Annotated in this window: 62 protein-coding genes and 1 tRNA gene (1 of these 63 running past the window's edge); 17 read left to right on the top strand and 46 right to left on the bottom strand. The window is 54.4% G+C overall.

Annotated elements, in window-relative coordinates:
• The 3 genes in view from ASAC_RS06450 to cedA1 are tightly spaced (at most 3 nt apart) and all read right to left on the bottom strand, a layout consistent with a single transcriptional unit that may run on beyond the window.
• Positions 1-1,396: the 5' portion of a helicase HerA domain-containing protein gene (locus tag ASAC_RS06450; protein ID WP_013267189.1), read on the bottom strand. Its footprint begins 152 nt before the window's first position; only the first 1,396 of its 1,548 coding nucleotides appear in the window; the start codon lies at positions 1,394-1,396; the stop codon falls past the left edge of the window.
• Positions 1,397-1,399: 3 nt separating this feature from the next.
• Positions 1,400-2,788 (bottom strand): hypothetical protein, encoded by a 1,389-nt coding sequence (locus tag ASAC_RS06445; RefSeq protein ID WP_013267188.1) that lies wholly within the window; start codon positions 2,786-2,788, stop codon positions 1,400-1,402.
• Positions 2,785-3,033 (bottom strand): DNA import protein CedA1, encoded by a 249-nt coding sequence (cedA1, locus tag ASAC_RS06440; protein ID WP_013267187.1) that lies wholly within the window; start codon positions 3,031-3,033, stop codon positions 2,785-2,787. The genes ASAC_RS06445 and cedA1 overlap by 4 nt, the downstream gene beginning before the upstream one ends.
• Before the next feature lie 183 nt (positions 3,034-3,216).
• Between cedA1 and speE the strand changes: the two genes are divergently transcribed.
• Entirely contained in the window at positions 3,217-4,134 is a 918-nt protein-coding gene (speE, locus tag ASAC_RS06435) for a polyamine aminopropyltransferase (RefSeq protein WP_238523651.1), read from the top strand.
• A gap of 62 nt (positions 4,135-4,196) precedes the next feature.
• On the opposite strand, the gene ASAC_RS06430 is transcribed toward speE, so the two are convergent.
• The 3 genes from ASAC_RS06430 to ASAC_RS06420 are packed head-to-tail and all read right to left on the bottom strand — an operon-like array spanning position 4,197 to position 6,400.
• The gene (locus tag ASAC_RS06430; protein ID WP_013267185.1) at positions 4,197-4,598 is read right to left on the bottom strand and encodes a 30S ribosomal protein S8e; all 402 of its coding nucleotides are present in this window, start codon (positions 4,596-4,598) and stop codon (positions 4,197-4,199) included.
• Positions 4,599-4,640: 42 nt separating this feature from the next.
• Positions 4,641-5,528: an N-glycosylase/DNA lyase gene (locus ASAC_RS06425; RefSeq protein ID WP_013267184.1), complete on the bottom strand. Its 888-nt coding sequence runs from the start codon at positions 5,526-5,528 to the stop codon at positions 4,641-4,643.
• Positions 5,519-6,400 carry a thiamine-phosphate kinase gene (locus ASAC_RS06420; protein WP_013267183.1) on the bottom strand — a complete coding sequence of 294 codons (882 nt, stop codon included), beginning with the start codon at positions 6,398-6,400 and terminating at the stop codon, positions 5,519-5,521. Before ASAC_RS06420 ends, ASAC_RS06425 begins: the two co-directional genes overlap by 10 nt.
• A 77-nt stretch (positions 6,401-6,477) precedes the next feature.
• Between ASAC_RS06420 and ASAC_RS06415 the strand changes: the two genes are divergently transcribed.
• A complete protein-coding gene (locus ASAC_RS06415) occupies positions 6,478-7,119 on the top strand; it encodes an undecaprenyl diphosphate synthase family protein (RefSeq protein WP_083774097.1) in 642 nt (213 codons plus the stop codon).
• Here ASAC_RS06415 and ASAC_RS06410 read toward each other — a convergent pair.
• The 4 genes from ASAC_RS06410 to ASAC_RS06395 are packed head-to-tail and all read right to left on the bottom strand — an operon-like array spanning position 7,116 to position 10,492.
• On the bottom strand, positions 7,116-7,574 hold the full coding sequence (locus ASAC_RS06410; RefSeq protein ID WP_148217193.1) for a Zn-ribbon domain-containing OB-fold protein: 459 nt from the start codon (positions 7,572-7,574) through the stop codon (positions 7,116-7,118). The two genes, ASAC_RS06415 and ASAC_RS06410, sit on opposite strands and share 4 nt — an antisense overlap.
• A 5-nt stretch (positions 7,575-7,579) precedes the next feature.
• Complete coding sequence (locus ASAC_RS06405; RefSeq protein ID WP_013267180.1) at positions 7,580-8,116, bottom strand: Zn-ribbon domain-containing OB-fold protein; 537 nt, start codon at positions 8,114-8,116, stop codon at positions 7,580-7,582.
• A 16-nt stretch (positions 8,117-8,132) separates the two neighbouring features.
• A complete protein-coding gene (locus tag ASAC_RS06400) occupies positions 8,133-9,311 on the bottom strand; it encodes a thiolase domain-containing protein (RefSeq protein WP_048813029.1) in 1,179 nt (392 codons plus the stop codon).
• Positions 9,312-9,316: 5 nt separating this feature from the next.
• On the bottom strand, positions 9,317-10,492 hold the full coding sequence (locus ASAC_RS06395; protein WP_013267178.1) for a thiolase domain-containing protein: 1,176 nt from the start codon (positions 10,490-10,492) through the stop codon (positions 9,317-9,319).
• Between the two features lie 95 nt (positions 10,493-10,587).
• On the opposite strand from ASAC_RS06395, the gene ASAC_RS06390 reads away from it, so the two are divergent.
• Positions 10,588-12,558, top strand: a complete 1,971-nt coding sequence (locus ASAC_RS06390) for an AMP-binding protein (protein WP_013267177.1) — start codon at positions 10,588-10,590, stop codon at positions 12,556-12,558.
• Positions 12,559-12,650: 92 nt separating this feature from the next.
• Here ASAC_RS06390 and ASAC_RS06385 read toward each other — a convergent pair whose 3' ends face one another.
• Complete coding sequence (locus ASAC_RS06385; protein WP_013267176.1) at positions 12,651-13,073, bottom strand: hypothetical protein; 423 nt, start codon at positions 13,071-13,073, stop codon at positions 12,651-12,653.
• A 109-nt stretch (positions 13,074-13,182) separates the two neighbouring features.
• Between ASAC_RS06385 and ASAC_RS06380 the strand changes: the two genes are divergently transcribed.
• Positions 13,183-13,728 carry a hypothetical protein gene (locus ASAC_RS06380; RefSeq protein ID WP_013267175.1) on the top strand — a complete coding sequence of 182 codons (546 nt, stop codon included), beginning with the start codon at positions 13,183-13,185 and terminating at the stop codon, positions 13,726-13,728.
• A gap of 42 nt (positions 13,729-13,770) precedes the next feature.
• Here ASAC_RS06380 and ASAC_RS06375 read toward each other — a convergent pair whose 3' ends face one another.
• A complete protein-coding gene (locus ASAC_RS06375; protein WP_048812869.1) occupies positions 13,771-14,343 on the bottom strand; it encodes a metallophosphoesterase family protein in 573 nt (190 codons plus the stop codon).
• Between the two features lie 121 nt (positions 14,344-14,464).
• Here ASAC_RS06375 and ASAC_RS06370 point away from each other — a divergent pair, with 121 nt between their 5' ends.
• Positions 14,465-15,007, top strand: coding sequence for a hemerythrin domain-containing protein (locus ASAC_RS06370; protein WP_083774093.1), 543 nt, complete (start codon positions 14,465-14,467; stop codon positions 15,005-15,007).
• Between the two features lie 89 nt (positions 15,008-15,096).
• Positions 15,097-15,900, top strand: a complete 804-nt coding sequence (gene surE, locus ASAC_RS06365; RefSeq protein WP_013267172.1) for a 5'/3'-nucleotidase SurE — start codon at positions 15,097-15,099, stop codon at positions 15,898-15,900.
• A gap of 36 nt (positions 15,901-15,936) precedes the next feature.
• On the opposite strand, the gene ASAC_RS06360 is transcribed toward surE, so the two are convergent.
• Positions 15,937-17,244 carry a dihydropteroate synthase gene (locus ASAC_RS06360; protein ID WP_013267171.1) on the bottom strand — a complete coding sequence of 436 codons (1,308 nt, stop codon included), beginning with the start codon at positions 17,242-17,244 and terminating at the stop codon, positions 15,937-15,939.
• Positions 17,241-18,524: an NAD(P)/FAD-dependent oxidoreductase gene (locus ASAC_RS06355; protein ID WP_013267170.1), complete on the bottom strand. Its 1,284-nt coding sequence runs from the start codon at positions 18,522-18,524 to the stop codon at positions 17,241-17,243. The genes ASAC_RS06360 and ASAC_RS06355 overlap by 4 nt, the downstream gene beginning before the upstream one ends.
• 139 nt (positions 18,525-18,663) lie before the next feature.
• On the opposite strand from ASAC_RS06355, the gene ASAC_RS06350 reads away from it, so the two are divergent.
• A complete protein-coding gene (locus tag ASAC_RS06350; RefSeq protein ID WP_013267169.1) occupies positions 18,664-20,934 on the top strand; it encodes an adenosylcobalamin-dependent ribonucleoside-diphosphate reductase in 2,271 nt (756 codons plus the stop codon).
• Here ASAC_RS06350 and ASAC_RS06345 read toward each other — a convergent pair.
• Both ASAC_RS06345 and ASAC_RS06340 read right to left on the bottom strand, forming a co-directional pair.
• The gene (locus tag ASAC_RS06345) at positions 20,931-21,242 is read right to left on the bottom strand and encodes a hypothetical protein (protein ID WP_013267168.1); all 312 of its coding nucleotides are present in this window, start codon (positions 21,240-21,242) and stop codon (positions 20,931-20,933) included. The genes ASAC_RS06350 and ASAC_RS06345 overlap by 4 nt on opposite strands.
• A gap of 62 nt (positions 21,243-21,304) precedes the next feature.
• Complete coding sequence (locus tag ASAC_RS06340; protein ID WP_083774091.1) at positions 21,305-21,754, bottom strand: DUF2153 family protein; 450 nt, start codon at positions 21,752-21,754, stop codon at positions 21,305-21,307.
• 188 nt (positions 21,755-21,942) lie between these two features.
• Here ASAC_RS06340 and ASAC_RS06335 point away from each other — a divergent pair, with 188 nt between their 5' ends.
• Positions 21,943-23,781 (top strand): aldehyde ferredoxin oxidoreductase family protein, encoded by a 1,839-nt coding sequence (locus ASAC_RS06335; RefSeq protein WP_013267166.1) that lies wholly within the window; start codon positions 21,943-21,945, stop codon positions 23,779-23,781.
• Here ASAC_RS06335 and ASAC_RS06330 read toward each other — a convergent pair.
• The gene (locus ASAC_RS06330; RefSeq protein ID WP_013267165.1) at positions 23,778-24,557 is read right to left on the bottom strand and encodes a YlqF/YawG family GTPase; all 780 of its coding nucleotides are present in this window, start codon (positions 24,555-24,557) and stop codon (positions 23,778-23,780) included. The two genes, ASAC_RS06335 and ASAC_RS06330, sit on opposite strands and share 4 nt — an antisense overlap.
• Before the next feature lie 170 nt (positions 24,558-24,727).
• Here ASAC_RS06330 and ASAC_RS06325 point away from each other — a divergent pair, with 170 nt between their 5' ends.
• A complete protein-coding gene (locus ASAC_RS06325) occupies positions 24,728-25,684 on the top strand; it encodes a transcription initiation factor IIB (RefSeq protein WP_013267164.1) in 957 nt (318 codons plus the stop codon).
• Between the two features lie 196 nt (positions 25,685-25,880).
• Here ASAC_RS06325 and ASAC_RS06320 read toward each other — a convergent pair whose 3' ends face one another.
• Positions 25,881-26,291: a translation initiation factor IF-5A gene (locus ASAC_RS06320; protein WP_013267163.1), complete on the bottom strand. Its 411-nt coding sequence runs from the start codon at positions 26,289-26,291 to the stop codon at positions 25,881-25,883.
• Positions 26,292-26,365: 74 nt separating this feature from the next.
• Entirely contained in the window at positions 26,366-26,632 is a 267-nt protein-coding gene (locus ASAC_RS06315; RefSeq protein WP_013267162.1) for a ribonuclease P subunit p25 family protein, read from the bottom strand.
• Between the two features lie 134 nt (positions 26,633-26,766).
• Here ASAC_RS06315 and ASAC_RS06310 point away from each other — a divergent pair, with 134 nt between their 5' ends.
• Complete coding sequence (locus ASAC_RS06310; protein WP_013267161.1) at positions 26,767-27,693, top strand: ketopantoate reductase family protein; 927 nt, start codon at positions 26,767-26,769, stop codon at positions 27,691-27,693.
• The gene (gene panB / locus ASAC_RS06305; RefSeq protein WP_013267160.1) at positions 27,654-28,517 is read left to right on the top strand and encodes a 3-methyl-2-oxobutanoate hydroxymethyltransferase; all 864 of its coding nucleotides are present in this window, start codon (positions 27,654-27,656) and stop codon (positions 28,515-28,517) included. The genes ASAC_RS06310 and panB overlap by 40 nt, the downstream gene beginning before the upstream one ends.
• On the opposite strand, the gene rgy is transcribed toward panB, so the two are convergent.
• From rgy to ASAC_RS06290, 3 genes are all read right to left on the bottom strand, one after another.
• Complete coding sequence (gene rgy / locus ASAC_RS06300) at positions 28,503-32,150, bottom strand: reverse gyrase (protein WP_148217192.1); 3,648 nt, start codon at positions 32,148-32,150, stop codon at positions 28,503-28,505. The two genes, panB and rgy, sit on opposite strands and share 15 nt — an antisense overlap.
• 120 nt (positions 32,151-32,270) lie before the next feature.
• Positions 32,271-32,996 carry a TrmB family transcriptional regulator gene (locus ASAC_RS06295; RefSeq protein ID WP_013267158.1) on the bottom strand — a complete coding sequence of 242 codons (726 nt, stop codon included), beginning with the start codon at positions 32,994-32,996 and terminating at the stop codon, positions 32,271-32,273.
• Between the two features lie 138 nt (positions 32,997-33,134).
• Positions 33,135-33,815 (bottom strand): Snf7 family protein, encoded by a 681-nt coding sequence (locus tag ASAC_RS06290; RefSeq protein WP_013267157.1) that lies wholly within the window; start codon positions 33,813-33,815, stop codon positions 33,135-33,137.
• Positions 33,816-33,938: 123 nt separating this feature from the next.
• Between ASAC_RS06290 and ASAC_RS06285 the strand changes: the two genes are divergently transcribed.
• On the top strand, positions 33,939-34,658 hold the full coding sequence (locus tag ASAC_RS06285; RefSeq protein WP_013267156.1) for a CdvA-like protein: 720 nt from the start codon (positions 33,939-33,941) through the stop codon (positions 34,656-34,658).
• A gap of 74 nt (positions 34,659-34,732) precedes the next feature.
• Positions 34,733-34,820 (top strand) — tRNA-Leu (locus ASAC_RS06280).
• A 47-nt stretch (positions 34,821-34,867) separates the two neighbouring features.
• Here ASAC_RS06280 and ASAC_RS06275 read toward each other — a convergent pair.
• From ASAC_RS06275 to glyA, 4 genes are all read right to left on the bottom strand, one after another.
• Positions 34,868-35,125 (bottom strand): hypothetical protein, encoded by a 258-nt coding sequence (locus ASAC_RS06275; protein ID WP_048812868.1) that lies wholly within the window; start codon positions 35,123-35,125, stop codon positions 34,868-34,870.
• Positions 35,126-35,140: 15 nt separating this feature from the next.
• Complete coding sequence (locus ASAC_RS06270) at positions 35,141-36,115, bottom strand: oligopeptide/dipeptide ABC transporter ATP-binding protein (RefSeq protein WP_013267154.1); 975 nt, start codon at positions 36,113-36,115, stop codon at positions 35,141-35,143.
• Positions 36,116-36,127: 12 nt separating this feature from the next.
• A complete protein-coding gene (locus tag ASAC_RS06265) occupies positions 36,128-37,069 on the bottom strand; it encodes an ABC transporter ATP-binding protein (RefSeq protein WP_013267153.1) in 942 nt (313 codons plus the stop codon).
• A gap of 211 nt (positions 37,070-37,280) precedes the next feature.
• Complete coding sequence (gene glyA / locus ASAC_RS06260; protein WP_013267152.1) at positions 37,281-38,582, bottom strand: serine hydroxymethyltransferase; 1,302 nt, start codon at positions 38,580-38,582, stop codon at positions 37,281-37,283.
• Between the two features lie 315 nt (positions 38,583-38,897).
• Here glyA and ASAC_RS06255 point away from each other — a divergent pair, with 315 nt between their 5' ends.
• Positions 38,898-39,224 carry a PIN domain-containing protein gene (locus ASAC_RS06255; RefSeq protein ID WP_013267151.1) on the top strand — a complete coding sequence of 109 codons (327 nt, stop codon included), beginning with the start codon at positions 38,898-38,900 and terminating at the stop codon, positions 39,222-39,224.
• A 115-nt stretch (positions 39,225-39,339) separates the two neighbouring features.
• Here the strand turns inward: ASAC_RS06255 and ASAC_RS06250 are convergent, their stop codons facing one another.
• Positions 39,340-39,888, bottom strand: coding sequence for a 50S ribosomal protein L16 (locus tag ASAC_RS06250; RefSeq protein ID WP_013267150.1), 549 nt, complete (start codon positions 39,886-39,888; stop codon positions 39,340-39,342).
• Positions 39,889-39,965: 77 nt separating this feature from the next.
• Here ASAC_RS06250 and ASAC_RS06245 point away from each other — a divergent pair, with 77 nt between their 5' ends.
• Together ASAC_RS06245 and ASAC_RS06240 are read left to right on the top strand one after the other, a co-directional pair.
• Complete coding sequence (locus ASAC_RS06245) at positions 39,966-40,991, top strand: acyl-CoA dehydrogenase family protein (protein WP_148217191.1); 1,026 nt, start codon at positions 39,966-39,968, stop codon at positions 40,989-40,991.
• Positions 40,992-41,119: 128 nt separating this feature from the next.
• Positions 41,120-41,446, top strand: coding sequence for a helix-turn-helix domain-containing protein (locus tag ASAC_RS06240; protein WP_013267148.1), 327 nt, complete (start codon positions 41,120-41,122; stop codon positions 41,444-41,446).
• Here the strand turns inward: ASAC_RS06240 and ASAC_RS06235 are convergent.
• From ASAC_RS06235 to ASAC_RS06155, 17 genes are all read right to left on the bottom strand, one after another.
• Entirely contained in the window at positions 41,430-42,107 is a 678-nt protein-coding gene (locus tag ASAC_RS06235) for a triose-phosphate isomerase (RefSeq protein ID WP_013267147.1), read from the bottom strand. The genes ASAC_RS06240 and ASAC_RS06235 overlap by 17 nt on opposite strands.
• An 80-nt stretch (positions 42,108-42,187) precedes the next feature.
• Complete coding sequence (fbp, locus tag ASAC_RS06230) at positions 42,188-43,351, bottom strand: fructose-1,6-bisphosphate aldolase/phosphatase (protein WP_048812866.1); 1,164 nt, start codon at positions 43,349-43,351, stop codon at positions 42,188-42,190.
• A gap of 114 nt (positions 43,352-43,465) precedes the next feature.
• Positions 43,466-43,969: a CDP-2,3-bis-(O-geranylgeranyl)-sn-glycerol synthase gene (locus ASAC_RS06225; RefSeq protein WP_013267145.1), complete on the bottom strand. Its 504-nt coding sequence runs from the start codon at positions 43,967-43,969 to the stop codon at positions 43,466-43,468.
• Positions 43,957-44,556, bottom strand: coding sequence for a DEAD/DEAH box helicase family protein (locus ASAC_RS06220; RefSeq protein WP_013267144.1), 600 nt, complete (start codon positions 44,554-44,556; stop codon positions 43,957-43,959). The genes ASAC_RS06225 and ASAC_RS06220 overlap by 13 nt, the downstream gene beginning before the upstream one ends.
• A complete protein-coding gene (locus ASAC_RS06215) occupies positions 44,553-45,053 on the bottom strand; it encodes an uL15 family ribosomal protein (RefSeq protein WP_013267143.1) in 501 nt (166 codons plus the stop codon). Before ASAC_RS06215 ends, ASAC_RS06220 begins: the two co-directional genes overlap by 4 nt.
• 52 nt (positions 45,054-45,105) lie before the next feature.
• A complete protein-coding gene (locus ASAC_RS06210; RefSeq protein ID WP_013267142.1) occupies positions 45,106-45,579 on the bottom strand; it encodes a 50S ribosomal protein L30 in 474 nt (157 codons plus the stop codon).
• A gap of 6 nt (positions 45,580-45,585) precedes the next feature.
• Complete coding sequence (locus ASAC_RS06205; RefSeq protein WP_048812865.1) at positions 45,586-46,239, bottom strand: 30S ribosomal protein S5; 654 nt, start codon at positions 46,237-46,239, stop codon at positions 45,586-45,588.
• A complete protein-coding gene (locus tag ASAC_RS06200; RefSeq protein WP_013267140.1) occupies positions 46,236-46,874 on the bottom strand; it encodes a 50S ribosomal protein L18 in 639 nt (212 codons plus the stop codon). The genes ASAC_RS06205 and ASAC_RS06200 overlap by 4 nt, the downstream gene beginning before the upstream one ends.
• Complete coding sequence (locus ASAC_RS06195; RefSeq protein ID WP_048813027.1) at positions 46,871-47,335, bottom strand: 50S ribosomal protein L19e; 465 nt, start codon at positions 47,333-47,335, stop codon at positions 46,871-46,873. The genes ASAC_RS06200 and ASAC_RS06195 overlap by 4 nt, the downstream gene beginning before the upstream one ends.
• 2 nt (positions 47,336-47,337) lie before the next feature.
• A complete protein-coding gene (locus ASAC_RS06190) occupies positions 47,338-47,745 on the bottom strand; it encodes a 50S ribosomal protein L32e (RefSeq protein WP_013267138.1) in 408 nt (135 codons plus the stop codon).
• The gene (locus ASAC_RS06185) at positions 47,745-48,293 is read right to left on the bottom strand and encodes a 50S ribosomal protein L6 (protein ID WP_013267137.1); all 549 of its coding nucleotides are present in this window, start codon (positions 48,291-48,293) and stop codon (positions 47,745-47,747) included. The genes ASAC_RS06190 and ASAC_RS06185 overlap by 1 nt, the downstream gene beginning before the upstream one ends.
• Before the next feature lie 60 nt (positions 48,294-48,353).
• Entirely contained in the window at positions 48,354-48,560 is a 207-nt protein-coding gene (locus tag ASAC_RS06180) for a DUF5622 domain-containing protein (RefSeq protein WP_013267136.1), read from the bottom strand.
• A 54-nt stretch (positions 48,561-48,614) separates the two neighbouring features.
• A complete protein-coding gene (locus ASAC_RS06175; RefSeq protein WP_048812864.1) occupies positions 48,615-49,193 on the bottom strand; it encodes a vWA domain-containing protein in 579 nt (192 codons plus the stop codon).
• A gap of 74 nt (positions 49,194-49,267) precedes the next feature.
• Complete coding sequence (locus ASAC_RS07905; protein WP_013267134.1) at positions 49,268-50,044, bottom strand: PIN domain-containing protein; 777 nt, start codon at positions 50,042-50,044, stop codon at positions 49,268-49,270.
• Positions 50,045-50,094: 50 nt separating this feature from the next.
• Positions 50,095-51,369: a molybdopterin molybdotransferase MoeA gene (locus ASAC_RS06165; RefSeq protein WP_013267133.1), complete on the bottom strand. Its 1,275-nt coding sequence runs from the start codon at positions 51,367-51,369 to the stop codon at positions 50,095-50,097.
• Positions 51,370-51,499: 130 nt separating this feature from the next.
• Positions 51,500-52,210 carry a hypothetical protein gene (locus ASAC_RS06160; RefSeq protein ID WP_013267132.1) on the bottom strand — a complete coding sequence of 237 codons (711 nt, stop codon included), beginning with the start codon at positions 52,208-52,210 and terminating at the stop codon, positions 51,500-51,502.
• Complete coding sequence (locus ASAC_RS06155; RefSeq protein WP_013267131.1) at positions 52,164-52,760, bottom strand: PNPOx family protein; 597 nt, start codon at positions 52,758-52,760, stop codon at positions 52,164-52,166. Before ASAC_RS06155 ends, ASAC_RS06160 begins: the two co-directional genes overlap by 47 nt.
• 60 nt (positions 52,761-52,820) lie before the next feature.
• Between ASAC_RS06155 and ASAC_RS06150 the strand changes: the two genes are divergently transcribed.
• On the top strand, positions 52,821-53,276 hold the full coding sequence (locus tag ASAC_RS06150; protein ID WP_013267130.1) for a 30S ribosomal protein S19e: 456 nt from the start codon (positions 52,821-52,823) through the stop codon (positions 53,274-53,276).
• Here the strand turns inward: ASAC_RS06150 and cyaB are convergent.
• Positions 53,263-53,802 (bottom strand): class IV adenylate cyclase, encoded by a 540-nt coding sequence (cyaB, locus tag ASAC_RS06145; protein ID WP_013267129.1) that lies wholly within the window; start codon positions 53,800-53,802, stop codon positions 53,263-53,265. The genes ASAC_RS06150 and cyaB overlap by 14 nt on opposite strands.
• A 10-nt stretch (positions 53,803-53,812) precedes the next feature.
• Complete coding sequence (locus ASAC_RS06140) at positions 53,813-56,023, bottom strand: CDC48 family AAA ATPase (protein WP_013267128.1); 2,211 nt, start codon at positions 56,021-56,023, stop codon at positions 53,813-53,815.
• Positions 56,024-56,137: the final 114 nt, after the last annotated feature.

Raw genomic sequence — 56,137 nt, 5'->3', positions numbered from 1 at the left:
GCAGGGACTTGAGCTCCTCAGGCTTATCAATGCCGAGCTGCGCCCCCAGCTCCGCGTAGTAGTTGGTGAAGCCGCCAAAGACGAGCTTGTAACCCGTGTTGTCAACTATCGGACGGCCCACGTCCGAGGGCAGCTGAGTCGCGTAGACCACATAGAGGCCCTTGCTCCTGCCCTCCCTCAGGGCGAACTCCATGTGAACTGCGGAGCCCCTGGCAAAGCGCCAGGCCTCGTCTAGGATCATCACGACCCTGCCCTTAAGGTCCCCCTCGCTGGCGCTCAGCGCCATAGAGCTCACGAGCAGCGAGCCGTAGACGTTCCTAACCTCGTTCGGCAGCCTCGTCAGGTCGTAAACCACGAGGCCCTCCGGGTCCAGTCTTCCAACGCAGACCTTAACGTTAGCCCCCTCGCCGGTCTCGCGGCTGCTCTCAAGGAGCTTTGCAGCTATGCCGTCAAGCCTCCTCATAGGAACGCAGTCGTCCTCGCCCGGAGTAACGTAGGAGTCCGCAACCCCCCTAAGCATGGAGGCCAGGTCCCCCTTGGGGTCTATAACAACTACGGCCCTTGGGTCACCGAAGGTCTGGTGCATTGACGTGAGCTGTGAGGCCAGGCCGGAGAGCATCACTGTCTTGCCCCTGCCGGTGGGCCCAAAGACCCCCAGGTGTACCCTAAAGGCGTAGGGCCACCTCAGCACGACCAAGTTGCCCGGCTCATTTATGTCCTCGCCTATTACAACCCCGTCCTCGTCGTTTATGTCCTCCCTGTCGACTATGACCATGTTGTTGCTGCTCTCGCTCAGCCACGTGGGCTCGGCCGAGCCCAACAGCGTGGATATGTCTGAGGCTAAGACCTTCCTAAGCTTCACTTGGGCCTCGGCCTCAACAAGCTCCTTAAAGGCTTCAGCATTTAGCTCGGCCTCCCTATCGCCCTCAGGGACCCAGACTATGAATGAGAAGCCCCCCACGTAAGGCACCTGGGAGTGCAGCACCTCCTTGTACAGGCCCTCGAGGAAGCTCAGCCTCTCCCTGTACTTCACGTGCCTGGTGGCGCTGTAGGCGAAGTCAGCCTTACGTATCTCCTCCTCAAGCTCCTTGAGCAGCGAGCTCTTGCTGACCGAGTACATGCTGCTCAGGAACGTTACCGAGAGCCTTGAGGACCTGGCTAGCTTGGCAAGCCTAAGCGGGAGGTCGCCGCCCTCCCTGGGAACTCCGTCAGCCACATAGGCTATGCCGACCAGCTTCCTGCCGTCAATGTACACGGATGGCCTCTCGCCGCCCTCGTGTTTTATCCCAAGCGACAGCCTGAGCTCCCTCGAGGTCCGCATGTTCCTTATCATAAGCGACACTGTGACAACGGCGACGCCAGCAAGGAATATGTCAAAGGCGTATGATGGATTCAAGGCTCAGAGCACCCTGGGCATTATTCCTCTCCTGCCTCCCAGCAGCCTTGCAAGCGCATACGCTATTGTAGTGAGCGTCGCCATGTACATAAAGGGCACCACCATGTAGTAAACTATGAACTCCTCAACGACGTTAACGGACAAGTAGTTAATGCCAAAGAACTTGGTGGCGTAGTCTATCGTGACGAACTCAGTCACGTTGGCGGCCTGGCACCTGCCGAAGCTGACCGTAGCCGAGAGGTTCAGGGGTCCCTCAAAGTACCACGAGTTCCCGCTTACTCCAAGCCACGTCCAGGTCGAGTGCCCCGGCCTTATGTCAGATGATACGTTGACCTCGCAGCCCTGTGGGGCCCTAACCTCCAGCAGCCCCCCATAGCCAAGGTTTGCCACAACCTTAACGCCATTGGCTGACGGCGTCAAATTAACCTGGCCCGGCTGATTAGTGAAGATTACTACGTCATCGCCAGCTGTATAGATAATGTAAGGGGACCTCAGGGTCACCTGCTGTGAGAAGCTGTAGTTAGACGGGTTAAACGGGTAGGGCTCGAGCAGGGAGCCCACGCCGTCTATTACGTCGTAAGCGTAGACGGGCTGGGAGCTTGGCATTGAGACCATCTGGGGCTGAGGGGACTGGGGGTCATACGCGTAGCCGTCGCCCTCGACCCAGTACTGGGCCACCTTGGTCGCGCTCCCGCTGACGTTAGCATAGAGCTCAAGCACGGAGTCACCTAGGGGCTGACCGCTGGCGGTGTAGATGGCCACCTTTTCATACGTTAACCCTAGGGCAGCCGCGCCTGGCGAGACGCCTATTGAGGGGGAGGACGCTATGGCCGACTCAAACGCCGGCATCACCTGCAGGCCCACGCTAAACGTAACGACAAACGCTATGAACCATGCCCCGGCCTCGCGGCCCAGCCTGAATGGGAGCGCGAAGAGCACGAGGCCCAACAGTGCAATTAGAGTTCCAGCGTACCTAACTATGGCCTCTATGGCCGCGAGCGTCACCATTAAGAGCAGGTCGGCGGTCAGCGCGTCATTGAAGGGGGACACGAGGGCCCTGGCCGCGGAGCCTCCCGGCACGTAGGAGGCCAGCGAGGAGAGGGCCAGGAGCGCCACCTTAACGCTCAGGAGCAGCTCTATTCCATTAGTCAGCCAGGAGTCAAAGTAGGGCCACGAGCCGCCTAGCATGCCAGCCAGGCCCTGGGCGAACTCCATGATTGCAGTAAGCGATATGGCCAGTATGAAGGAGAACATGGAGTCCCTCACTAGGGTGCCTCCCCACCTCTTCACCCCCCTGACCGGTATTGGCAGGGCGTAGATCAGGACCCCAATGTAGAAGGAGAGCAGGGCAAGCTTAACTGCGAGCTGAAAAAGGTAGCCATAGGAGATCATGGTGAGCCTACCACCGCCTTTACGATATAGGTTATGAACGTGAACACAGTACTTCCAAGGGCCAGCCAGAGGGCGGCCCATATGGAGTCCTCAACTAGCCCTGAGCCGGCCCTCTTCAGCCTTGAGAGCGGTATTGGGGCCCCCCTCAAAGTCCACCCTATAGTCCACGTCAAGAGGAAGAGGGCCCAGGCTGCCAGCGTGACCTCCTGGGTGAGCTGCTGTATGAAACTTACCACATCAGCCATTGCCTGGTACCCAGCCTACAGCATAGCCAAAAAATTGCAGGGAGGGGTGGGCGGAGCGAGCGAAAGTGAAGGACCTTAAGGACCTTTGGAAAGGCCTCCCTTGAGCGTCAACAAGGCTTCAGGGGAAGGTTAAAGACTTTAAAATTCACTTATGAACCCCCAAGTGCGGCGGGAGTCTTGTCTGTGAACTACCCTGAGTGGCACTGGATTCATGAATGGAGCACTCCCGGCACATTTCACGCACACGCAGTGAAGAGGGTCTACGCCTTTGGTAAAAGCAAGTATCAGACCTACCTTGTAGTTGAGTTTGAGGACCTAGGAAAGGCGCTCGTTATCGACGGTAAGACCCAGTCGGCCATTATAGATGAGTTTGTTTATCATGAATCCCTTGTTCAGCCTGCCATGATAGCCCACGGGTCCCCCAGGAGCGTCCTCATACTTGGGGGCGGCGAGGGCGCCACAGCGCGCGAGGTCCTTAAGTTTCCCTCGGTAAACAAAGTGATAATGGTTGACATAGATGAGGAGGTGGTTAATGCCTGCAAGGAGCTTCTGCCAGAGTGGCACAGGGGGGCCTTCGACGATCCAAGGTTAAAACTGGTTATAGATGATGCCGAGCACTACGTCACTACTACCGGCGAGAAGTTCGACGTAATAATAGCTGACCTGGTTGATCCAGAGGAGGGGGGCCCGGCATGGAGGCTTTACACTAAGGAGTTCTATGAGCTGCTTAAGTCAAAGCTTAACAAGGGAGGAGTCTTCGTAACTCAGGCCACAAGCCCTGTGCTTACGCCTTCTGTGCATGCAACCATTTACAACACCGTCAGAGCCGCCTTTAAGCACGCAACCTCTTACTACGTCTACATAAGGAGCTTCGAGGGCCTCTGGGGCTTTGTTATGGGTTCTGACAACATAGAGGTGGAGTCCCTGCGCTCCACGAACGACATAGACTCCCGGCTCAGCTCCATGGGGGTCAAGGGCAACAGGTTCTATGACTCCGAGAGTCATCGGTCAATGTTTAACGTACCTAAGAACATAAGGGACTTCCTGGCCTCATGGAATGAGGTCTCGACGCTCAGCCATCCTGTTTACCTGCCGGCCTAATCATTTTTCCTTTTACCGCTCCCCTAGTAATTCGGTCCTTATATAACAAGGTTTTCGGCAACTTAACTAGCCTGCTGCCCCTCAACTAGGATTGCGTTAACAATACCATCCTGGCCTGGCCTTGAGGTGACCCTGGCTAAGCCAGCGGATGTCCTGATTATAGTGCCCTTAGTTATTATGTTCCTCCGCGCGTACTCCCTGTTGGCGGGCGTTGACACGACGGCAAGTATCTTGGCCTTAACGCTCTTGCCGGTCTTGGGGTCATTAACTATCGCCTCAGTCACAGTCCTAAGCGACAGCTTATAGTTGCCCCCCATCACCCTCTTGACCCTGACGTCGCGTGAGTCGCCCAGCACCGTCGGCACAAAGTAGTCGCCCATCGCGTACCTCCTCTTCCTCTTGTGAGGCAGTGACCTGAGGCCGCCGCTGGGCTTCTTAAGGTCCCTGTACTGGTACACGCCCATTGCCTGCACCAGGGGTTAGCATTAGGCTTACACATAAAAGCGTTAATGGCGACGCGGCCCCCCGCCAGAGGGGCAAGGAATATACGTGAGCTCCCTTGCTATGGCCTCTGCCGCCTCTGGGATTACTTTTGAGAGCGTCCTCCTTATCTCCTCCCTGGCGGCTGCCTGATCAAGGTCCCTCGGAGCCCAGCCCACCACCCACAGCAGCGAGTCCAGGTGAGGCGTCGGCACCCCACTCATCAGCGAAACGTCCCTCCAGGCCCTCTGGGCCTCTGCAGGCGACCTAACAAGCTCGTGGTAGTCCCTGGGGCCCCTGACAAGCCCGCTTGTCATAGTGACGCATGCTACCCTGACGTCTATGGGCATTGGAAGGTCAAAGGCTAACGGTCTCATGACGCCTCTGGCCCTCGCAGCGTAGTAGGCCATCTTAACTGAGAACGCCACCGTTTTCCTCTCCTCCTTGGAGCCCAGCGAGGCCGCCACAGAGCTTAGGATGTCCTGCGGCTTCTCAATGACGAGCTCCGGCCGCGACATGAGCCCCTCAAGGACGCCCCTCATGTAAGTTCCTACCTTTCTAACCCTCCTTATCTTGACATCCCTGCCAATCAGGGAGCCAGGACAGTTGCTCAGGAACCATATAACGTTATCGACAGCCTCGTCAACAGTTTTGGGAGTCCCCCTACCGCCTAACATGTCTGAGACGCACCGCCACCACTCCTCACCTCTCATAGTTAACCTGTAGCTTGACAGGGCCACCAGAAGGGCGTAGACGGTGGCTGGCCCCCTTCCCACGCTCTCCGCAAGCCTCTGCATGTCGTCATATTGAGGGTCCAGAACTTCCTCGAGCCTTAGGATGCCGTTTACCCCTGCTCTTGATATTGCTGAGGCTACAGCCCTGACCCTTTCGCTGTCAACCCTGGCTACCACCATGACCAACCCCGCGGCTCCAGGGGCTTTCCCTTAAACTCCACTCCACGCCCCTCCCTGACTTTCCCAACTGCAAAGCATTGTGAACCGCAGAGCTTCAGAAACTCGTCAAGGGAGCTGGCCGGCACTGCCACAGCTAGATTATAGTCTTCCCAGCTCGTGATGCTTTCCTCTGCCGTAAGCAGCCCTTCGAGCTGGGGATCCATGACCACCTCCTCTAATGATATTAGCACGCCGCTGGAGCTAGCTATGTTGTTAAGCGTCACGAGCCACCCATCGCTGTTGTCAGATGAGGCATGGGCATACCTTGAGATGGCCTCAGCCGCGTCAACGTGAGGGCGAGGCCTTACTATCTTCCTTATGACGTCCTCCTCAACGTCCCTGAGCGAGACCTCAGACTTCATAATCTTGTAAGCCAGCGCCCCATACCCAAGGTAGCCAACCTGCACCACAATGTCGCCTGGCATTGCCCCGCTCCTTGTCACAGGCCTGCTAGTGGTACCCACGACGGCCACGTCGATCCACGCATCTGCTGCGGACCTATTGGAATCCGCCTTGTAGACCTTAGCTCCCACGTCGCGGGAGGCCTCGCCAACGCCCTTGGCTACCTCCTCAAGAACGTCAACAGACGTGGCGCCCACGCTGTAAGCTATCGCTATGGGCTTGCCCCCTGACGCTATGATATCGCTGGCTGAGGCCACCGTCGACTTGTAGCCCCAGTCGCTCCAGCTCATGAACGGAAGCCTGCTCATGGAGGCCGCGTAGCCATCTATATTAATAAGAAGACCCTGCGGCCCTGCGGCATCTACGTTGAAAATGTCGGCGTTTCCAGCGAGCTCCGCCAGCCTTCTTAAAATACTCTCCTCGCCCTGCAACTAGTCGCGTCCCAGGGGTTAAGGAAACTAATTCTTATTAACTTTGACACCTCTAACCTGCATGGTGCGTCCCAACGATACCTAGCACCATCGGCATTATACCTGACGGCAACAGGAGGTTCGCTAAGAAGCACCACATCAGCTACTTTCAGGCCTACAGGCAGGGCTATGAGAGGCTGAGGGAGGCCCTGAGGTGGGTTATAGAGGAGGGCGTCAGGAGGGCCGTTGTGTACGTGCTGAGCTATGAGAACTGCACTAGGAGGTCGCCTATAGAGAAGGCCGTCCTTGAGGACCTGCTGGTCAACGGGCTGAGGGATCTGAGGTCTGACCCAATAATTAACGGGGAGAGGATAAGTGTGAGGCTTGTCGGCGACCTCTCCCTTGTGTCCGAGGCCGCTAGGAGGGAGGGGGCAGCGCTCGAGGAGCACACGGCCAGCTATGATGGTGGCTCCCTCCACCTGGGAGTCTGCTACAGCGGCGAGTGGGAGAGGAATGTCATTGCAACTGGAACGGCCTCGCCCTCGCTGGCCGCTGGGGTGCCGCCCATAGATCTGGTGATAAGGACCGGCGGCATGAGGAGGCTCAGCGGCTTCTTCCCGCTGCAGACCAGCTACGCAGAGCTGTACTTCACGGAGACCCTGTGGCCTGAGTTCACAAGGGAGGAGCTGAAGAAAGCCCTCGAGTGGTTTGAGCTGCAAAAAAGGAACTTTGGGGCTTAAGCGGGCTCAAAGTACTGTATGTCTGCTATCGTGCCCTTCCTCTGGTCCTTGGGCTTAAAGACGGGCTTTAGTTCCATTCCAACGTAAACCTTGCCTGGGTCCACATTTACTATGTGTACCATACCGTTTACCGCGTCGTCGGGCTTTATGACGCCGACAACTATGGGCTTCTCGAGCCTGTTGCCGTAGAGGTCCTCATAAACTACGGTGTAGTATTGAAGCCTCCATGGTCCCTTGATCTCAACCAGCGAGCCCTCGCCGAAGTCTGGGCAGAAGGTCTTAGGCGGTACGTATACCGAGCCGTCGCTGCACTTCATCCCAAGTATCCTGCCCTCAACCAGGGCCTTGGCCAGCTCGAGTCCATGAAGGCCTGGAGTATAGACGTATTTGTCTACTTCCTCGCGCTCAGGCCAGAATATCAGGTCGTGAATCCTACCGTGCTTGTCCCAGCTCATGTCCATCACCTCACGGGCTCAAAGCACTCAATATCTAAAATAGACCCTGTCCTCTGCTCGGCGGGCTTCCACCTGGCCTTGACCTTCATGCCTATGGTGCTGTCCTTCTTTGCCTCCTCAGGGTCTATGCAGAGCCTATGGAAGAGCCCTGCGAACTCATAGCTGCCCTCCTTGTAGCCTGGCACGTCAAGCTTTATGACGCCAACCACCTCCGGCTTCTCAAGTCTCTCCCTCCTTACAGATATGTAGCTCACCACTGCGGTCTGCACAGTGCCGGTGTCGGGGACCTCGACCCAGTCAGTCAAAGCTACGTGGCAGTATTCGCAGTAGTCCCTAGGTGGCACGTAGATTCTGCCGCACCTGGGGCACCTGCGTCCAAGTATCTTACCCTCCTTGAGCCCCTGCAGGAACCTTGAGATGGTGGGCCCTGCCGAGAACTCATACTTGGCCTGCGGACTTGACTCCACGAGGCCTAACAACGAGTACATCTCCTTCGCGCTGAGCTTAGTTCCCGGAAGCCTTGCACCCTCCTTCGCGCTCATGCACACCACCTCCACCTCAATTACTCAAAACAATAACGGTTCCAGCCTGCATGAGGTCGCCCCACGCGTTGGCGACGGCCTTGTGAACAGGCTTCTTAACTTGCCTCTTGCCGGCCTCGTACCTCAGCTGCCAGAAGAGTTCGGCCACCTTCATCAGCCCAGCGGCGGCTATTGGATTGCCGACTCCCAGCAGGCCTCCGCTTGGGCTGGTAGGCAGCTCCCCGTCCCTCTCAAAGTACCCTTCCTTGAGCAGCTTCCATGCCTCGCAGGGCCTGGCCAGCATAAGGCCCTCTATGTGGTGTAGCTCCTTGTAGTCAAATGGGTCGTACGGCTCCGCCACGTCTATCTCCTTCCAGGGCCTCTCTATTCCCGCCATCCTGTAAGCCATCCTTGCGGCGTAGTTGAGGTACCTTGGAAATGCCAGCTCCCTGTTCTCCCAGTGCTGGTTGTCGAGCGTGAAGCCTATGCCGTCTATCCACACTGGGGAGTCGGTGACCTGCCTCGCGGTGTTCTCATTGGTGATAACCAGGGCTGCCGCGCCGTCCGTCACAGGCGATATGTCGAGCTCGTTGACCGGCCACACCAGGAGCTCGCTCTTAAGCACGTCGTCGACAGTTATGTTTGCCGCCACCTGCGCCGCGGGGTTGTCGAGCGCGTTGCGCTTGTTCTTGACGCTGACCAGCGCTATGTCCTCCTTCTTGGCGCCGCACTTGGCCATGTACCTCCTCATCTCCATGGCAAATATCCATATCAGGTTAGGCTCAAGGGGCCTGTGAATTATTGGGTCCCATATGTACCTGAAGACGTACTGCGGGTGAGGGTGGGCAGGGCTCATCTTTTCCTCCGCCACCGCCAGGACCGTCCTGCAGAGGCCGCTGGCCGCGTGCCACCACGCCGATACCGGCACGAAGACGCCGGTGCCGCCACCGACGTAAACCCTTGTCATGGGCTTGTTCAGGGCGCCTGAGCCGTCAGCAAGGTACTCACCCTTCATGTGGACGCCGTCGAAGGTGTCCGGCGCTGAGCCTATTACCACGCAGTCTATGTCCCTCAGCGTCAGCCCAGCCTGATCAAGGGCCTGCCTTGCGGCCTCCCAGGCGAGTTCCCTGGGCGTCTCGAGCGCGCGCCTCATGAAAGTGGTTATGCCCGCGCCAACTATCGCAACCCTATCCTTAACGAACAGGTTACTCACCATGTACATCACCCCTCAACGTCTGAGGACAAAACAGCTACGGCGCTCGTGTACGTGGGAACCCCCCTCCACGAGGCCACCACCGCCCTCCTGGCCTCCTTGAGCTGGTGAGCTCCGGCTTCGCCTCTCAGCTGAAGCACGGCCTCAAGGAACCTGGCTAGGCCTGTGGCCTCCAACGAGACGCCCATGGCCAGGCTGCCGCCGCTTGGGTTCAGCGGGAGCCTTCCATCAAAGTCGAACTCCCCGGCCTCCAGCATCTTGTGGGCCTCACCCTCAGGCGACAGCATAAGCTCCTCGGCCGAGAGCAGCTCCATAAAGCTAAACCTGTCCTCTACCTCTGCGAAGCTGACGTCCTTCTGCGGGTCGGAGAGCCCGGCGAGCTTGTAAGCCATCAAGGCGGCGTTTCTCATAGATGGCATCCTTCCCCACTGGTGCCACTCGATGGAGCCGCTCCCTACCTCAGTTGAGTATCCAACGCCGTCGAGCCACACCACCTTATCAGTGAACTTTTTCGCTACGTCCTCGCTCGCCAACACCACAGTTACGGAGGCGTCCGAGAACCCAGCCATCTCATACCTAGTCATCGGGTATACTGCATAAGGCGATGAAAGGACCTCGTCAAGTGATATCCTTGATGAGTAGGGGGCCCTGTCGTTACGGAGGCCGTTGTTTCTGTTCTTAACTGCCACCATAGCTAGGTGCTCCCTTCTAGCTCCGGTCCTGCTCATGTAAGCCTGGGCGTCAAGGCCCGCTATGAAGAACGGGTTACCCGTGCTCAGAGGCCTTATGTGAAGCGGGTCCATCGCAAAGTAATAGATGTCCTGTAAGGTCTTTATCTCGCTGGGCTTTCCGTGGGACTCCACGGCCACCACGTTGGCAAGGCCCGACCTTATTAACATGTAGGCGTGGGCTACCCCCAGCAGGCCGTCACCTGACACCGTGAAGGTAGGCCTTAAAGCTCCACCTATGGGCTCTGGGGCGAACTCGTCAGTTATAGCTATGCCCTCCCACATGTCTTCCTGACAATCTACAAAGACGTCTATGTCCTTCCTTGGATCCACGTCAGCCTCTGCATAGGCCCTGTGGGATGACTCAAACATCATCCCTTGGAAGCTTACCTCGGGCGTTGATGGTCTGAAGCCATAAAAGCCGACGCCTATTACGGCTACTCTTCCATTCCCCATACTAACTCTGCCTATTATAAATGGGGTCCTTCATTAAAATAAAAGCTGTGCTACTTACTGGATACATAATCGGGCCCAGTATTAAGGGTGGGATTGTGACCTATATTTGGACTCCGCCCAGGGACCTCGTGCAGCAGGCCAACGTCACGCACTTCATGGAGTCCCAGAAGATAGAAAGCTATCAAGACCTCGTGAGGCGCAGCGCGTCGGACATCAAGTGGTTCTGGGGCAACGTGCCAGAGTGGCTGGAGCTTGAATGGTTCGCTGAGCCTAGGGATGTCTACGACTCCTCCAGGGGCGTCGAGTGGACCAAGTGGTACATAGGCGGTAAAATAAACGTGAGCTATAACGTCCTCGACAGAATTGTCAAGAGGGGGCTTGGAGACAAGGTAGCTATGACGTGGATAGGCGAGGACTCGAAGGTTGTCAGGTTAACGTATAATGAGATGTTGGACTACGTCAATAGGTTCTCCAACCTGCTAGTGGATCTTGGCGTTGGGAAGGGCGACGTCGTTGCGATATATGCCCCAATAATGCCTGAGAGCGCCATAGCTATGCTGGCCTCCATGAGGGTCGGGGCCATAGCCGCGCCGATATTTAGCGGCTACGCGCCTGAGGCCGTCGCTGAAAGGTTAAGGCTTGGGGAGGCCAAAGTGCTTGTAACCGTTGATGGGTATTACAGGAAAGGGAAGGTAGTGCAGCTCAAGCCCAGCGCTGACGAAGCTGTTAGGCTTTCCGGGCTTAAACCTAAGGTAATAGTGATAAGAAGGCTAAACATAGAGGTTCCCATTAACGAGGAGAGAGACCTGATATTTGACAGGGAGGTACAGTCCAAGAGGCCTACCTTTGAGCCTGCAGAGACCGAAGCCGAGGACCCGGCAATCCTTATGTTCACGAGCGGCACAACCGGAAAGCCTAAGGGGGCAGTAATTAGCCACGCGGGCATGCTGCTCCAGCCCACGAAGGAGCACTACTTCAACCTTGACATAAAGCCCGGCTGGGAGGGGTACAATGACGTCCTCTGGTGGATAACCGACCTGGGCTGGATGATGGGGCCATGGATGGTAGTTGGCTCCCAGTCGCTTGGCGCCTCCCACCTCTCGATAGAGGGGGCCCTTGACTACCCTGCAAGGGACAGGGTTTGGGACATAATAGAGAAGTTTAAGGTGACCCACCTGGGCTTCGCCGCCACTGCGGGCAGACTACTTAAGTCACTTGGCAAGGACGCGTATGAAAACCATGACCTGTCCTCAATCAGGGCCTTTGGCAACACCGGTGAGCCTATTGACGAGGACACCTGGATGTGGGTGGTCAGGGACCTTGGCGAGGAGAGGAGGCCTATGATAAACCTGAGCGGGGGCACTGAGATAATGGGGTGCTTCCTGCTGCCGAGCCCCGTGGTGCCGCTCAAGCCCACTACGCTCTGGGGCCCGGGCCTTGGCATGGACGTTGACGTGTTCGACGATAACGGCACGCCTGTGAGGGGCAAGCCCGGCTACCTGGTCGCCAAGAAGCCTGCCCCAAGCATGACAAGGGGGCTCTGGAAGGACCCCGAGAGGTACATAGAGACCTACTGGTCCAGGTTCCCAGGGGTCTGGTACCATGGGGACTACGCACTTATCGATGAAGACGGCTTCTGGTACATACTTGGAAGGGCTGACGACGTGATAAAGGTGGCCGGCAAGAGGCTGGGCCCGGCCGAGGTCGAAACTATAGTCAACAGCTACCCCAAGGTCGCCGAGAGCGCGTGCATAGGCTACCCGCACCCTGTCAAGGGTGAGGTGGTTGTCTGCTTTGCCATACCTAAGCCGGGCCAGGTGCTTGATGATGTGGACCTGAGCAACATAAGGAGGTTGGTGGCAGAAAAGCTTGGAAAACCCTTTGAGCCGGAGGCCGTGGTGCCCGTTAAGGACCTGCCCAGGACCAGGAGCGGAAAGATAATGAGGAGGATAGTGAGGGACGCCGCTGTTGATAAACAGGTGGAGCAGTCCTCTGTAATTGATAACCCAGAGTCCATAAACTACGTGAAGGAGGCTGCAGCAACGCTGAAGAGGCTTATGAAGTGAACGAGGACCGCTCGGACAATCTAGCCCTCTTCATCGCCTCAGGCCCGAAACCTTTCCTCACGGCGGCCGTTTAGAAGTGCGCGCGGGGCCTTTTAGGCGTGACCTTCGCTGCACTCCAATGCTATCCTCCCGAGGGCGTCAGAGGCCCCCTTCATGAAGTGACCCTTAACCCACGGCTCGAGAAGCCTCAAATACCATGCGAGTTTGACGTTCCATACAGTGATCACCTTGCCTCCTTGAACCTTAGTCGTCACAGTGCCCCTCACCGGGCCCTTAGCGTACTCCACCGTGACGTACTTCTCGGCATCATTTATCAGCACGCTCGCCAGCCCTTTATTTAAGGGCCCAGGGAAGGCAAACCTTATGCTAACATAATACCTATGTCCATCGTAGCTCATCACATTGACTTCCCTGTGCCCCCTCCAGTACCTTGGCATCTGGCTTATGTCAGCCACCGCCTTCCAGGCGCACGCGGGGTCGGAAACTCCCCTAGAGATCATGAACCCTATGGCCACTGCTGCCCCCGCTCTGACTTCTGGAGCCTTTCTTTTTAGAATGTTAGTTAATATAGCAAAGTTTATTAGGCATGCATAGAATACTTGTAATACAGAGGTGACATGTATTATGAGCTCGGAAGGAAACCAGCAGGGGGAGGCCCCAGAAGGCAAAACTCAACAGAGGGAGAAGGTATACACCATAAGGGGGCTTGACCCTGACCTCTACGACAGGTTTACAAAGGTCGCAAAGGAGGTAGGGGTCACCGTTGGAGACCTAATGAATATGGCCATGAGTAACCTACTTGTGACTCTCGAGGCCTCTAAGGACGCAGCTCAGAAGGCCTCATCTAAGGTGTCCAGGATAGCCGAGAAACTTAAGGCCGCCCAGTCAGCCGCTATAAAGACTATGGTTAGCGTGGTTGGTGACTTTGACCTCATAAGTGACATAGACGAACTTACAGTAAGCAAGAACGACCTACTGGCTCTTGATAAACCTGTTGTTTTCTCAAACATCAAGAGGCTGGTGTTCTCGCCCGATGTAGACTGGGACACAATAAATTCAAAGGTGAGGTCCATTAAGGTTGTTAATGAGCTAGTCGTCCCAAAGGGGATACCCATGCTTCAACTCGCCAAGAAGTGCCAGCTCGTCAAGAGGATAGTAGTCCAGGAGTAAGGTTTGACCGCGCACCACTAGCTTTTTCGATTCTCCACGCCTTCAGACCTTTATGGAGACCACCAGATCGTCGGGGTCGACCTTAAGGGTCAGGCTTTCCCCGCTTAAGATCGCATAGCCCTGCTCGTTGAATGGCCTCGAACTGCTCTTAGTGGACAGTGAACCAACGATAGCTACCCTGAAAGCACGTGAGTACCACAGAGCATGGGCATGCCCAGCGACAACAAAAACCCCGGGCCTGTGCAGCCTCATTGCATAAACGCTCAGGACGAGCCTCCTACTGACCCTAGCGGCAAGCCTTGCGGCGAACTTTGTAAAGCTCTCATTGGCCACGTTACCTTGATGTCCATGAACCATGAGCACTCTTCCTCCGAGCGCTGAGTAGAAGTCTACACCCCCTATTCCTAGCGCCTCTTCATTATCTCCTCTCACCAGCGTGACGGGTACAGACCCCTCGTTGCCAACTAACCTCAGGAGCTCTGGCAGAGACGCTGCTAAGTCGACAGAGTCCCCCAGCAGAACCACTGAGTCGTGCTCCTCCTCCAGCGACCACCTTAAGAGCTTCAAGTCAGTGTGAGGGTAATGAACGTCTGCCAGCACTAACGTGGCTTTCAATATGGGTCTCCACAGATGGCCTCGCTTGTTTACAAGTAAAAGCTTAGAGTCCTAACCTCGCCTTTTAAGATTTACTAACCATGGTCCTAACTTAAAAACGCCACAGGCGGGTAACGTCTAAATGGGATTTCGAGTGGAGGCCGTCACTTTAGGCCTTCAGGAAGAACACGTACTAATAGAGCGGTTCACGACGGTCCTCGAGTGGACTAGGACAAGAGTGGAGTCGGGCATAGGCTTAGACGAGGACTTCATCTCATCGCAGCTTAGCTTTCTCAGGGACTTCGTAATTTCGTGCCACTTCGCAAAGGAAGAGCTTTACGTGTTTCCTAAGCTGAGGGCCCTAGGCGACGATATTAAGTCGCTGGAGCTTGAGCTAGAGGAGGATCATAACGCTATCAGGGCGCTCACAGATAAACTTAAGGCCGCCTGGGAGACCGGCGACGTTAGCCTCATTGATGCCGTGCTCGGAGACCTGGTAAAGAGGCTCCTCAGCCACCAGGAGAAGGAGAACAGCGTTGCATTCGCCTACGTTGAAATGTACACCAGCGACAACGAGAAGAGCCAGCTGCTGAATGAGCTAAGGCTGTTTGACGCAAAGCCTGAGTGTAACAAGGCTTCCGTGGAGAGGCAGCTTAATTACATGTTTTCTGTCATGGAGGGCTAGCCGAACCTTGTTGTAGTGCCTAATGTTAACGCTTTTATCTTCCGTGCATCACACATCTGACGCTTCGCAAGCCCTGGAGCGTGGAAGAAATGCAGAGCCTGCTAGTGACCAATGACGATGGCATAGACAGTGCGGGGCTGAGATACCTGGTGGAGGAGCTAGCCTCAAGAGGACTAGAGGTCTATGTTGTAGCGCCGGCCTCACAGGTGAGCGGCGCCAGTAAATCTAACTCCTTCACTGTGAAAGTCGAGAAACGCAAACTTGAAGGAGCTAGGGAGGCGTGGGCCATAGATGGAAGGCCCGCGGACGCCGTGGCCATAGGAATAAAGGCTCTGTTGCCCTCAAGGCCAGTAATGGTTGTCTCAGGGATAAACATTGGCCCTAACATGGGCCTTGTGGACTTCTTCACGAGCGGCACAATAGGGGCGACCATCGAGGCTTCCCTGCTAGGCGTCAAGGCCGTGGCCTCTAGCTATGCAGTGCTACGCGGCCTCAGGGATGAGAAGGATCTAAGAGGGCTCAGGACGGCATCTATGATTACAGCTGATATAGTTGCAAGGCTCGTAGACGTAATTTATGAGCTCACGGATGTAGACATCATAAACCTTAACTTCCCCAGGGGAGAGCCCAAAGGGATAACCATAGCGCCCATAGCCAACATAGCTAACATAGAGATCTACAACGGTGAGGACGGGAACACCTACCACGTGCTCGGCTGGAGAACTGATGACCTAAGCGTAGCTTACTCTGGAGGGGAAGAAGGAAGCGACGTGGACGTTGTCAAGAGAGGCTACGCCTCACTGACACCTATATGTATAAGGTGCCTAAGCGTCGCCACCTACCCTGTGAGCTCCTTAAGTAAGCTCAAGGAGGCCCTCGCGGGCCTCCTGTAGCGCTCTTCAAGTGGCCTCCAAGATTCAAGCTATAGTTTAACAGTCCCACCTGGATGACCAGGGCAGACAGGCCCTGTACACTGCTATTATAAGGGAGGGATCCGCAGCTCCAAGAGACTTAGGCGGGCACCTGTCCCTGCAACTTAGCGTAAGGGTTTTACTGCCCAGCTTTACTTCTATCTTATCCCTACCCAAAAGCCTGATCTCAAAATTTTCATCCTTGATTATTCCATGTTTAAGTTTAGAGCTCAGCAGGCTTACGCCGACGTCCTTGGGCGGCTTTAGCCACATGAGCGAGAGCGACGCCATATCCGCTGCGGCCCTGGCCTCGGCCGTCAGCCCCCTAGCCTTGAAGCTCGCCTCCTCCACGAGGAGCGCTGAGGCTCCAAGTTCTGCAGAGATGAAAGTCAGCATTGCCGCTGAGCCCGCCGTGTCGGCATCCATGAGTTCTACTGCATTGCTGAGCCCTATCATTATAGGCGCGTTAAGTTCCCTGATCGCAGCAAGCCTCTGGAGCGAGCCCCAGAGGCCTGGCACCAGAGGGGGCCTTATAACTGGGTCTAAAATTGGTCTAACGCCCTCGCTAACTAAATGCTCCACATAGCTTCTCGCGAGGTTTATTTCATCGTTACTGCTCGCGGTTATCACGAGGTACTTGCCGCTGGCCCATGAAAGGTCCCTGAGCTGCCACGGCCTAAGGCTCAGAAGCACTTCAAAATCTGAGGAAAACCTGCTCAAAATCTCAGCTCTTGCGTCAAGGCCTAGCGCGATCTTCAAGTCGCTCATCGCCGCCAGGATGTCCTTAAGCATGCCTTCGGCCTTTGCAGTAATGGGCGCCAACACTATTACATCGGCTCCATCAGCAGCCAAGGTCTTAGCCGTGCCCGCTATGTCCTCAATGTTCTCAGAGCCCTTGATCACTACCTCTGATAGAACTCTCACAGGGGGCGGCCTAAGAGGAATAAGCTCATAATTTCTGAGGCTTTCTAAGGCTTCCCTGGCCATGGAGTTCACCAGGTCAGGCCTATACTTTTCAAAGCTGAGGTCCCTGCTGAGATCAAGGTCTCCCTTCTCCAACATCTGAGCTAGGAGCCCCAGACCCTCAGGACCCTTATATACATTAGCTCCAACCAGCCTGGCGCTCCAAGGATAGCTCCCAGGAATTATTATGTAATCGTAGTCCGTTCCCGCGCTCTGAATTATCGTAGCCCTCAGCGCCTCAGGATCTAGGAAAAGGAGGTCCCTGACCTCCAAGAAGTCGACTTTAATGTAATGAGGGACCCTTCTCATTATAACATCCTTAAACTTAGATGCGTCACCTGTAACTACTAGGAGCACCCTCATAGTATCAGCAGCTCCCTCTCCGCTCCCCTGCCCTCCAGGCCCAGCAGGGAGACCTTGAAGCTGGTGCCGTCACCGAGCTCTACTTCATCCATGTCCAGTGCGAGGGCCGCCGCCACCCTGCCTATGGAGTCACCCTTCATTATGCCGCTGCCGCTGGTCCCCGCCACCACCACCAGGCCGCTTGAGTAAGGCTCATATATTACAGGCAGCCCGTCAAAGCTTATGTCATAGTGCCCAGCCCAGGAGGCCTCGGGGTACTTAAGGCCAAGCTGGGGGAAGTAAAGGCTTAACACTGGCAGGATTCCGTAAGTGTAGTACCTCTCTTCGGCCGTTGGGTTTTCATCCCTGGCGAAGGGCCTGCCAAGCTCGTCAGCCATCCCGATCCAGAACGTGCTCTCCGTGGGGTTGGGCCTTATGTAGGCCCCCTTTGGCAGCACTGTAAACGGCATCACCTTCTCGCTGTTAAGGCCCTCCGCGTAAAGCATGGACCTCAGCTCCTGCGTGTCGGCCTTTACTACGAAGATCTGCCGCTTCTTAGGTCTGCTGTATGTGTCTATTCCTATGGGGTTCAGGAGGTCGTTGGCCCAGACGCCCATGGCTGCTATGATCTTCCTTTTAGCCTCCAGAACCCTTCCATCCTCTAGCCTGACGCCGCTGACCCTGGCCTCCTCCCACGGGAACGGCTCACCCTCTATGCCAAGAGGCTTCGCAGGGGAAACCACGAACTCCTTCACCGGGACTCCGAGCTGAAACTCTACGCCCATGGACCTAAGCTTGCTGTAGTAGTAATCTACCAGCTTCTCAGCGTCCAGAACGCCCGCGTACTTAAACAGGTACCCCCTGACTATGTCGCCAGCTCCAACTATTTTGGACTCCTCGCTTCCGCTGACTTCTGTCCTCATGAGCAGCGTCTTGCTAAGTATTTCCGGCTGAAGTTCATCAACGTCGACTCCCAGGGACTCCGCCGCCCTGACCCCCTGCCTTACTATGCTGTCAGAGGTAGCGTCGACTGCAAACAGATAGCCCACCCTCAGCATTCCTAGGCTAAAGCCCTCGTTTTGAACCCTCTCATAGAACGTTATGCTGCCCTTGGCTAACATTAAGTTTACCTTATTTGTGAACGCCGCCCTGAAGGCCGCCGCGCTCTTAGAGGTGTCCCCCGCTCCTACTGAGTCCTCCTTATCAATGACTATTACCGAGGAGTCAGGGCTCATCAGCTTTATGTGGTAAGCGGTCGCAAGCCCAGTTATGCCAGAGCCCACCACTATGTAATCGTACATTTGGCTCCCTCATGTATACATTGTCGAGCAGCGGCTTTTATTAGGTATCTATCGTAAGAAATCCCACAGCTTAACCTTTTGATTTGAGTTAATGAGGCTAACTATTTAGTTTTCCCCTACAATATAGAGCAGGGTAACTATGAGAGAGCTGACAAGAACTAAGGTTATAGCGTGGGCTAAGCAGGCCTCGCGAGACGCTGGCCTCGACCCATCTCAAATAGAGTTCGAGCTACTGAGGCTCCAGGCCAGCAGCCCGCAGGAGCTCTTCACTAAGGCCCTCAGCACCTTCGCGTCATGGAGCCTTCTGGATCCGAGGTGGGAGGAGGCAGCAAGGAGGCTGATCCTTTACAAGATATATGAGGAGAAGGGCTCGGAGGCGCCCGGCAAGCTTGAGGGCATAGAGTCCTGGGCAACGTGGGTTGGCCTGAACTTACTTTATGAGAGGTACCTTGTCAAGCGCAAAGGTTTCGTGGTTGAGACGCCCAACGAGGCGCTTGAGAGGGTAGCATCCTTCGTGGCCGAGGCCGAGCTCAGCCTTGGGGGCTCCCTTGACGCTGCTAGGCAGGAGTTCTACGAAATTATGTCGTCAGGCAGGTTCATGCCAAACAGCCCCACTATAATGAACTCTGGAACTAAGTATCATCAACTGGCGGCGTGCTTCGTGATACCCCTGGAAGACGACATGGACTCCATCTTTTCGGCGCTTAACACCGCCGCCTGGGTCTTCAAGACGGGCGCGGGCGCAGGCTTTGACTTCACTCCCCTCAGGGGAAGAGGATCGCCCTTGTCGTTTGGGGGCACCGCCAGCGGGCCCGTCAGTTTCATGAAGCTCTTTGACGAGGTCGCCGACGTAATCAAGGAAGGAGGTAGAAGAAGGGCTGCCATGATGGGGGTACTTCACGATGTTCATGTAGATTTAGAGGACTTCATAAACTCAAAGCTGTCGGGCGGCCTGGAGAACTTCAATATAAGCGTAGGAGTCCACGACGCCTTCATGATGGCAGCCGCGAGCGACAGCGAGTGGAACCTTTATGACCCAAATGAGTGCCCCCAGCTCGTGGGCCTCCTCAGCGGCGACCTTCCCGACCTCTGGAGAAGGTGCAGCCCCAGGAGGACCGTTAGGGCCAGCTCCCTGCTTGAAGAGGCTGCGAGGGCCGCGTGGGAGACCGGCGACCCAGGCCTGGTGTTCCTTGACACAATAAATCAGCACAACCCGACTCCAAGGCTTGGTAGGATAAGGGCTACAAACCCCTGCGGGGAGACCCCGCTACTGAGCTGGGAGGCCTGTAACTTAGGCTCACTTAACCTCGGACGTTACGTTAAGGATGAGGGCATAGACTGGGAGCTGCTTGAGCACGATATAAGAATTGCGGTTAGGTTCCTGGACGACGTAATAGAGACGTCCTGGTACCCGCGGCCCGAAATAGAGGCGGCGGTCAAACGCACCAGGAAAATAGGGCTTGGAGTTATGGGCTGGGCCGACATGTTGGCTAAACTAAAGATACCCTATGACAGCGACTCAGCGCTATACCTCGCTGATAAGCTTATGGAGTTCATAGCCTACGTCGCCAGGGATGAAAGCAACAGGCTTTCAAGGGAGAGGGGGCCCTACCCTGAGTTTCCAGGAAGCATACACAAGGATGGAAGGTTCAACTTTGAGCCACAGGTCAGCAGCTCACAGATTTATGATGAGTCCAAGGTCTCTGACGCCGTTCACTCGATAGTAAACTCAAGGCCTAAGCTTGACTGGGACAGGGTCAGGTCTGAGATGATGGAGGGCACGAGGAATGCGACTATGACTACAATTGCACCTACGGGAAGCATAAGCATAATAGCTGACGCCAGCAGCAGCATAGAGCCGTTTTACTCACTCATATACATCAGACAGAGCTCCCTCTTCTCATGGGTTGAGCTTAACAGGTTCCTGAGGGACTGGCTTCAGGAGAGCAACAACCTTAACGCGGAAAAGATTAAGGACGTTATAAGGCATGGAGGGTCCGTCAGGGGACTGAGCTGGGTTCCAAGCGACGTCCAGGCAGTTCTCGGCACGGCGCTTGATATAGACTGGAGGTGGCACGTCAGGATGCAGGCGGTCTTTCAGAGATGGGTTGACAACGCTGTCAGCAAGACGGTCAACATGAGAAGGGACGCCACCGTGGATGATGTGAAGGGCGTCTTCATAGAGGCATGGCGGCTTAAGTGTAAGGGCATAACAGTGTTCAGGGACCAAAGCAAGGGAGTCCAGGTGATGAGCGTAAATCAAAATATCGATGCCCTCATCAGGGAGCCGCCAAATCTGAGGATAAGGGTTAAGGCCAAAATGGTGCCTGGCGTTATAAATGTTGAGGGCTCAGCGCTTTCAGCTGTTAGCGAAGAGTACGCTGGAGGATGCCCGACCTGCGACCTCTAAGAGGATGAAGAGGATGACTTGGGCACGGCGACTATAATTCTCCTGTTCTTTGCGCGGACATCTACGGAGCCGTCAGCAATTAGCCTCTTAAGTATCTTCCTGGCCACCGACAGCTTCACGTTAAGCATAGGCGCTAGCTTTGCCGGCGTCACGTAGCCCATCTTGGCTATGTCCCTCTTAGCCCTGTTTATGAGCTCTGGCGTGACGTCAAGAGCGGGCGCCGCTGCCTGGGCCCTGGCCTGCTGCCTTGAACCCTTGGCTCCCTGGGCTTTCCTAGCCTGCTCCTGTCTCCTTGGCTGCTCTGACACTTAGCATCACCCAACCTATGAGCGACTTAGGCTGGTTTAAAAAGGTTGAGCGAGTAGGGGCCTTAGAATGATATTGTCGTGCCCCCTATCTCTCCCCGCCCTCTCTCCTGCTCGCCACCAAGGGTCGATCCTATCTCCCTCAGCCTAGTGAGTATGGGGTTCAGTTGACCCATTTTAAAGTAGTTGTCAAGGGTGTTCCTCATGCTCGAGGTGTGCTCTATGTCAAGCTCCAGGAGCTCCTCAAGTATCTTCACAGTTCTCTCCCACACGTCAACAAGGAGGTCTCTGGGCGCGTTCGTAGTTATGAAGGGGTCCTGGAGCCAGTCGTCAAAGGCCTTTATAGTTCTCATCATGTGGCTGAATGCAAGCCTAGTGTTGACTATAAGCTCAAGCCTGTCAGCCTGCGATATCCTCTTCTCGTTCTCCTTGAAGGTCTGAAGTATGCTCTGCTGCATAACTACCCATCTATCTAGGTTACGCAGGAAGTCTGTTATATCTTGCCTGGACGACACTTTCCGCACCTCTGTGCGAGAAAGGCCTCCAGGCCTATTATTTTAATGCATAAGGACCCTCACGTTAGGTAGCCCTTAACTTAATATAGGACTTCTCCCCCCTTTATTACCACCTGCAGCACCTTCATAGCGCTAATGAAGATAACTATATTAATTTTCACATGTGAATATAGGTGAGGTAACCCTCAATGAAGGGATGGAGTGGCAGGCTGCTGTGGATTGACCTAACAAGGAAGGAGTCGAAGGTCGTCGAGTATCCTGCCGAATGGTCCCTGATGTACCTTGGAGGCAGGGGGCTTGCGGCAAGAATCCTCTGGGAGTACATGAAGCCGGGGGCCGATCCCCTGGGGCCTGACAACCTTCTGATCCTTGCAATAGGGCCCCTCACGGGCCTTCCGGGGCCCAGCACGGGCAAGCTTCAGGTGGCAGCCAAAAGCCCCCTGACAGGAGGCTATGGGGACGGCAACGTTGGGACCACGTTCTCTAACGAGATGAGGAAAGCAGGCCTTGACGCCGTGGTCTTCAGCGGGGTCTCCGACAAACCGGTTGTTGTTGAAATAGAGAACACTAAGGTCAACTTTGAGCCAGCCGACGACCTGTGGGGACTTGACACCTGGACCGCCGAGGAGAGGCTGAGGAAGCGCTACGGTCGCTTTGCTGGCATCGTTGAGATAGGCCCCGCGGGCGAGCGCCTAGTGAAATTTGCAACTATTATAAGCCAGGAGGGCAGGAGCGGCGGAAGGCCGGGAATAGGCGCCGTCATGGGCTCTAAGAAGATCAAGGCTGTAGTCATGAGGGGAAGCGAGAAGTATGAGCTTTATGACAGCAAGGAGTACATGGCTGAAGCTACTAAGGCCCTCATAGAGATAAAGAACAGGCCTGGATACCCGTTCTGGATGCGCCAGGGCACAATGGCCACCATAGACTGGGCCCAGGAGACCAGCGTGCTCCCCACCTACAACTTTGATGAGGGGGTCTTTGACGGCTTTAAGGGGATAGACGGCTACACCATGGAGAGCATGAAGGTGGAGCAGAGGGGCTGCCCTAACTGTAACATGCAGTGCGGCAACGTAGTGCTTGACAGGGCCGGAGTCAAGAGCGAGCTTGACTATGAAAACGTAGCGCTTCTGGGGAGCAACCTGGGCATTGATCACCTGGCGGACGCTGCTTACCTCAACAGGATAGGGGACCAGATGGGCTATGACACGGAGAGCCTCGGAACTACCCTGAGCTGGGCCATAGAGGCCAGCCAGGCAGGGCTCCTAAAGGACTACGACGGCGGGCTGAGGCTTGAGTGGGGCGACGCTAAGACGCTCGCGGACGTGGCGTACCAGATAGCTAACAGGTCGACGCCCCTGGGAGACCTACTCGCTGAGGCCAGCTCTGGCGCGTGCAGGAAGGTCGGAGGCTGCGACTTCTCAATGGACGTCAAGGGGCTTGGTGTGAGCGCTTACGATTGCCACGCGGCCCCGGGCATGGCACTCGCCTTCGCGACGAGCCCCATAGGGGCTCATCACAAGGACGCCTGGGTCATAAGCTGGGAAGTCCAGAACGACAGGTTTGCGTACAGCAAGGAGAAGGCCGCCAAGGTTATAGAGCTGCAGAGGATAAGGGGCGGACTCTTTGAGAGCTTCACCACCTGCAGGCTGCCGTGGGTTGAAGTAGGGCTTAACATAGAGCACTACCCGCTGCTGCTCTACTACTCCACCGGCGTCAAGTATACATGGGACGACCTCTACGCTATAGGCGACCGCGTGTATGCACTGATAAGGGCCATCTGGATAAGGGAGAAGGGCAGCTGGAGCAGGGACTACGACATGCCGCCCGTCAAGTGGTTTAAGAGGCCCCTGACCAAGGGGCCGCTGAGCGGCATGCACTTGGACTATGACAAGTATAACCAGCTGTTAAACTACTACTATGAGCTGAGGGGCTGGGACTACAACGGCGTTCCCACCAAGGCGACCCTTCACAGGCTGGGCCTTGACTTTGTCATACCAGAGCTTGAGAAGTACGTGAAGCTGAGCTAAGGCGGAGGCACGAAGAACCAGAGCTTGCCCCTGTGGTAGTCCCTTATGACGGCCCTGGCGGCCTCCTCCACGTTAGGCTCATGGGTGCTCTTATATATCCACATCCTCTTCGCCGCCAGCTCCTCAAGTATCTTGTAGGGGTCCCTCTCAACTATTCCATAAGCCTCAACGACTGAGTTAGGGTTATACTTCATGGCCCTCTCGAGCAAAAACATCGCAGGCTTTACTGGGTCGTAGAGCTCCTCAGGGCTCTTGCCCCTGATCACGGACTCCAGCTCATCCCCCTCGACAGGTATAGTGCCCGGGGTATCTATGATGTATATGTCACTGGCAACCCTGTAGATGGTGTAGCTCTTGGTATACCCCCAGCTTCCTGGCACCTTGCTCACGGGCGCGCTTTTGTAGCCCTTTAACATGTTTATCAAGCTGGACTTGCCGGTCTTGGGGTAACCCACTACGCAGAATGTCGAGACGCCGGCCTGGGACATCTTTTTGAGCTCAGCCTTCAGGACTCCCTTACCATAGCCTTTGAGGCTTGAGATCAAAACCGCGCTAACATTGTGGGAGCTGAAGTACTCCAACCATGCCCTAGCCACAGACCTAGGTATCAGATCAGACTTGTTAATCACTAGCAAGACCTTCTTATTAAAGGCCCTCGCCATCTCCTCAACTCTGGGGCTTCGCGTGCCCAAGGGGTCCCTTGCGTCTAGGACCTCAAGTATGCCGTCAGACCTTTTTATTATTCTGGCCAGAGAACGCCAATCTGCTAGCTGCACTGCGGCCTTCCCTAAACTGTAGCGCCGAGCAGCAGATTAAGTGCTTATAAACATTTACTGCTATTTATGCATTACATCAGCTCTGGAGGCCATGGCATCACGGCAAGCATCTGAGCTTATAAGCTTTGCTCTCCTGACTAAATAGATGCAAGTATTTGGGGGGTCAGGGCGTGTCTAACGCTGAACAGCCTAAAAAGGACTCCGAGACAGCTGCTCAGAAGTCCTCTAAGTGCCCCCCTGACCACATAATTTATGACCCCAACACCGGCGCCAGGATATGCCTTGACACTGGCGAGATTATAGAGGAGCAGGTTATAGGTGACGAGGCCGAGTGGAGGGCCTATACGCCCGACGAAAGGGCCAGGAGAACAAGGGTCGGAGGCCCGCTCTCCCTTGCCAAGCCAAACATGGGCCTTGACGTTTACCTGAGCGGGTTCCACGAGGGAAGTGGCAAGAGGATAAGAGGGCTCTCAAGGAGGATAGAGAACCTAAGGCTGCAGCGTAGCTTTAAGATGGGAAGGACCCTAAGCGGCATTGAGAAGAACATAAACCAGGCCCTCAAGATACTCGACGAGATAGCCACCAGGATGGAGCTCCCGGACAGGGTTAAGGAGGAGGCCTCTAAGCTCTACAGGGACGCCACCGAGAAGGGCCTCACCAGGGGCAGGAGCATAGAGAGCGTGGTCGCGGCCACTCTGTATGCTGCCTGCCGTAAGCTAAAGATACCTTGTACCATAGACGACATAGCCAAGAACCTGCCCAGCAAGAGCGCTGACACCAAGAGGGAGGTAGCCAGGTGCTATAGGTTGCTTGTGAGGGACCTGGGCGTTGACATACCTGTCATAGAGCCAGAGCTGTTCATAAGTAGGATAGTGAGCGCCCTTGGCTTGCCAGACTATATAACCATCGAGGCTGCCAAGATACTAAGGGAGGCCAGAAACAAGGGGGTTACCGCCGGCAAAGATCCAAGCGGCCTAGCCGCGGCGGCTGTCTACCTCGCAGCGCTGAAGAACGGCCTAAGGAGGACCCAGAAGGAGATAGCTCACGTGGCTGGCGTCACTGAGGTCACGGTAAGAAACCGGTATAAGGAGCTTGTGGGGGACGAGCTTAAGGGGGAGACGCAGTAACTTTCCCTTTCCTCTTTTCTTTTCTTTATTAATAGCTGTGTTTCGTCTTACCTTAAATCTTACTTTGAACGGCCCCTTAATATCGTTAGTTAACCTAATTCACGTCATTAATTAACTTTATTGACTCTGCTGCTAAAACTACTAGATGCGACTGCCTAACGATGACGTTATGAAAGGACTTTTCGTATTAAGGGCGTCAGCCCTCTTCGGGCCTTGTTCTCATAATCTTAGGCTTCCCCATTATTAGCCAATATTCTATCTGAGCCCCTGGCTTAAGCCTTTCTAGCAGCTCAGGGTCGTCCTTGGGCTTCTCCACCTCTATAGTATCATAGGTCTCGAGATCCATAAGCTGGATCGAGTCACCCAGGTCAGCGAGGACCTGCCCGTTCCTCTTCTCAATTATTGGAACCTGGACCTGGGTGTCGGTAGGTGCGACCATTGTCTTCTTAGTGCCGCTGAACAGGCCTATTGCAACCACGTGAGCCTTTGCGCTGCCGTGCTTCCCAGTCTTTGCCTTTGTGATCTCAACTATCCTGCAGGGCTCCCCATCAATTACTATGTAATTGCCCTTCTTTAGGTCGCCTAGCGTGGCGAACTGAACGCTCATCTTGCCTTACACCCAAAAGCCTACCTAACACTCTCTCTTTAAAAATGTTCCTCCGCGACATAAGCTACCGCTCATTAGGCCAGCCTTTCAATTATTATACTCAGGTAGCCAGCGTTCCTTCCCCTTGGCCTTGAAGAGCCGACATCTGCGGAAACGACCCTGAGGGCCTCGCCCATCCTCTGCTTCATTATTAAGTAGACATCCACCAGCTTACAGGCATCGTCGCTGTCAGCATAAAGCTCTACCTGTTTAAACCCCTTGTTAAATTCCAGTATGGCCTGTAGGGCGTAGTCCTCGGCTGAGCTGCTTGAGGTTACGTTTATTCTGCTCCTGCTCTCCATGGTATTTCCCAAAGCCACTACGGACTTACTGGCTTTTTAGCTTAACTGCGCCCCTTGGCCTTACACCTTCTTCAGGGGGCATCCTGGGAGCATAGCACTTTAGGGACTCAGCGGCAGAACTAGCCAGAGGGGCTTTGCTCAGGGTCGCCATAGTTGGCGGATGCGGCGCCGCAGGCTCTGTTGCCGCGGCGGCCCTCGTCAAGGGGGGCGCCAGCGTTGAGATAATAGATAGAGGCAAGAAAGGCTGCAGTGACGAGGAGGTAGAAGTTGAGGGCCTTTGGAAAGGGCGTCTGACGGTATGCGGCTGGAGCTCGGCAAAGGGACCCTACGACGTTGTTATCCTGTTCACCAAGGCATATGACGCTGATGGTGTCATAGAAGATTCTGTCAAACTTAATGCTAAACTTTACGTCTCACCTCATAATGGCCTCGGCCCGCTCGAACTTCTTGAGGAGAGGGCTGGGAGCAGGGCCGCAGGCTCCGTAGTCTATTATGGAGCTACAAGGGTGTCCAGGTGTAGGTCCAAGTACAATGGGGGCAGAAAGGTAATACTTGGATGCCGCAGGGGCTGCGATGAGACGCTATTGAGGGACCTCTCCGAGGCTTTGAAAGCCGGCGGCCTTGATGCGATAGTTACGACCCCTGAGGATTTTCAGTCGGAGAGGTGGCTTAAGCTGGCCGTCAACAGCGCCATAAATCCTGTCACAGCGCTGTCCTGGGATAAGAACGAGGTGATAATTAAAGATGAGATAGCCAGAGATCTCGCGGCGGACCTTGCGGCGGAAACGGGCAATGTGGCGTCTCAACTTGGCATAAAGCTCCCCGAGGACCCCGTCGAGGCTACCTACAGGACTGCCAGGGAGACCGCTGACAACTGCAGCTCAACAGTTCAGGACCTGGCCGCCAACAGGGAGACGGAACTTAAGTATATTAACTTGGCTGTCTGGAACGCCTCAGTAAGCTTACAGGTACGCGCTGTAGCGAACCTCTCTGTGTACAGGGCGGTGGAGGTGGCCTCGAGGTGGCTGAAAGGGAGAAGGTCACCGTGCGTAAGATTGTAAACCTCAAGGGCAAGAAGCCTATAGTGATGATAACAGCTTACGACTACCCTACTGCAAAGATTGTCGACGAGGTAGGCGTTGATATAATATTGGTCGGAGACTCCCTCTCGATGACCGTTCTTGGTAACCCCTCAACCTTACAGGTTGACATGAACGACATGTTAAGGCACACCGCAGCGGTGTCGAGGGCTCAGCCTAAGTCGCTCCTGGTGGCCGACATGCCTTTCCTTAGTTATGAGGCTAACGTTAACGAGGCCGTAAGAAACGCCGGCGAGTTCCTCAGGGTTGGCGCGGACGCAGTCAAGATTGAAGGAGGCTCGGAGTATACTGACGTAGTTAAGGCTTTGACCCGCGCCGGCATCCCAGTCATGGGTCATGTTGGTCTGACTCCCCAAAAGCACAAGCTCCTGGGAGGTTACAGGCTCATGGGCAAGACCGCGGAGGAGGCCAAGGAAATCATTGAGGACGCAGAAGCCATAGCAGAGGCCGGCGCGTTCTCAATTGTAATAGAGTACACGGCGTCCGAGGTCGCCGCGGAGGTCACTAAGAGGGTCAAGGTGCCCACGATATGTATAGGCTCAGGCCCCTTCTGTGACGGACAAGTGCTGGTAATTCATGATGTGCTGGGGCTCTCCGATGCGCCACCGCCGTTTGCCAAAAAATACGTGAACCTTAAGGATATCATAGCCTCTGCCATCAAGTCATATAAGGACGACGTAGAGAACAACAGGTTCCCCCAGGAGGAAATGTACTGGCATATGAAGGATGGCGAGTATGAAAGGCTGCTAAATATGCTCCGCGGAGTTACATCACCTGAGCCTTAGGTTAGCCTCACTGAGCTTCCTGAAGAGCTCCTCCCTAACGCTCATTATGAAGCTCCCGGCATCCTGAGACCCGGACTCTATGGCATCTAAGCTTTCCTCAAGCCTCCTTGAAGCCTCCTCATTCAACATATCACTGAAGGGTGAGCTGCTGAGCAACCTGTAGACCTCTATCCCGAGGCGCGTTGGTATTAGGAACTTCAGCTTCTTAGTCTCAACCGCGTATCCATGTCTTAGGTTTGCCTCTATTACCTTTGCATACGTGCTCGGCCTCCCTATGTTCTTCTTCTTCATCAGCATAACTAGGTCGCCGCTCCTGTAAGGCTGAATGAGGCTTCCCTTAAACATTACCACGTTAGTTAAGGGAACCTCATACTCCTTGTTGGTCTCCCTGAGGACCCAAGTCTCAAGCTTTGGACGCATTATAGCCGTGAAGCCCTCCTTTACCACTGCTATAACCACCTCCATAGACTGAGTAAGGTTCCCCAGCCTCAGCGTTACTGACGCCTTCTCAAGCGTCGCAGGGGCCATCTGGCTTGCCATGAATCTCTCAAATATCAGCTGGTACAGCCTATAATGAGCGCCCGAGAGCGCCATGGGAACCCTCAGGGAGCCGTCAAGGATTGCCCTCTCGACCTCCTCAGCGTTCAGGGGCCTCGTGGGCCTTATGGCCTCGTGAGCTCCCCCAGCGCCCCAGCTTCTCGGCTTGTAGTACTGGGCAAGACCATGGGATTCGAGGTACTGCTTCGCGACCGCCATGCCCGCCTCTGAAATCCTTGTCGAGTCCGTCCTGTGATACGTTATGAGGCCTGAGTAGAAGAGGTCCTGGGCCAGCTTCATTGTAAGCTCTGCGGAGTAGCCAAGCTTAGCCGAGGCGTCAAATATCATCTCGTCCGTGGTGTATGGGGGCATTGGATTTACGTCCTCGGTCCACACTTTCTCGGTAACAGCGACCGCTACGTTGAGCTTTGACGCCTCCTCCGCCTCCTCACTTGATTTCGTGTAGAATATAACTGGGGTCCCAGAGGGAAGCAGGCCCCTGACCTTGTAGCCCATGACCTCCTTGTACTCATTATACCTGTCTATTATCCAGCCCAGGACCGGGGTCTGAACTCTTCCAGCACCCAGCCAGTTCTTGTTCATCTTAAGCCAGAGGTACTGGCTTGTCACAAAGCCTATCCACCTGTCGTCTATCCTCCTCGCCATCTGAGCGTTCACTAGATTTACGTCTATGGAGCCCGGAAGCCTCAGGGCCTCCATAAAGGCCCTCGGCGTCACCTCATGGAATGCGCTCCTGTAAATGTTCTGGTTATATGGCCTCATCGTAAGGTAGAGGTCCCACGCTATCTTCTCCCCCTCCCTGTCAGGATCGGTCATTATGATTACCCTGTCGACCTGCGTCGCGAGCTTTCTCAGGGTATCAGCGATGCCCTTGGAGTCTATTATTGCAGTTGAGCCACACCTTGGACACCTATCAACGTTCTCAGTAAACTGATAGCCGCAGCTGAGGCACCTCTTTATTGTAGTGTAGACGGGCTGTATGGCGTTGTTAAACCTGACCCCGAAGAGGCTGTTGCCAACCTCATCGCTTCCCTCTATTACGAGGTCATAAATGTGGCCCTTCGACGCCGTTATAGTTATCAGGTGCACCGTTCCCGTCTCTTGGTCAACAACGGTGGTTTCATATATGCTAACCCTTCCCTCGGACCTCTTCGCTGGCCTGCCCCAGAAGTTGGCAATGGTCTTTGCCTTAGTGGGCGACTCCACGACTATGAGCTCGGTCACTATGTTAACCTGCTTTCTCTCCCCTTTCTCAGACCTGCTGGCCTCTATCTCACGCGTCACATCCTCAAGGTTTACGCTGTTGAATTCTACGAAGGTCGCCTGGCTCATCCACCTGAGCCTGTCCTCCATAGCATCTACGAGCTCTTTCATATTGTCAACTATGACAGAGAGCCCCTTGGTCATAGTCCCATGGTAGAGCCTGCTGGTCCTGCCGCTCGCCTGCAAATACGACGGCGCGTCAGGTGAGTAAAGCCATATTGATGGGCCCTCCCTCCTGAGCACCATTGTGCCTATCCTCAGAACTTGCCCGTCTTTGACAATCATGTTGCTGAGCGCCTGAACAGCCTTGGCTGAGGCTTCTAGGACAAGCTCCCTCAACACCTCGAGCCTCCCCTTGGCCTCTATTTCACCCCTAATGGCGGCCGACAGGATGTTGCTCTCAACATTAAAGTTCTTGAGCAGGTTCTCCAGCTTTTCCCTATACTCCTTGAAGCTGCTATCTTTTTCCTCAAGAAATATTAGGGCCCTGAGAAGCCTTCTAGGCGAGAGAAGGGCCGTCTTAAGTTCTACCTTTATTGCAGGCGTCCCAAGGAATATCGCGTAACGGATAACCTCGGGCAGGTCAATACCTCTGACCAGCGCGCCGTACCTGCTCGCGAGGCCTATAGCTACGTCAACCTCCCCTGACGAGAGCTTTTCCACAGCCCTCCTGGAGTTACTTATAGCCTGAACGGCCTTGACCCCAGCTCCTGCGAGCTTGTCCATAAGCTCCTTAACGTAAGCTTTCCCATAAGCTTGAGAGATAAATATCAGGCCTCCCTTCCCAAGTTTCTTAGCTAAGCTTACTACCGAGTCCACCGGTGAGGCTGTTATGAGAAAGGTGTCCACAACGTTTCTGAGGTAGTCGGTGCCGCCGCCTATTTCAAAGCCTAGCAGCTCCCTAAATATGAGGTGCTTCACTCCCCTGGGCCTTCCAGTGGCCGACGCTATTACCAGCTGACCTTTAGGGCCTTCGAGGACCTTCTCGCTAAGCTTAAGCGACAGAGAACTTATATCGCTCTGGAGCTGCCTAATTCTTTCCTCGCTCCTCCCGGAGGCCTCTAAAGTTACCAGCTCAAGCTTCTCCTGGACTATCTTAAATGCCGTAGCTATGGAATCCTCGTCAAACCCTATGAGTATCAGGGCCCTGTCTATATTCTTGCTGTTCCGCAGCAGGCTGTCAACGTCGTCCACTATCATTAGGTTAAACGGTGACTGCTTCTTAAGCATGTCGAAGTTCTTCACCATGAAACCTGGAGTTATGACTACAACGGAATAGTCCCCTCTAGTTATTTTATCCAGCATTTGGCTCCTTTGGGCCTTCGGAAGGCTGCTATAGTAAAAGGCCACCTTGTCCCCTAACATTGATGCGAGCCTTCCGGCCGTCTGCGCCACCAAGTTCTCCGTGGGGACAAGATACATTACTTTGTAGCCCTCCTGCATTACCTTGAAGGCGGCGTAGGCCATCAGGAGGGTAGTCTTTCCGACGCCCGTCGGCGCCACTATGGAGAAGCTTTCCTCTGAGAGGAGCCTCCTGGCCCAACTCCTCTGCGCGCTGGATAGCTTGAAACCGTATTTCTCCTCAAAGAACTTAGAGAAATCGCGAAAGCTCTTCTCCATGAGATATAGCGATGAATAGCCCTTTAACTTGCCCTCCTTCGCTAACTCAAGCCCTATCTCAAGTATATCGCCGCTCTTAGGCTCCCTTGGGAGGCAAACAGCGCAGGGAAGCCCCTTCTCAAGTCGGTCGGCTGTTATCTCCCTGCCGCAGTTAGGACACATTCGCTCGTAGATTGGCAGCAGCGCAGGCACTGCTTTTCTCCCATTATACCATATTCAGGTTTCTCACAAGCTAGGGTATTAAGGCTTACAGGCTACGCCACCAGCACAGCCACTCGCTGATTTAAATGATATACGTCAAGTAATCACTACTTACTGGGCTATTTGCCAGAGAGCTGAGAGGGCTTTGAATGAAGTGTTGGCCTGCACAGGGTCGTTGACCAGAAGGCTCATAGGTTCATCGTTTGCAGGATCCTTAACTATAACCATCAGTGATGACTTTGAGGCCACTGAGTCAACATATAGCGAGGCCACGTTACCCTTCAGCTTGACCCCAGGCGACTGAGGAAGCTGGGGCACAAAGCTTGCGAGAACCCTGACGTCAGAAACGTAAGCGGCAAGGGAGCTGACAAGCTTGCCCAGGTAGTCGCCATTTGCCAGCACGTAGACTGCAGTGACATAGACCACTGAGGAAGTTCTGAAGTAATCAACGGCAGCGCTTATCACGTTAAGAAGGCCCCTGACCACGGTTGCTGGGGGAGATGAAAGTCTTTTGTCAAACCTCTCCAGCATCTTAACCGCGCTCTCTACGTCCTTTACCCTTCTCCTCATTTCCTCCTCTATCCTTATAATGCTCATTGCGGCCAATGACTGAGGACTTATGGCCTTGTACCAGCCGCTTGGATCACGGTAAACCATGCCCTTAGATTCAAGGACCCTTATAACGTCGTATATCCTGGGGAGCGGCACCCCGCTTATTGCGCTCGCCTCCTTTGGGTCCTTGGCCCCTTGAAGGAGAGCTACATAAAGCTTTGCCTCGTAGAGCGTTAGGTCCAGGGCCCTCCTGAGCGTCTCTATTATATTGTCCTCACTGCTCAATCCTTGCTCTGCCCTTTATTTGATGCGACCAAAGACCTAATATCTGCTACTCCTGCAAAGAATTTGAACCACTGAACTATAACTAACAAACTTAAGGTGTAATTAAAATAACCTTGTGAAACTGAGGCCGGTGGGGCCTCACTTTGAGGCCCCGGCCGTTGCGCTCCCCTGCTGGCCCGTAGAGGTTGGGGCTCCCTCCACGGAGGGCAGCTCTGGGAACTCCTGCTTCATCCTCTGCTCTGCGACTATGCTTGCCTCCTTCAGTATCTTCTGCGCCTCCTCGGTCACGAACTCGTTGTCAAGCATTGGCACAGCTCCGCTTGTGTACTGCGTTACTGCTGTCTGCAGCTCCTCGTCTATGTCCATCAGGTCGGTGAACACGTCAGGCATGGTGCCTCTGAGGTACCCGGCCACCTGCTTCAGCGCTACTATTGCAGGCGCCAGGTCGGCGTTAACGTCACCCATTATCAGCGTCGTGTCAAGCCTCAGCTTGACCTTCTCGAGAGCGTACCTGACGGTCATTATTACCTTAGTCATTCTCCTTACCTCTGCGACCTCGTTGGCATACATGGCAGCCCTGCTCCTGTCGCCCTCAGTGAGGCTGTTGACCACCTTCTCAAAGAGCTGCCTGTCGTAAGCCTGCAGCTTGCTGAGAGTGTAGTCCAGCTTGTTCATCTGCGTGGCTACCCTGTAGCTCGCTATCATTATCTGCCTCTTCAGGGGCGGGGGTGGAGATATGAAGTTCTTAACCTTCTCAGCTATCGTGTCCCTCTTCGGCTCCTCGCTCCACCTCTTGGGCCAGCTCTCTATCCCGCTCACTTCTTATCACCGGGATTTGCTCCAGACGCGCCTTTGACTACATAGGCTTAAAGGGGGACAGCCAAAGTTAAGCGGGCTTCCGCGTTTTATATACGGCCCAGCTAGGACCCATTGGTGCAGCGAATGCCCGCAATTAAGGTTGACGAGATCTCTAAGTTCATAGGTTCTGAAGTGTTTGATGACTTCGGCAGGAGCCTCGGCACGCTCATAGCTGTGGAGAGCGACATAGACGGCAAGGTGTCGTCTATAATAGTTAAGTCCGAGGACCTGTCACTTGATGTCATAGAGGGCGAGAGAGTTAAGGTTAGTGACGACAAGGTAACGGTGACTCCTGAGTGGAAGTTTGAGATACTGCAGGTGATAGAGAATCTTGACAGGGCCTACAAGAGGAGAAAGGCCATCGAGAACATAAGTAGCAGGAACGACCTTCCAGCTGTAGTAGTAGAGCCCATGAAGAGAAAGCTTGAAGATGAGATAAAGGCGCTCAAACTAAAGGCTGACGAGGTCAAGAAGGTCGTAAACTCAAGAATAGGTGAGATAGATGACGAAAGCCTCAAAGTTGCCAGGGCCATAGCAACTATAGGGATCTCCTACTTCAGCGGGGAGATAAGCGAGAGAGGCTACACGCAGAGCATGAACCACCTCAGGAAGCTTCAGGACAGCCTAAGCGAGGAAAAGAAGGCTGCCAAGGACCTGTTGGACAAGCTGGATAAGGTAGTGCAACTGGCCAGCGAGGGCGAGGTTCAGAAAGCTGTACAGCCTCAGCCTTCGACGACCACCCAAAGCCCGGTAGCCGCGGGCCCCAACGCACAACAAACTATGGTAGTTAAGATAGAGGCCTAAACTGTGGGCCAGCTTAGCGAGCCTCTGTCCAGAGTAAGGCCTTATTTCCACTCACACTTACAGCTTCTTATGGTGCGGGGGTGCCCGAGCCTGGCCAAAGGGGGCGGGCCCAAGACCCGTTGGCGTAGGCCTGCGTGGGTTCGAAGCCCACCCCCCGCACCATAGGCGCTAATTATAGGTCCATTGAAAGGAAAGGAGCTGCGATCTTTTCACTCAGCTCCCTGCTCCTCATCGGATTCGCCGTTGCGCCTCTTGACGCTGCCCTTCCCTTTCTTGTATTCGCCGCTGATCACGTCCCTTAAGAACTCTGCAAGGCCCCTGAAGAGTATCATGGCGCCTGCCAAGGCTATAGCGAACGCCAATACCTCCAACGGAAGGCTCGTATACCTTATGGCTATTATTGTAAGAATATAAGTTAGGCCCATCATTATCGTCCCAACGATGAGGAACCTGAAGTAGATTCTCAACAAAAGCCCCCCGATCTAGTAGAGATAACACGCTACAAAGTGGCCAGGCTCCACCTCCTTAAGCGCCGGCTCCTCCGCCCTGCACCTGTCCATTACGAAGGGACACCTGGGGTGGAACCTGCAGCCGCTCTTAGGCACTACCAGCTCTAGTTCTCTGACATTAACTTTTATCATCTTATCCCTTAGGCTTGGGTCCAGTCTTGGATATGCCTGAAGCAGGGCCTGAGTATATGGATGAAGTGGATTCTCGATCACCTTCTTGGTCGGGCCTATCTCGACTATCTTGCCTAGATACATTATGGCTATCCTGTGCGAGATAACCTTCGCTATTGGGAGCTCGTGAGTTATGAACAGTATAGATATGCCCCTCTCGGCGTTTATCTTTCTCAGATCGTCAACTATGAGCCCCTTGAGCGAGGCGTCTAACATGGTCACGGGCTCGTCAGCAACCAGGTACTCAGGATTTAACATGAGGGCCCTGGCTATAGCCACCCTCTGCCTCTGGCCCCCGCTGAGCTGGAACACGAAGTTCGACAGGAGATCATACGGAAGCCCTACCTCGTCAAAAGCCTTATGAATTATCTCAGTGGCCTCGGCCGGATCCTTAACGCCAGCATAGTAAAGGGGTTGCCTTAAAGCGTCATATACCTTCATGTAGGGGTCTATTGACGAGAAGGGGTCCTGATAAACCATCTGAAGCTTCCTCCTGATATCCTTATTTATCTTCTTAGGAGTTATCTCGTGCGGCGTCCCCTTACTATCATAGTATATAACCTGCCCTGACGTGGGAGCCTGAAGTCCTATCGTAGTCCTGCCGAGGGTTGTCTTGCCGCTGCCGCTCTCACCCACAAGCCCGAGTATCTCGCCCTTGCGTATCTGTATAGTTACGTCGTCTACAGCCTTAACAAAGGACTTCTTGCTGAAGAGGCCCCCCTTCTGGAAGTACACCTTGAGGTTGCGGGTCTCTATTAAGATCTCATTTGACACCATCTGCGTCACCTCTCAATAAAGCCAGCACGCGACGTCATTCTCGCCCACCCTCCTCAGCTTCGGCTCCTCCGCCCTGCACCTGTCCATTACGAAGGGACACCTGGTGCTGAACCTGCAGCCAGGCGGAAGCCTGGCCAGGTCTGGCATTGAGCCCGGTATGCCCTTGACGTAGTCTTTACTTAGGTCGGGGACCGACTCCATAAGGAGCTTAGTGTATGGGTGCTTTGCGTTCTTGACTATGTTTTCAGTGCTTGCGTGCTCAACTATCCGGCCGGCGTACATCACGTAAATTCTGTCTGCCAGCATTGACATAAGCGCCAGGTCGTGCGTTATGAACAGTATTGAAAGGTTGAGCTCCTTCTTCAGCTGCTTGAGCAGGTTTATTATATGGGTCTGAGTAATAACGTCGAGAGCCGTAGTAGGCTCGTCAGCCAGCAACACCTTTGGGTTGAGCGCTAGGGCCATAGCTATGAAAGCCCTCTGCCGCTGCCCTCCGCTGAGCTCGTGCGGATACCTGTCGGCTATTGAGGGGTCCAGGTTCACCATTTTCATGAGCTCATTGACCCGCTGGTCGGGATCCCCCGTATAGCCATGAACCTCCAGAACCTCCTTGATCTGATCCCTTATCCTATAGACAGGCGTGAAGCCATTCATCGAGCCCTGGAAGACCATGGCTATCCTCTTCCACCTGTACTCCGAGTTAAAGACCTTCTCAGGCAGGTGCAGGATCTCGTTACCCTCGAAGTACACATTACCTCCTTCTATAAATCCTGGGGGCATTATGAGCCTCATTATTCCCAGGGCCAGGGTGCTCTTGCCGCTGCCGCTCTCCCCCGCCACGCCTATTATTTCGCCTTCATTCAGCTCAAGGCTCACTTCATCCACTGCTCTTACATAGCCCCTTGGCATGTGGAAGTATATCTTCAGGTTCTCCACCTTAAGTAGAGGCGGCATGCAATTTCCCTTCCTTCTTGGGGCCTTTTTACAGCTACAGGTCTGAACTTTAAATTATTATGCTAAGTGATCCTGTTCTTACCATAAGCACCTGCAGAGCCGCCTAAAACAGACTCGAGTTTGATCAACGCTTGCCTAAGGCTTTAACTTCAGTATATTATTCTAATACAAAATTGTATACTATTATCTGCGTGAGCTTAAGGCGGGAGGCTCACTCCAAGAGCTTTATAGCATCCGCATAAGTTATACCCTGCAGATCATCAAGCGTGTAGGCATAGTGCACCTTGGTGAACTGCGACCTGAACTGCTTAACCTCTTCCCTTACCTTAGCTGGATCCTCGCCTTTGATCGCTACCCTCTCCATGAAGTCCGCTATCACTTCCATCTCTGGCTCCTTCATGCCAAACCTAGTCATTTCCTGAACTCCTATCCTCAGCCCGCTTGGATTCCTTACGGCCTCGGGCGGGTCGTGCGGGAGGAGGTTCTTGTTAAGTATTATGTTGGCCTGCTCCAGCTCAGCGGCTACCTTAGCTCCGCCCCCCTGCTTTGAGACGTCAACCAGAACCTGGTGGCTCATAGTATAACCCATAGACTCCCCAAGGACTGTGAACCCCCTCTCAGCAAGGGCCTCGGCCAGTTTCTTTGCGTTCTTAGTTATCTGCTCAGCGTAGTTATGGCCATACTCCTTCATTTCCAGGGCTACAACTGCAGTGGCAGGTATCCTGTGCAGGTGGTGGCTGCTCACAAACCATGGGAATATGGTCTTCCCAACCTCCTTGTACGTGGCCTCGTCCGAGAAGAATATGACGCCTCCCTGGGGCCCTGGGAACGTCTTGTGCGTCGACGCTGTGATAACGTCAGCGCCGTGCTTAAGCGGATTCTCCCACGCCTTACCTACTATAAGTCCGAGTACGTGCGCTGCATCGTAGACAAGTTTGCCGCCAACCGAGTGCACGGCTTCCGCTATTTCCTTAACTGGGTGCGGGAAAAGGTAGACGCTTCCTCCCAGGACGGCGAACTTGGGCTTCACCTGCTCTATTACTTTAACGGCCTTGTCTACATCTACGTTCATTCTTTCCTCGTCATAGGGCAGCTCCACCTGCTTGATGCCAAGGGCCCCCAGCGTGCCAAACTTAGTGTGGCTCACGTGGGCGCCCGCCTGGACAGGAGCTATGACGGCCTGCTCGCCCGGAGCGGCGAGCGCCCTGAAAACTGCAGCGTTAGCTATGGTGCCGCTTATGGGCCTCAAGTCAACCATGTCTGTGTCGAGCAGCTCGCCCATGAGCTTGTCAGCAAGGACCTCAAGCTCGTCTATATACTTGGTGCCCTGGTAGTGCCTCTTGAAGGGTTTGCCCTCCGCATACCTGTGCATAAAGTCATTAATGTAAACGGCCATAGCCGCGGGGCTCATGACGTTCTCGCTTGCTATGAGGTTTATGGTCTCCTTTAGCCTCCACACGTTTTGAGAGTTCGTCAACTCAAAAATCTTGACAAAGGTGTCCCTGTCTATCAACCTTCCCACTCACAGGTGAGCTGTCGCCGCGAGTTATTATGCCTGTCAATATCCCACCTCTAGGTGGCTCCCAATGCGCAGGTAGGTTGCAATGAAACAAATATTGAGATAACGTTTAAGCCCCAAATGAGGCTTTGCTGTTTTGATTAAAAGTATACCATACTATTAAAGCATCAGCTTAGCTTGGTAGTTATATTTTACGTTTTAGTTTACTTCATCAAGAAGCGCCGGATTACGAACCCTAATATAATAAATATGCCCTATGACAAGTATTCCGGTTGGAGCATAGGATTTCCGCTTACCCGGGTGTCTGGAATGCTCAACCTGATAGTTAATGAGACGCCGTGGGACGATGAAATGGTAGTGAAGGCCGCCTTTGATGCCGCTGAGGTGTTGAGGAGGGAGTACTCACTTATGGTCTTCGTGGAGATAAACAGCCATTTAACCGCGCCTATCCAGACAACCGAAGACCCAACCGTGGTGATAGGCGATAAAGAGATAAGGGTTGATCCGCTCAAGTCGTATGGGGAGCTCGTAGAGGAGATAATTCAGGCTGTCATAGAGAACGCAGCGCTGGGCGACTCTGGCCGCTCAGAGCTTGTCCTTGTCGGCACCCAGCAGCATCCCTCAGTAGCAGCTTAGCGACTTTTGGTAAACCTGGCTGGCGTGCTAATAATAGTGTTGCTGTGATTGCGCTGTTAAAAGAGATTGAAGACGTCCATAATTACATGAACCAAGAGAACTTGGCCATTAGGGCCTAAGCTGCCTTGGAGGGTTCCTGGCTAGGCCCCTGGCCTCTAATCTCCCTTATCACGATGCGGGTCCTATGAGGTATCTTAGAGGCTGCCCTCCTGAGAGCTTCCTTTATCTTGTCTAGGTCTGATGCTCTGCCGAACACATCAATTATTGCATCGCCTATATCAACGACGGCAGCCACACCGACGGGAGTTCCAAACGAGAGTCTCATGCCATCCTGGAGCCTGTCGGCGCCCGCAAAAGCCATCATCTTGTTCTCCCTTATAACCTGGTGTGGATAGGTCCTCACCACGAGGAAATAGTTCGGGTCCCCTACGGTCGTTGAAAGGTACTTAGAGGCCATTAACCTTGCGGACTCCAGCGCGTTAGACCTTATCTGGCCTCTCTCGAGCGAGATAAGCTGAACCCTCACCTCGTAGTTGCCCTGGACTGCCGGACTTCCAGCAGTGAACTTCGAGATCTTTGGCTGTGGAGCCCCATGTATATACTCTTTCCTAGTATAAGGCTGGCTAGTTATATGGGAATAGCAGCGGCCAGGCCTCATGGGCATAGTGCTTCGCCCTCCAGATAGCTTCCTTGGTTGGACTTTAAATATTAGTTTGAAGCCTGGTCTCATGGGTGTTTGACATGGCGTCAAAGGAGGAAGTGCTGAAAGTCCTTAATGAGCTGCTGCCTACCAAGGCAAAGGATATAGACGATAAGAACTTAGTTGACAAGGACGTCATAGATAGGCTTTCTTCGGCTGGAGCATTCAATGCAGTATCCCTTGGCATGAGGTCCGTATACGAGGTCGTGAGGGAGGCCTCTAAGTGGAGCCCGGCAGTGGCACACATAATAATGTCATCATCAACCGTCGCCCTCAGGTTTAAGGAGGAGGGCCACATATACTCAATCTGCATAACTGAGCCAGGGGGAGGCACCGACATAAAGGCTAACCTAAAGACCGTTGCCGAGGAGAAGGGCGACGAGGCTATTATTACTGGCGAAAAAGTCTTCGCTAGCAACGCGGCCTACGCGGACAGGTTCTTGGTACTTGCCAATGGCCCTAAGGGGCCAACTCTGTACATGGTCACAAGGGACCCCTCAGTTGAAGTTGAAGTCCAGGACCTCTTCACGTTCAGGGGCGCCGGAGTCTCGAGGGTCAAGTTCAACAGCTCTCACGGCATCAGGATTGGAACCCCAGGCAAAGGCATTAGGGAGGCGCTCGAGACCGTTAACTACGAAAGGCTGGGATACGGCATGATAGGCCTTGGCATAAAGGAGGGGGCCCTCGAGGAGGCGGGTTCCAAGGCGTTGAGAAAGGTCATATTCGGCAAGGAACTGGGGGAGTTTCAGGGCGTAAGGTGGATGTTAGCTGACCTGGAGATCAGGTCAAGGGCCCTCGACGCCCTTATAAGGGACGCCATAGACAAGGCGGAGAAGGGAGGCCTAGATCCATACGATGCCGCTATGGCAAAGCTGCTCGGGGCTGAGGTTGCGCAAAAGGCGACGTGGACCGCAATACAGATAATGGGCGGAACCGGCTTCTCAAGAGGATCAAGGCTCGAGTGGCTCGCGAGGGACGCCAGGATGCTTGACATAGGCGCAGGGGCCAGGGAGGTGCTCTATGACTTCATAGGCGACCTGGCCGTCAAGAAGTACAGAGGGGCCTGAACCCAGGTTCTAAGTCTTAATATTTAAAAGAGAAAAATTAATAAGTTTCCTTTGAAAAGTGCGACACGGGACTAGAAGTGGAAGGTAAAACCTTAAAGTATCTGAAAGCCTTAATTCAGTGCGCCTCAGTGCCGGACCCCGAGGTCTCCGCACAAATAATAGAGGTCCTACTCGACCGCAAGGAGATAAGCGTCAGGGATATTACAAAAGAGCTGAACGTCAGCTACCCGCTCGTCCTGAGGGTAATCAACGATCTGACGGGCCTGGGAATAGTGACCACCAGCAAGCTCAAGATAGAGGGAAGGGGGAGGCCGAGAAAGCTGGTCAAACTTAACGTTAACAAGTTACTTGCGATGCTCGACGAGTGCAGGAAGAGCCTCGACGAGGTCGAGAAGCTGATAGAGTCCAAAGCGAAGGAAGTTGAAGGACCTCAAACAGTCATGCAACAGAGCTGAGCGCATCTACGAACTCGCTGAGCGCTTTGTCCGGATCCGCGGCCTTCATTACAGCGCTTGCCAGCAGTATGCCGCTGGCGCCGAGTTGCACTGCACGTACGACGTCCTCCCTATACGTGATCCCAGCGCCGGCCAGCACAGGTATATCGGCCACTGCCTTTACGGCCTTAACGCCCTCAGTGATAACTTCAGGCCTGGCCTTGGAAACTGAGACCCCAGTGCCTATGAGCTCTGGCGGCTCAATTGCTATGTAGGTTGGCCTCAAGTAAGCCAGCCCAGCGGCCTCGCCAGGCGTGTCGGCGCAGGCCATAGTTTCTATGCCGTCCTTGGACGCCGTTTCGACAACCTTAGCTACGTCCCTGTAGATCATCTTGTGTTCACTGTGATTTACTAGAATGCCCCTAACTCCAAGCAGCCTAGCTGCCTTAGCTGGCAGGTAGCCCGTGTAAGCCCCGTAGTCCACGGGATCTGCATGCTCAATGTAGACGTCGTCGTAAATTTGGAGCACCTTTGATGCAATCGCAGCAGGCACTATGAGAATAACCCGGACGTTGCCGTATCTTGAGGAGGCCTTTGACGCCTCCCTAGCTATCTCCAGCGACTTCTCATTAAATGCGGTCTCGTATGCCTTAAAATTTACGGCGAAGACCAGCCTAGGCATGCCCGGTCACAAGTTAGGAGCGGGCTCCCTTCCTAAAAAGGGCATGTAGATCTTCCAAGTCATGTTAGCGTGTCAGGCCGTCACTCCAGCAGGTCCTCATGCTTTACGATGGGCCTATATCCTAGGTCAAACGGCCTGAACCTGCCCTCAAGGCGCTTTAGTACGTCGGGCAGCGTTGTATATTCCATCTCTTCAGGACCTAGCCTGTGCGGCATGAAGGGGCCGTGCCTTCTCATGTAATCTGCGATCTCCGCTGCCTGCCTCCTGACCTCGTCAAAGGCCACATCATCAAAGAGGTCTGTTGGGCCCACAAGCCTGCCAGCTTTTATATTGAAGCCAAGTCCAAGTACCCTTGGAGGCCCGTCAAACCTTGTCATCTTAGCATCCTTAAGGCCAACTGGCATAAGTGGGCCGAAGTGGCTGCCGCGCATCCAGCCGGCCACCAGGTGAGGGAACGAGAAGGCCTCAAGCGCCTCCCCGAGCGCGGGGAAGCCTGACTGAAGCCTAACTATCATAACTGGGTCGTCCTTGCCTATATATTTGCCCGCTATTAGGTTAAGCCTCTCCGAGCTGACCACGGCCGCCGGCTCTCCATCTTTCCTATGGACGTACTTTATGACGTACCTTGACGTGGTGCCTATGAGTGCCAACAGGTCGTAGAGCTCCTCAGGCGTCGACAGGTCAACCGCCTTGCCCTCGTAAAGGTCTAGCACCGTGAACACAAAGCCGCTGTGCATCTTAGGGTCTATTACAAGCCCTGCGGTGTTAAACGGGTCAGCAAAGATCTTGTAGAGAGGCAGGTTAAAGGCGCTTGGCTCCGTCTTGTCAGCCATAAAAATAGCTACGGGCTCTGAAGGCCTCTCGTTAAACTCCAGCTCCGCGACCCCCGGCCCCAGCCCCCTGACGTTACCGCTGAAGGTGTCGCTTAGCAGGTCCTGGCCGGCAGCATATAGGCCCAGGTCCTTAGCCACGGACGTTGCCTCCTTAAATGCGCTCCACGCAAGCTCGTGAACCTGAGGATCATTAACGCCCCTGAAGTGCGTCATTATGAGCTGAATATCGTCGCCTATCGCGGTCACGTAAAAGTCCGCTATTATACCCTTCTTCTTGCCCTCGGCCAGGACCCTTGAGGCGGCAAGAAGGGTGTCTGGATGTGCTTTATGATGCCCAGCTATGCTTCCGATGTCGGCCTTTATCACGCTCAGGGTAGTCTTTGTTCCGCCAGACGACACTAGAATCCCCATGAATGCGGTGCGGGTCACCCTTATATTTCTATTTTTGAAACATGAGATCCATGATATCTAAAATTCCAAAAGTAACGTTGCCTGGCATTTCGCCAACTGCATGAGTTAATGCTGCTACCAGGGAACCGACTTAAGCCTCAACTTATAGGCGGCCCAGTTTGTCGCGCGGTGGAGCACGTATATTATGACGGCCCATATAAGCTCGGCATACACAGAAAACGTGACGCCGCCTATGTAGAGGAACAGCAGCGCGAAGATGTAAAAGCCCAGCTGGTCGAGGACTGGGGCTTCGGCCCCCCTTTCAAGTCCTGCTCTCCTCTTAATAAATGAGCCAAAGAGGTCGCCGCACATGGCGCCTGCTGAGGCCAGCGCGGCATAGGCTATGTGTTGAGGGCCCAGGAGCGGCCACTCTATGACCCCTACGAAGGTGCCGGAAGTTATGCCAGCCAGGAGGCCTCCCCAAGTCTTTCCATCGCCAAAAATCCTTCTGCCGTCAGGTAGCCTCTTTCCAAAGTCTATGGGTGGCGGCCCATGAAGCACAACTGGGGCTCCGTTGGCAACCATTGCTGGCGCTATATACTCTAATAACAGCAGCAGCGAAAATGTCAGGCCACCCATTCAACACCCTCCTTCTTCAGCTCAAATATGAGCGTGTTAATGAACGGCTTGATAAAGGTTAGAGCCACGCAGGGTCCCCTCTTACATGTTATCCTCTCTGTGTAAGCTATGGCGTCAGCCCACGGCAGGACCCACCTCCCGAGGGACATCTCGAACTCGCCGCCCTCCACATCGGCTATCTGGCCTACTGCGAAGCCCCCTACCTGCCTTAGTACTGCCGAGACGAAAGAGAGCAGCCTGAGAGGGTAGTCCCCCTGCAGCGATCTGAAGGGCCAGTTTATGGAGTCTACTATTATCTTCACGCCCTCGGATGCGGCCTTGACAACCTCGTTTACCAGCTGGTCAGCCGTTAATATTGTCATGTAGGGCACGCACGTCACTACGTTCCTTGCGTAGGACAGGGTGCCTGGCTCCGTGGCCAGAAGCCTCACGTTATGACCATCTGACATCAAGTGCCTGGCTACCTCGAAGGCTAACCTGGTTTTTCCAGTGCCAAAGGGGCCGTAAACCACTACAAACCTGCCAATATCAATAAGCTCAGAAAGCTCCCTGGGAAGAGGCGAGAGGGGCTTGCAGGGGCCGCTCACTGGCCCTCATTCTCCTCGCCGCCCTGCCCTTCTGAGCTCTCGCCCGCCTCCTCTGTAACTACTAGGCCACCCGCCTCCTTAACCTTCTGGACGGCCTTCTCACTTGCCATAGGCACTATTACCTTGACCTTGCTTGTCAGCTTTCCCCTTCCGAGCAGCTTCTCGTAGCCCATTGCCTTAAGGTCGACAACTACAAGCCCATCCTCTGTCTTGGCCTGGCCCTTAGCAGTTAGGCCGGCCACCAACCTCTCGAGGCCCTCCAAGTCTATAGTGTTGAGCTCGCCTCTGCTTGTAGGGTTCCTGAAGCCCCTTGTGCCAAACCAGTCCGGAGCATACTTGAGCATCCAGCTCTTCTTATGTTTGCCCATGCCAGCGGCTCCTCTGCCCCCCTTCTTGCCGGTCTTCCTGTGCTGCCCTATGCGGCCCCAGCCCATTGAGCGGGTCCTTCCCCTTAGCTTCCTCACCTTCTTACGGGCCCTTGGTATCGTCCAGGTCATGTTTGCTCAGCCCTCTACCACACTAAGGAAAGGGGATTAAAAAGCTAGGAGCTCAGAACATCCTGAGAACTAAGTCATTTATCTCCTTGCCGCGGTAGCCCAGCTCTCCAGCAGGGTACAGCTTCTTAACTGACCTCTTAAAGCCGCCGCTGGGCGGGTGAAGCCTGAAGAAGGGCTTAACTCCCACCTCATCCAGTTTATAGTACTTAATTTCATTGTTTGTAACCTTCTCTGCAAGCTCCCTTATGCCGCTGAGCTTGAGCCGCTCCTTGACCCACTCATCAGTTATCGGCTTATCCCCCACCAGCCTGCCCCTCTTTGCTATCAGGCTGGCCAGAACGTCTGGCGAGACCTCACCCCAAGTAATAGCTGGCTGGGCCCTCCTCAGCATCTCCTTTATGCCCTGCATGTCGTCAGGGTAAACTACAGCCGTAAATATCCTCCTCAGCCTCAGCTCATTAAGCGTTGCCCTGACCTCAGGCCTCTGGTCAGGCTCGCCCCTTATCCTTATAATAAGGTAGGCCACCTCCGCTCACCTCGTCCAGTCCTGGTAGGTGACCACCTTGTAGGTGTTACGGAGCGCCATGTATACAGCCCTTGCGAAGTTATACGTTGTCCTGGTCTCGCCGAACGTCTGAGACCACACGTCCCTGATGCCTGCCATTGAGAGCACTACCTTAGCTATGTTGCCGGCCACAAGGCCCGTGCCCTTGGGCGCTGGCTTGAGTATGACCTTCACGCTCCCGCTCTTGCCCTCTACAGTGAAGGGCACACTATGGGGCTCTCCGCACGTGCACTCCCAGCTGCCACAGCCTCTCCTAACCGGCGTTATGTTAAGCTTGGCATTCCTGACAGCCTTGTCTAGGGCCTCCCTGAGCTGTCTGGCCTTCCCCTTTCCTATACCAACGTAGCCATCCCTGTTGCCTACTACAACTACCACCCTGAACCTCGTGACCCTTCCAGCGTCGGTCATCTTCTGGACGTGGGATATGTCTAGCACCTCTGTCTGCAGGTTTGGCAGTAGGACATCAACTATCTCCGGCTCCAATATGGGCAGGTTTCTCCTGAATATCTCGTCTATGGACGCTATTTTGCCCTCCTTGACCAGCTGGCCCACCTTAGTCTTCGGCACCCACTCCTCAGCCTGAGGAGCGCTCGGGCCTGGCGCACTCGTCTGCTTGCTCACTTCTCCATCACCGCCTGCTCAGCTCCTCCGGCAGCCTCCAGGACAGTCTTGTAGGCCTTCTTTATATTTTCTAGGACTTCATCGAAGTTCTTCGGTATCTCCTCAGGTGGCAGCCTGGTCAGCTGTGCCGAGAAGAGCCTCTTGTACTTCTCTGGGTCGTTCTTGCTCAGCTCAGCAGCATATGATGCCACGTGCTCACACCTTATTCTCTCCTCTGAGGGTAGAACTTCGTCGCTGTGCGGCACATGCACGCCAGCGTCCAGAGCGCCCTTAAGGGCGGCGAATACCCTGCCTCCTAGCGTTGGCCTGTGAAGGCCTATGTCCAGCACGGCCTCCTTAACGCCCTTCTCCAGGGCCCTTGCTGCGGCGAGGAAACCTGTCAAGTAAGCGGCGCACTCGCTCTTGCCACTGCCCTTCCAGCCATAAAGCTTGGTTAGCTCCCTTGAATGCGCCGCCGCTATGACACGGTCCCCTTTAAGGTCAAACTGAATGAACTGCACCCATATGTACTTATTTGATATCCTGACCACCATCCTTGGCTTCCTTGAACTGAGAAGCGCAAACCTCTTGTAGTAGTCGGTCTTGCCCTCCCTCCTTCTCCTAAGCGGGACCCTGTAATTAGGGCCTCCCTTCACTTAGCCCCACCTCCCTTAATCATACCAGCGGACTCGGCGTACCTCCTTAGGTCTGAGAGGCTTGCAAACCTGTTGCCCTTAATAAGCGTGTAGAGAGTCCTGTAGTCCTTCCTGCTCAGCATACCATGGTCCCTCAGCCACCTTATGTAAGCCCTCATCTTGCGGACCTTGTTGACCCACATGGTCTCTGGATCCCTGCGCGAGAACGCAGTTCCCTTCCTCTTTCCAGGGCCCCTTCTGTGGCCCTCGGACCTCTTCCCCTTCCTCTCAAGCCATCTATGGGCGTTTCCTTTGGCGGGGAGTACCTTTATAAGTCCCCTGCTTATCAGCGACCTGACGTCATCCTTTGTGACAGCTCCTTCTATATCCTCCCTGTCCTCGGGGTTTGGACTTATCCATATGCGGCTCTCGCCGACGCCCAGTATCTCAGCCGCCAGCCTCCTCTGAAGCCTGTAGTCCACGGTCACTCACCACCATTAGCTACCCTGAAGCCCCTCCTCCTGAGCTCCTCAAGCAGCTGGAGCCTCTTCCTCAGCCCGACCTTAGCAGAAATATAAACTATGTGAGTGCTTGGGCTGAGGCCTTCAATGTCCTTTATAGAGGACACCACGGCCGGTATAAGTCCTGAGGGGTGCCTTCCCCTGATCTCGGAGCTAGAGCCGTAGCCCACCTTAACAAGCCTTCCAAAACCCTTCATCTGAAGCCTCAGCTTGTTGTCTATCCCCTTCGGTTTACGCCATGACTCATCTATTCTCTTCAGGCGCCACGAGAGGTACCTTATAAAGTGAAGCCTCAGCTTCCTCCTTATGAGGGCCTGCGCCCTTCTCCTCTCCTTGAGCTGCTCTGGGACCTTTGGCTGCTCCGAGGCCATCAGCTGGCCACCTCCCTTGAGTATATGAATATGCCGTCCATGAACTTCCTGCGGTCAAAGTCAGTTATATGCGTTGCTCTCTCGATATTAGCCGCAGTCTGGCCCACCGCCTCCACATCGCTTCCTTCAACTATTATGTCCTGCCCCTGCACCTTCACTGTGACACCGGGCATTATTGTGGCGTAGCGCGGGGCCTTCTCTCCAAGGAAGTTGCTTATAACTACCCTGCTCTTCTCAACTTTGACAGTTATAGGGAAGTGAGTTGATATTATCTTAAGTTTATACCTGAAGCCCTTGGAAACTCCGGTTATCATGTTCTTTATGTGCGCGGCCACAGTACCTACTAGCGCCTTAGTTCTAGTATCTGCGAGCCTGGCCTCCACTATAACCTTGTTGTTTTCAAGCCTCAGTTCTACCCCTCTGGCATGGGAGAAGTCCTTCTGAACCTCGCCCTTGGGACCCTTCACAGTGACCTTAAGGCCCTCTATCCTCACCGTCACGCCCTGCGGGACCTCGACCTCCCTCTTGACGTAGAGCGCTTTTGGCAACTTTCAGCACCTACCTATCAGCTCCTCGCTCCCTTGGCTGAGATCTGCTTTTTAAGCATTCTAAGCCTTCTCGAGCTTCTCCCTGACAGCCGCCTCCAGTTCCTCAAGCCTTATTACCTGGTACCCTGGGAGGGGCTTTTCGACCTTGCCAAGCACGACAACCCTGTCAGGGTCCTCCTCCTTTCTCTTCCTAAAGAGCCTGACCTTGAGGTAGCCCTTGCCCTTTCCCATGAATATGAAGACTACCTTGTTCCTCCTGTCTCCCATGCCTTCGCACCAGGCTTGAAGGGGTCTGGACGATTTAAAAGGCTAAGGAGTCGCTCACTCGCCTATAGCTATCTTGTAGGCGTTCTTTATTGCCTCCTCGAGGGACCTGGCGTAGACAACTTTGCCCCCTGTTATGTTAGCAAGCTTAGTCATTTGGTCGGACTTAACGTGCTGGGAATTACCTATCACTAGAAAGTCGACCCTCATGCCGCTGGACTTGGCAAGGAACTGGACCTCGTCGGGTCCAGGTCCCTCGTTGAAGTCGCCGTCACTTATTACTATGAGCCTCCTTGAGTAGCCAGGCGGCGAGTCCTTGAACATGTAAAACGCGTCCTTCACAGCCATGCTTAGATTTGTAGCTTTGCCTGAGACCTTTATTGAGTTGACCGCCTCCTCGAGCTCTTCTACGCTGTCCGTAAGATCCATCACTGGGAAGGAGTTGCCATAGAAAGAGATCACGCCAACCAACGTTGGAATGCCGCTCCCCACAACGCTCCTAATTATTACAATAGCGCTCCTCTTTGCGGCCTCCAGCCGATTAGGCTTCACGTCTTTGAGCATCATGCTGGCGCTGCTATCTATGGCTATTACTAGTGCGAGACCTAGGCCCTTTGGGGAGGTTTTGGCGCTCAATACTCAAGTACCTTAGTTCTTTACTGTAACATCGCAGTAATAAGCCTTAAAGGGGTAGGTCTCATGGCTATCTACTAGCCTATGAAGTCCTTGGGGACCATAAAGGGTATTGTGGCCATCTTCATCACAAGTTCTTTGAAGTAATTATTGTTTACAAGTCCCTGGGATCTGGCGTAGGACAGAAGAGAGAGCGTAGGGACTGCAGGAACCCCATAGGATCTTGAAACCTGCCTAGTCTTAGCATCGTCGCTAACTAAAATGCCATTTAACTTCTTAGCTATGTAAATTGAGTGGGCCTCCTGAAGCGATATGCCGTTCCTCCTGGAGAATTCCATGAGCGACTTGTTTATGCTGACTACGTCGAAGCTACTTAACGTGTATGCAACGCCCTTAGCCTTGGAGAGCCTCAGGACCAAAGCCTTAGCCCTTTCCATAGTCTTAGACGATATGGAGAGTTTCTTGCCCAGCTGCGACACGAGGTCAACCGCGTTCAGCTCAAGCATCGCATAAAGGGACGAGAGGTCGAAGGTTATCGAGCCCCTAGACTTCAGCTGCTCCTCCCCCGATACAATCTCAGAAGCGTCGTCAGACCCAAGTAGCGGGGCGGTGTCCCTTGAGAGAAAGTACCACGTGAGTTCATCCACACTAAGGCCGCTTATCTCTACTGCCAGCTGAAAGCTGATGCTCCCGTTCTTGTATGCCCTAAGAGATATTTCTTTAAGGTCGTAGCTTTCTAGGAGCCTTCTTATGGCGTCCCTTATGGCTTCTGTCTTGCTTCCATAGATTCCAGCCTTTACCAGGGCCTCTAGCACCTCTTCAGTGAAGCCTGAAATCTCTATGTTAGTTACCAATACAGAGGGCCCTCTCAGAGGTTTACCTGAAGAACAAATAAGTTTAGCAGTTAGTAAGCTTCAAGTGGGGAAATTAGCATGACCTCGACCTCATCCCCAGCATCGTAGCCTTCCACGTTCTCATTAAGTACTAGTATTGCGTTAGCGTCCGTTAGCGTGGAGAGCACCCCTGACGCTGTTATCGCTAGGGGCTCAACCATGAGTTCCCCTCTTTCGTTGGGGTACACTCTCACCCTCAAGTAGGTCCTTATGCCCGCCACGTTAGCCACCCTTCTAGTTATCTTGCCCTTTACTATGGGCACCGGGTCCTCGGGGGTGCCTGTCATATGCCTCAGAGTCGGCCTTACAAACGTTATGTAGCCTGTAAGAGACGCCACTGGGAACCCTGAGAGCATGAAAACAGGCTTGCCGTTGATTATGCCGGCGCCCGTGGGCTTCCCAGGCCTCATCCTGACGCCGTTAAAAAGCACCTTGCCCATGCGAGCAACAACGTCGGGGACTAGATCGTAGGCCCCCAGGCTGGTGCCCCCCGTAGTTATAATGGCGTCGGCGACCCTCAGCCCCTCGGATATCTTTGACCTTATCATGTCAGCGTCGTCAGGCACCGTACCCATATCTATGGGCTCAAAGCCGTCCTGCCTAAGCAATGAAATCAGCATGGGCTTCGTGCTGTTTATTATTGTTCCCGGGGTGCCGGCGCGCGGGTCGTCCAGCTCCACTACCTCGCTGCCAGTGGAGAGAACGGCAACCTTTAACCTTCTGAATACCTTGATTTTCCTTATGCCCAGCGAGGCCAGGGCGCCTACATGCCATGGCTGAACCTTATAGCCCCTTCTAATCACTATCTTACCCTTAGTGAAGTCTTCGCCTTTTCTCGAGACGTTCATATATGGAGTCACCTGCCTTTTAACCTCGACATACTCCCCGACCCTGGACGCATCCTCGGCCATTACTACAGCATCAGCTCCTGGGGGCAGCGGCGCCCCGGTGTATATTGTTGCGGCCTCGCCCTCGCCAACCCGTGGGAGCCTTGATGGGTCATCACCAGCCTGAACTTCGCCCACAATCCTGAGCCTCACAGGGTTAAGGAGGGTAGCCCCGAGGGTGTCGGATGACCTCACAGCATAGCCGTCGACGGCGCTTCTATCAAAGGGCGGCACGTCCAACGGTGCTACCACGTCCTCAGCCACCGGCAGGCCTAAGGCGTCCTGTATGTTTACCTCTATTACATCTGGTGTTAAGTTTATATTATCTAGGATGCTCCTGAGCGCCTCGTCGACACTCACTAGCATCTTAAAGCCTTCCATGGTTCTCTTTACCGACATGATCTCTCCCCACGTTCTAAGTCTGGTAGGCTTTTTCCATCTGCGCTCTATATTCCCCTTTCCGCGCCCGCACTTTTCCTTCTCCTGCAAGAAGCCTAGACTTTAAGTTTATAAGGTTCAAGTGTTGAGGCTAGGCTTTGTTTACCCTACTAAAAACCATTAAGTTATTTTTTATGCTCACGCCATACCCAAGCTCTGACGCTATATTAAGGAGCACCTCCCTGCCAGCTCTGAGCTTCTGAAGCTTTGTATCAGCGCAGTAGTCCTTGTGAACACATGAGACGAAATCGAAGTTAAATCCAAATACCTTGACTTCGCTAGCCCCCATCTCCATGGATATAGCTATTGCCCTATCACCATCTGTGAACGCGCCTGAAGGGTACACGCAGTAGGGCGTGTAGACCTGCGACGTTAGGAGCAGCTTGCTCCTGGGAATCTCCTTAGCCAGCGACGAGGCCCTGTTCAGGTTGTCTCCATGTATGTGCAACAACACGTAGTCTGAGACCTCCACTGCCTGATAAAGCACCTGAGGGGATGAGTCTCCGTCTGTGGTGACCGCAAGGGGCCTGAGGCCCGCCTCGAGCAGTGAAATAATGCCGCCCTCGGGCGCCATTATTGTGTCGCAGCCCCTAATTTCATCTGGTGAGGCCAGGGGCCCCACCACGCAGACCTCCTTTCCGGAGACCCTTCTCATGATCTCAAGGAGCTTGGCGCACAGCTCGTCGCATGAAATAAAGCCATCAAAATGCATTGCACTGTTGAGCTCGTTAACCTCAGGATATCCTAACATCCTCTCAGCTATCTCCCTGTAGGCCCTGACCCCTACCTCTGCTCTTGCCAACAATTCCCTCAAGCTCGCGCAGTATTGCGTCAGCGGCGTCCACGTAGCTCCGTAATCCTCTGGTCGACCTCTCAACGCACCACCTGAGCCCCCTGGCATAGTCAACGTACCAGCTCTCGACAACTCCAGCCCTAGCTTTAGTTAGCAGGACTAATAACTCAACAAGGCATCCATAAGCTCTAGTATAGGGCACGTGAGGGCTCTCCACCTCTGTTAAGCTGCAACTGAAGGTCACCTCTTCAGGATACTCCTTCAGCCTCCGGTACTCGCACCTGTAGATGCCGCCCAGGCCTGAAAGCCTGGGGCAGCCGTCAGGTTCCCACTCAACCTCGTGTTCCAAGGAGTGGCTGACGCTTTTTACGAAGAGCAAGGGGTCAGACGGCGAAAGCAGCATTAAGGTCCCCCTGTCTGCAAGGAACCTAAGGAGGCCGGCGCTGCGGTACACGGAGAACGTCCTGTCATCGCCCCACAGGACGCCTAAAGGCATCGAGTACCTTGCGTCAACCGCGCATGGAAACGCTATGAACTCATAGTATGCGCCCTTTATCAACCCTTGCTCGCCCAAAACGCTTTAATCCCCTAGGCGAATAAGGGCTTGGTGGGAGTAGATATGGTAACCGTGGCTGACGTGCCGGCTGACAAGTTCATCGAGAGACTTGCGGCCAGGCTAAAGAACATTGAGCAGGTGAAGCCGCCAGAGTGGACGCTCTACGCTAAGACCGGCGTCTCAAGGGAGAGGCCCCCTGACGATCCAAACTGGTGGTACACGAGGGCCGCCTCAATACTGAGGAAGCTCTACCTCTCCGAGGAGCCAATAGGAGTTGGCGCCTTCAGGGTCATATATGGTGGCAGGAAGCGCAACGGCGTTAGGCCCGCGCACTTCGCTGAAGGAGGGGGAAGTAACATAAGGAGGATACTGCAGCAGCTGGAGCAGGCAGGCCTGGTCAAAAGCACAGGGCGCGGGAGGGTCTTAAGCCCCAAGGGACGCTCGCTCCTTGATGAGGTCGCCAAGGAAATAGCCAACGAGATAGTAAAGGAAAGGCCTGAGCTAGCTAAGTACTTCTAACAGATCCTGAGGAAAGCTCCGCCACAAGCTCCGCATATGTACGATTTACAACCTCGCCGCGTATATCAAGTGCCTTGATGGCCGCGCTCACGTCCTCATCTTTACCTCTTAGCGACTCCACCTCAACAAAGCACCCAAGCCCCTCTACATTGTCGAGCGTGAGCTCTACGTTACCTAGCCTTATGTAAGTCCTGGCCTTAGATACCCTTATGGCTGGTTCAAAGCCCAGCTGCCTCAGAAGCACATCGGGGTCAGAGCCCACGTCTACTATAACCTCCCTCCTTGCCTTGAACTGGCCTGCCTCCCTAGGTCCCTTATAGGTTATGGAGCGAGGGCTTCCGTTAACGTACCTGACCCTCAAAGCCTCATCGGAGACTTTAAGGTCCCTACAGGGATGTTGATAATAGACGTCGATTTCCTCTAAGGGTCCCTCCACCTTGCCGCCCGCCTGTATGGCCCTGTTGGCTATTAGTTCAAGCTGGCTGCAGGGCACCCTCAGCTTGACCTCCACCTCTACATGATCCAAGTAAATCGCCTCAGACGGACATTATCATCTTCTTGAGCCTGTCGCCCATCTGCTCATACCTCATGACGTCCTCACGGCTGAGGCTCGGCTTGACCCTCTTGAGCGCCTGCTCGAAGTGCTTCCACTCAACAGGGCCTGGCTCCAGCTTCTCCCTCAGCTTTGCAAAGACTGCCTCCCTTACGACGGCCGCTATGTCTGCTCCAGTGTAGCCCTCTGTCAGGTCGGCGAGCCTGTCTATGTCGACGTCGTTGGCAAGCGGCACCTTTCTGAGGTGCACCTTGAATATCTGCTTGCGGGACTCCCTGTCAGGCGGCGGCACGTAGATCACGCGGTCAAACCTCCCTGGCCTGAGGAGCGCGGGGTCCAGTATGTCGGGCCTGTTTGTTGCTGCCAGTATGACCACGTTAGAGAGCGGAACTATGCCGTCCATCTCTGTTAAGAGCTGGTTCACTATCCTGTCCGTGACCCCGCTGTCGAAGCTGTAGCCCCTCGCAGGCGCTATGGAATCTATCTCGTCAAAGAAAACCACGACAGGCGCCACCTCCCTCGCCCTCCTGAAGGTCTCCCTTATGGCCTTCTCGCTCTCGCCGACCCACTTGCTCAGCACCTCGGGCCCCCTTATGGCTATGAAGTTGGCCCCGCTCTCGGTGGCCACCGCCTTGGCAAGCATCGTCTTCCCGGTGCCCGGCGGGCCGAAGAGCAAGACCCCCTTGGGAGGCTCAATGCCCATCTTCTGGAACACGTCTGGGTGCTTAAGAGGCCACTCGACGACCTCCCTCAGCTCCTGTTTCACGTTGTCGAGGCCACCTATGTCGTCCCAGTGAACCTCTGGCACCTCCACGAAGACCTCACGTATGAGCGTTGGCCTGACCACCTTCATAGCCTCAAGGAAGTGCCTCCTGCTCACCTTGAGTGTCTCAAGGATCTCCTTCTTTATCTCCCCAGGCTTTGACAGGTCTACCTTGCCTGAGCTCATGAACTCCCTCACTGCAGCCATAGCGGCCTCCTTGGCCAACGCAGCTAAGTCGGCGCCGGTATAGCCCTTGGTGAGGTCTGCTATCTCTGCAAGATTTACATCGCTGTCAAGCGGCATGTTTCTCGTATGAACTTGAAGTATCTCAAGCCTTCCCTGCTTATCTGGCGGCCTGATCTCTATCTCCCTGTCAAACCTCCCAGGCCTCCTGAGGGCAGGGTCCAGGTCCTCGGGCCTGTTGGTGGCCCCTATTACTATCACCTTTCCTCTCTCCTGTATGCCGTCCATCAGCGTGAGGAGCTGGGCCACTACCCGCTTCTCAACCTCGCCTGTCACCTCCTCCCTCTTGGGCGCTATGGAATCTATCTCGTCAATGAAGATTATTGATGGCGCGTTCTCCTGCGCCTCCTTGAATACCTCCCTCAGCCTCTCCTCGCTCTCGCCGTAGAACTTGCTCATGATCTCGGGTCCATTTATTGCTATGAAGTAAGCGCCTATCTCATTAGCTAGCGCCTTAGCAAGTAACGTCTTGCCGGTGCCAGGCGGACCGTAAAGGAGTATTCCCTTGGGAGGCTCTATTCCGAGCCTCTGGAATATCTCAGGATGCTTCATGGGGAGCTCCACTATCTCCCTGATGCGCTGCTTCGCCTCCTCAAGGTCGCCTATGTCCTCCCATGTGACCCTAGTGCCCCTGCTCAACAATGGGTACTCTGAAGGCTTGACCGGCTCGTTCCTTATGATTATCTCCGTATCGTCAGTTACGTAAACTGGGTCTGAGGGGTTAGTGTTTACCACAGCCAACTGTATCTCGTCAGAGAGCGGCACCAGGTCACCCCTGATGAGGGGCTTACGTATGAGCTCATCCCTCAGATCCTCGGGCGACACGACCATGTTTATTGGAACGGCCCCGAAGAACGTCTGAACCGTGGCCTGGCCCACTGGGGCAAGCTCCACCCTGTGCGCCGGCTTAACGTTGTCAGCCCTCATGACCTCTACCTTGTCACCCACGCTAACCCCAAGGACTTGCCTCATGTGGCCGTCTATCCTTATTATGTCAGGGTTACTGTCGTCCCTGAGCGGCCACGCCACGCCGACCTCCTCTGCCTTAGAGCTCCTTATCAGCACGAAGTCTCCTGTCTCTATGCCGAGCCTCTCCATGGCCGAGTCGCTTATCCTCACGATCTTTCTTCCTGGCCTGTCGCTCCTGTAGGCTTCCTCCACAGTTAGCGTTACGCTCTGCGAGACCATTAATAAGCCCCTGATATATCGACTCCACAGGACTAATATGTATTCCTAACGAGGGCCTGAGAGACAATCGACCCCTCATAAGTTGCTTTAAAGAATCCCGTGATTAGCACCACG

Source organism: Acidilobus saccharovorans 345-15 (genome assembly GCF_000144915.1).
Taxonomy (GTDB): domain Archaea; phylum Thermoproteota; class Thermoprotei_A; order Sulfolobales; family Acidilobaceae; genus Acidilobus; species Acidilobus saccharovorans.
This window is presented reverse-complemented; position numbering and strand designations above follow the sequence as displayed.

Coding starts and splice junctions, on each gene's coding strand:
- ASAC_RS06285 (WP_013267156.1), top strand. CDS start 33,939: ATGCCCGCAATTAAGGTTGACGAGATCTCTAAGTTCATAGGTTCTGAA.
- fbp (WP_048812866.1), bottom strand. CDS start 43,351: ATGGGGATTCTAGTGTCGTCTGGCGGAACAAAGACTACCCTGAGCGTG.
- ASAC_RS06445 (WP_013267188.1), bottom strand. CDS start 2,788: ATGATCTCCTATGGCTACCTTTTTCAGCTCGCAGTTAAGCTTGCCCTG.
- ASAC_RS06395 (WP_013267178.1), bottom strand. CDS start 10,492: ATGGGGAATGGAAGAGTAGCCGTAATAGGCGTCGGCTTTTATGGCTTC.
- ASAC_RS06190 (WP_013267138.1), bottom strand. CDS start 47,745: ATGGCCTCGGAGCAGCCAAAGGTCCCAGAGCAGCTCAAGGAGAGGAGA.
- ASAC_RS06235 (WP_013267147.1), bottom strand. CDS start 42,107: ATGCCTAGGCTGGTCTTCGCCGTAAATTTTAAGGCATACGAGACCGCA.
- ASAC_RS06360 (WP_013267171.1), bottom strand. CDS start 17,244: ATGAGGGTGCTCCTAGTAGTTACAGGTGACGCATCTAAGTTTAAGGAT.
- ASAC_RS06225 (WP_013267145.1), bottom strand. CDS start 43,969: ATGGGTGGCCTGACATTTTCGCTGCTGCTGTTATTAGAGTATATAGCG.
- ASAC_RS06320 (WP_013267163.1), bottom strand. CDS start 26,291: ATGAGCGTTCAGTTCGCCACGCTAGGCGACCTAAAGAAGGGCAATTAC.
- ASAC_RS06355 (WP_013267170.1), bottom strand. CDS start 18,524: ATGTACGATTACATAGTGGTGGGCTCTGGCATAACTGGGCTTGCGACC.
- ASAC_RS06215 (WP_013267143.1), bottom strand. CDS start 45,053: ATGACCTGGACGATACCAAGGGCCCGTAAGAAGGTGAGGAAGCTAAGG.
- cedA1 (WP_013267187.1), bottom strand. CDS start 3,033: ATGGCTGATGTGGTAAGTTTCATACAGCAGCTCACCCAGGAGGTCACG.
- ASAC_RS06165 (WP_013267133.1), bottom strand. CDS start 51,369: ATGTCGGTAAAGAGAACCATGGAAGGCTTTAAGATGCTAGTGAGTGTC.
- ASAC_RS06350 (WP_013267169.1), top strand. CDS start 18,664: ATGAGAGAGCTGACAAGAACTAAGGTTATAGCGTGGGCTAAGCAGGCC.
- ASAC_RS06150 (WP_013267130.1), top strand. CDS start 52,821: ATGGTAACCGTGGCTGACGTGCCGGCTGACAAGTTCATCGAGAGACTT.
- ASAC_RS06400 (WP_048813029.1), bottom strand. CDS start 9,311: ATGGTGAGTAACCTGTTCGTTAAGGATAGGGTTGCGATAGTTGGCGCG.
- ASAC_RS06245 (WP_148217191.1), top strand. CDS start 39,966: ATGGCGTCAAAGGAGGAAGTGCTGAAAGTCCTTAATGAGCTGCTGCCT.
- ASAC_RS06380 (WP_013267175.1), top strand. CDS start 13,183: ATGAGCTCGGAAGGAAACCAGCAGGGGGAGGCCCCAGAAGGCAAAACT.
- surE (WP_013267172.1), top strand. CDS start 15,097: ATGCAGAGCCTGCTAGTGACCAATGACGATGGCATAGACAGTGCGGGG.
- ASAC_RS06140 (WP_013267128.1), bottom strand. CDS start 56,023: ATGGTCTCGCAGAGCGTAACGCTAACTGTGGAGGAAGCCTACAGGAGC.
- ASAC_RS06180 (WP_013267136.1), bottom strand. CDS start 48,560: ATGGGAGACAGGAGGAACAAGGTAGTCTTCATATTCATGGGAAAGGGC.
- ASAC_RS06405 (WP_013267180.1), bottom strand. CDS start 8,116: ATGAGCGCGAAGGAGGGTGCAAGGCTTCCGGGAACTAAGCTCAGCGCG.
- ASAC_RS06335 (WP_013267166.1), top strand. CDS start 21,943: ATGAAGGGATGGAGTGGCAGGCTGCTGTGGATTGACCTAACAAGGAAG.
- ASAC_RS06410 (WP_148217193.1), bottom strand. CDS start 7,574: ATGAGCTGGGACAAGCACGGTAGGATTCACGACCTGATATTCTGGCCT.
- ASAC_RS06255 (WP_013267151.1), top strand. CDS start 38,898: ATGCTCAACCTGATAGTTAATGAGACGCCGTGGGACGATGAAATGGTA.
- ASAC_RS06250 (WP_013267150.1), bottom strand. CDS start 39,888: ATGCCCATGAGGCCTGGCCGCTGCTATTCCCATATAACTAGCCAGCCT.
- ASAC_RS06430 (WP_013267185.1), bottom strand. CDS start 4,598: ATGGGCGTGTACCAGTACAGGGACCTTAAGAAGCCCAGCGGCGGCCTC.
- ASAC_RS06270 (WP_013267154.1), bottom strand. CDS start 36,115: ATGGTGTCAAATGAGATCTTAATAGAGACCCGCAACCTCAAGGTGTAC.
- ASAC_RS06370 (WP_083774093.1), top strand. CDS start 14,465: ATGGGATTTCGAGTGGAGGCCGTCACTTTAGGCCTTCAGGAAGAACAC.
- ASAC_RS06315 (WP_013267162.1), bottom strand. CDS start 26,632: ATGGAGAGCAGGAGCAGAATAAACGTAACCTCAAGCAGCTCAGCCGAG.
- ASAC_RS06265 (WP_013267153.1), bottom strand. CDS start 37,069: ATGCCGCCTCTACTTAAGGTGGAGAACCTGAAGATATACTTCCACATG.
- ASAC_RS06425 (WP_013267184.1), bottom strand. CDS start 5,528: ATGGTGGTAGCCAGGGTTGACAGCGAAAGGGTCAGGGCTGTAGCCTCA.